This is a genomic window from Flavobacterium sp. Root935 (assembly GCF_001429295.1).
Classification (GTDB): Bacteria; Bacteroidota; Bacteroidia; order Flavobacteriales; family Flavobacteriaceae; genus Flavobacterium.
In genome coordinates, this window is the sequence record NZ_LMJL01000012.1 from 1,100,804 (window position 1) to 1,158,474 (window position 57,671).

The 57,671-nt window shown below is 32.0% G+C and carries 58 protein-coding genes (1 of these 58 cut by a window edge); 41 read left to right on the top strand and 17 right to left on the bottom strand.

Going from position 1 to position 57,671, the window contains the following annotated elements; genetic code table 11:
• From ASE40_RS19430 to ASE40_RS19465, 8 genes are all read left to right on the top strand, one after another.
• Nucleotides 1–179, top strand: partial view of a peptidylprolyl isomerase gene (locus ASE40_RS19430; RefSeq protein ID WP_057118898.1) — the 3' portion only. The gene continues 898 nt to the left of window position 1, outside the view; only the last 179 of its 1,077 coding nucleotides appear in the window; the start codon falls outside the window, past its left edge; the stop codon is at nucleotides 177–179.
• 33 nt (nucleotides 180–212) lie between these two features.
• Complete coding sequence (locus ASE40_RS19435; RefSeq protein ID WP_057118900.1) at nucleotides 213–1,361, top strand: peptidylprolyl isomerase; 1,149 nt, start codon at nucleotides 213–215, stop codon at nucleotides 1,359–1,361.
• Nucleotides 1,362–1,579: 218 nt separating this feature from the next.
• Complete coding sequence (locus ASE40_RS19440; protein ID WP_057118903.1) at nucleotides 1,580–2,488, top strand: EamA family transporter; 909 nt, start codon at nucleotides 1,580–1,582, stop codon at nucleotides 2,486–2,488.
• A 77-nt stretch (nucleotides 2,489–2,565) separates the two neighbouring features.
• Nucleotides 2,566–2,922 (top strand): DoxX family membrane protein, encoded by a 357-nt coding sequence (locus ASE40_RS19445; protein WP_057118904.1) that lies wholly within the window; start codon nucleotides 2,566–2,568, stop codon nucleotides 2,920–2,922.
• A 24-nt stretch (nucleotides 2,923–2,946) separates the two neighbouring features.
• Nucleotides 2,947–3,669, top strand: a complete 723-nt coding sequence (aqpZ, locus tag ASE40_RS19450; protein WP_057118905.1) for an aquaporin Z — start codon at nucleotides 2,947–2,949, stop codon at nucleotides 3,667–3,669.
• Between the two features lie 137 nt (nucleotides 3,670–3,806).
• Nucleotides 3,807–4,634: a sterol desaturase family protein gene (locus ASE40_RS19455; RefSeq protein WP_057118907.1), complete on the top strand. Its 828-nt coding sequence runs from the start codon at nucleotides 3,807–3,809 to the stop codon at nucleotides 4,632–4,634.
• A gap of 121 nt (nucleotides 4,635–4,755) precedes the next feature.
• The gene (locus ASE40_RS19460) at nucleotides 4,756–5,034 is read left to right on the top strand and encodes a DUF2805 domain-containing protein (protein WP_057118909.1); all 279 of its coding nucleotides are present in this window, start codon (nucleotides 4,756–4,758) and stop codon (nucleotides 5,032–5,034) included.
• Nucleotides 5,035–5,144: 110 nt separating this feature from the next.
• The gene (locus ASE40_RS19465; RefSeq protein ID WP_057118912.1) at nucleotides 5,145–7,001 is read left to right on the top strand and encodes a peptidase M61; all 1,857 of its coding nucleotides are present in this window, start codon (nucleotides 5,145–5,147) and stop codon (nucleotides 6,999–7,001) included.
• Nucleotides 7,002–7,167: 166 nt separating this feature from the next.
• Here the strand turns inward: ASE40_RS19465 and ASE40_RS19470 are convergent, their stop codons facing one another.
• Together ASE40_RS19470 and ASE40_RS19475 are read right to left on the bottom strand one after the other, a co-directional pair.
• On the bottom strand, nucleotides 7,168–7,611 hold the full coding sequence (locus ASE40_RS19470) for a hypothetical protein (protein WP_057118914.1): 444 nt from the start codon (nucleotides 7,609–7,611) through the stop codon (nucleotides 7,168–7,170).
• Between the two features lie 307 nt (nucleotides 7,612–7,918).
• Nucleotides 7,919–10,252, bottom strand: coding sequence for a GH92 family glycosyl hydrolase (locus ASE40_RS19475; RefSeq protein ID WP_057118916.1), 2,334 nt, complete (start codon nucleotides 10,250–10,252; stop codon nucleotides 7,919–7,921).
• 166 nt (nucleotides 10,253–10,418) lie between these two features.
• On the opposite strand from ASE40_RS19475, the gene ASE40_RS19480 reads away from it, so the two are divergent.
• The gene (locus ASE40_RS19480) at nucleotides 10,419–11,042 is read left to right on the top strand and encodes a M949_RS01915 family surface polysaccharide biosynthesis protein (protein ID WP_057118919.1); all 624 of its coding nucleotides are present in this window, start codon (nucleotides 10,419–10,421) and stop codon (nucleotides 11,040–11,042) included.
• A 160-nt stretch (nucleotides 11,043–11,202) separates the two neighbouring features.
• Here ASE40_RS19480 and ASE40_RS19485 read toward each other — a convergent pair whose 3' ends face one another.
• The 3 genes from ASE40_RS19485 to ASE40_RS19495 all read right to left on the bottom strand — a co-directional run bounded on the left by ASE40_RS19485 (nucleotide 11,203) and on the right by ASE40_RS19495 (nucleotide 15,458).
• Nucleotides 11,203–11,559 (bottom strand): hypothetical protein, encoded by a 357-nt coding sequence (locus tag ASE40_RS19485; RefSeq protein WP_057118922.1) that lies wholly within the window; start codon nucleotides 11,557–11,559, stop codon nucleotides 11,203–11,205.
• Nucleotides 11,560–11,659: 100 nt separating this feature from the next.
• Nucleotides 11,660–12,838, bottom strand: coding sequence for an AIR synthase related protein (locus ASE40_RS19490; protein ID WP_057118923.1), 1,179 nt, complete (start codon nucleotides 12,836–12,838; stop codon nucleotides 11,660–11,662).
• Between the two features lie 430 nt (nucleotides 12,839–13,268).
• Complete coding sequence (locus ASE40_RS19495; RefSeq protein ID WP_057118924.1) at nucleotides 13,269–15,458, bottom strand: glutamine synthetase III; 2,190 nt, start codon at nucleotides 15,456–15,458, stop codon at nucleotides 13,269–13,271.
• A gap of 430 nt (nucleotides 15,459–15,888) precedes the next feature.
• Between ASE40_RS19495 and ASE40_RS19500 the strand changes: the two genes are divergently transcribed.
• Nucleotides 15,889–16,905 (top strand): glutamine synthetase beta-grasp domain-containing protein, encoded by a 1,017-nt coding sequence (locus ASE40_RS19500; RefSeq protein WP_057118926.1) that lies wholly within the window; start codon nucleotides 15,889–15,891, stop codon nucleotides 16,903–16,905.
• A 344-nt stretch (nucleotides 16,906–17,249) separates the two neighbouring features.
• Entirely contained in the window at nucleotides 17,250–18,221 is a 972-nt protein-coding gene (locus ASE40_RS19505; RefSeq protein WP_057118928.1) for a TerC family protein, read from the top strand.
• 66 nt (nucleotides 18,222–18,287) lie between these two features.
• Here the strand turns inward: ASE40_RS19505 and ASE40_RS19510 are convergent, their stop codons facing one another.
• The 3 genes from ASE40_RS19510 to ASE40_RS19525 all read right to left on the bottom strand — a co-directional run bounded on the left by ASE40_RS19510 (nucleotide 18,288) and on the right by ASE40_RS19525 (nucleotide 20,983).
• Nucleotides 18,288–18,806, bottom strand: a complete 519-nt coding sequence (locus tag ASE40_RS19510; protein ID WP_057118931.1) for a hypothetical protein — start codon at nucleotides 18,804–18,806, stop codon at nucleotides 18,288–18,290.
• A 92-nt stretch (nucleotides 18,807–18,898) separates the two neighbouring features.
• Nucleotides 18,899–19,768 (bottom strand): alpha/beta hydrolase, encoded by an 870-nt coding sequence (locus ASE40_RS19515; protein WP_057118933.1) that lies wholly within the window; start codon nucleotides 19,766–19,768, stop codon nucleotides 18,899–18,901.
• Nucleotides 19,769–20,110: 342 nt separating this feature from the next.
• On the bottom strand, nucleotides 20,111–20,983 hold the full coding sequence (locus ASE40_RS19525; RefSeq protein ID WP_057118937.1) for an AraC family transcriptional regulator: 873 nt from the start codon (nucleotides 20,981–20,983) through the stop codon (nucleotides 20,111–20,113).
• Nucleotides 20,984–21,432: 449 nt separating this feature from the next.
• Between ASE40_RS19525 and ASE40_RS19530 the strand changes: the two genes are divergently transcribed.
• The 4 genes from ASE40_RS19530 to ASE40_RS19545 all read left to right on the top strand — a co-directional run bounded on the left by ASE40_RS19530 (nucleotide 21,433) and on the right by ASE40_RS19545 (nucleotide 24,325).
• A complete protein-coding gene (locus tag ASE40_RS19530; RefSeq protein WP_057118939.1) occupies nucleotides 21,433–21,798 on the top strand; it encodes a DUF3244 domain-containing protein in 366 nt (121 codons plus the stop codon).
• Nucleotides 21,799–22,289: 491 nt separating this feature from the next.
• The gene (locus ASE40_RS19535) at nucleotides 22,290–22,694 is read left to right on the top strand and encodes a T9SS type A sorting domain-containing protein (protein WP_057118941.1); all 405 of its coding nucleotides are present in this window, start codon (nucleotides 22,290–22,292) and stop codon (nucleotides 22,692–22,694) included.
• A gap of 468 nt (nucleotides 22,695–23,162) precedes the next feature.
• Entirely contained in the window at nucleotides 23,163–23,564 is a 402-nt protein-coding gene (locus ASE40_RS19540) for a secretion protein (RefSeq protein WP_057118947.1), read from the top strand.
• 374 nt (nucleotides 23,565–23,938) lie between these two features.
• Nucleotides 23,939–24,325 (top strand): hypothetical protein, encoded by a 387-nt coding sequence (locus tag ASE40_RS19545; protein WP_057118948.1) that lies wholly within the window; start codon nucleotides 23,939–23,941, stop codon nucleotides 24,323–24,325.
• 76 nt (nucleotides 24,326–24,401) lie between these two features.
• Here the strand turns inward: ASE40_RS19545 and ASE40_RS19550 are convergent, their stop codons facing one another.
• Complete coding sequence (locus ASE40_RS19550; protein ID WP_057118949.1) at nucleotides 24,402–24,809, bottom strand: helix-turn-helix domain-containing protein; 408 nt, start codon at nucleotides 24,807–24,809, stop codon at nucleotides 24,402–24,404.
• Between the two features lie 192 nt (nucleotides 24,810–25,001).
• Here ASE40_RS19550 and ASE40_RS19555 point away from each other — a divergent pair, with 192 nt between their 5' ends.
• Complete coding sequence (locus ASE40_RS19555) at nucleotides 25,002–25,316, top strand: hypothetical protein (RefSeq protein WP_057118951.1); 315 nt, start codon at nucleotides 25,002–25,004, stop codon at nucleotides 25,314–25,316.
• Nucleotides 25,317–25,569: 253 nt separating this feature from the next.
• Here ASE40_RS19555 and ASE40_RS19560 read toward each other — a convergent pair whose 3' ends face one another.
• The 4 genes from ASE40_RS19560 to ASE40_RS19575 form a co-directional block, all read right to left on the bottom strand.
• Nucleotides 25,570–25,839: a hypothetical protein gene (locus ASE40_RS19560; RefSeq protein ID WP_057118952.1), complete on the bottom strand. Its 270-nt coding sequence runs from the start codon at nucleotides 25,837–25,839 to the stop codon at nucleotides 25,570–25,572.
• A 44-nt stretch (nucleotides 25,840–25,883) separates the two neighbouring features.
• On the bottom strand, nucleotides 25,884–26,537 hold the full coding sequence (locus ASE40_RS19565; protein ID WP_057118953.1) for a hypothetical protein: 654 nt from the start codon (nucleotides 26,535–26,537) through the stop codon (nucleotides 25,884–25,886).
• Between the two features lie 20 nt (nucleotides 26,538–26,557).
• Entirely contained in the window at nucleotides 26,558–27,178 is a 621-nt protein-coding gene (locus ASE40_RS19570; RefSeq protein WP_057118957.1) for a hypothetical protein, read from the bottom strand.
• A 129-nt stretch (nucleotides 27,179–27,307) separates the two neighbouring features.
• The gene (locus ASE40_RS19575; protein WP_057118960.1) at nucleotides 27,308–30,748 is read right to left on the bottom strand and encodes a methylmalonyl-CoA mutase family protein; all 3,441 of its coding nucleotides are present in this window, start codon (nucleotides 30,746–30,748) and stop codon (nucleotides 27,308–27,310) included.
• Nucleotides 30,749–31,040: 292 nt separating this feature from the next.
• On the opposite strand from ASE40_RS19575, the gene ASE40_RS19580 reads away from it, so the two are divergent.
• The 7 genes from ASE40_RS19580 (at nucleotide 31,041) to purU (ending at nucleotide 37,514) form a co-directional block, all read left to right on the top strand.
• A complete protein-coding gene (locus tag ASE40_RS19580) occupies nucleotides 31,041–32,600 on the top strand; it encodes a murein L,D-transpeptidase (RefSeq protein ID WP_057118962.1) in 1,560 nt (519 codons plus the stop codon).
• A 193-nt stretch (nucleotides 32,601–32,793) separates the two neighbouring features.
• Nucleotides 32,794–33,135, top strand: a complete 342-nt coding sequence (locus ASE40_RS19585) for a hypothetical protein (RefSeq protein ID WP_057118966.1) — start codon at nucleotides 32,794–32,796, stop codon at nucleotides 33,133–33,135.
• A gap of 113 nt (nucleotides 33,136–33,248) precedes the next feature.
• Nucleotides 33,249–34,118, top strand: a complete 870-nt coding sequence (locus tag ASE40_RS19590) for a hypothetical protein (protein ID WP_128415001.1) — start codon at nucleotides 33,249–33,251, stop codon at nucleotides 34,116–34,118.
• Nucleotides 34,119–34,257: 139 nt separating this feature from the next.
• Entirely contained in the window at nucleotides 34,258–35,124 is an 867-nt protein-coding gene (locus tag ASE40_RS19595; RefSeq protein ID WP_057118968.1) for a hypothetical protein, read from the top strand.
• Nucleotides 35,125–35,193: 69 nt separating this feature from the next.
• Nucleotides 35,194–35,661, top strand: coding sequence for a DUF6985 domain-containing protein (locus ASE40_RS19600; protein ID WP_057118969.1), 468 nt, complete (start codon nucleotides 35,194–35,196; stop codon nucleotides 35,659–35,661).
• A 177-nt stretch (nucleotides 35,662–35,838) separates the two neighbouring features.
• Nucleotides 35,839–36,558: a DUF4197 domain-containing protein gene (locus ASE40_RS19605; protein ID WP_057118970.1), complete on the top strand. Its 720-nt coding sequence runs from the start codon at nucleotides 35,839–35,841 to the stop codon at nucleotides 36,556–36,558.
• Between the two features lie 101 nt (nucleotides 36,559–36,659).
• Entirely contained in the window at nucleotides 36,660–37,514 is an 855-nt protein-coding gene (gene purU / locus ASE40_RS19610) for a formyltetrahydrofolate deformylase (RefSeq protein ID WP_057118972.1), read from the top strand.
• Nucleotides 37,515–38,179: 665 nt separating this feature from the next.
• Here purU and ASE40_RS19615 read toward each other — a convergent pair.
• Entirely contained in the window at nucleotides 38,180–38,980 is an 801-nt protein-coding gene (locus ASE40_RS19615; protein ID WP_057118974.1) for an ABC transporter substrate-binding protein, read from the bottom strand.
• Between the two features lie 160 nt (nucleotides 38,981–39,140).
• Nucleotides 39,141–39,968 (bottom strand): orotidine-5'-phosphate decarboxylase, encoded by an 828-nt coding sequence (pyrF, locus tag ASE40_RS19620; protein ID WP_057118976.1) that lies wholly within the window; start codon nucleotides 39,966–39,968, stop codon nucleotides 39,141–39,143.
• Nucleotides 39,969–40,124: 156 nt separating this feature from the next.
• Between pyrF and ASE40_RS19625 the strand changes: the two genes are divergently transcribed.
• The 11 genes from ASE40_RS19625 to ASE40_RS19670 all read left to right on the top strand — a co-directional run bounded on the left by ASE40_RS19625 (nucleotide 40,125) and on the right by ASE40_RS19670 (nucleotide 46,872).
• On the top strand, nucleotides 40,125–40,598 hold the full coding sequence (locus ASE40_RS19625; protein ID WP_057118978.1) for a Dps family protein: 474 nt from the start codon (nucleotides 40,125–40,127) through the stop codon (nucleotides 40,596–40,598).
• 213 nt (nucleotides 40,599–40,811) lie between these two features.
• Nucleotides 40,812–40,997: a CsbD family protein gene (locus tag ASE40_RS19630; protein WP_057118980.1), complete on the top strand. Its 186-nt coding sequence runs from the start codon at nucleotides 40,812–40,814 to the stop codon at nucleotides 40,995–40,997.
• Between the two features lie 157 nt (nucleotides 40,998–41,154).
• Entirely contained in the window at nucleotides 41,155–41,706 is a 552-nt protein-coding gene (locus ASE40_RS19635; RefSeq protein ID WP_057118982.1) for a helix-turn-helix domain-containing protein, read from the top strand.
• A 21-nt stretch (nucleotides 41,707–41,727) separates the two neighbouring features.
• Nucleotides 41,728–42,177: a response regulator gene (locus tag ASE40_RS19640; protein WP_057118985.1), complete on the top strand. Its 450-nt coding sequence runs from the start codon at nucleotides 41,728–41,730 to the stop codon at nucleotides 42,175–42,177.
• Between the two features lie 12 nt (nucleotides 42,178–42,189).
• Nucleotides 42,190–43,974 (top strand): CHASE3 domain-containing protein, encoded by a 1,785-nt coding sequence (locus ASE40_RS19645; RefSeq protein ID WP_057118988.1) that lies wholly within the window; start codon nucleotides 42,190–42,192, stop codon nucleotides 43,972–43,974.
• A gap of 272 nt (nucleotides 43,975–44,246) precedes the next feature.
• Nucleotides 44,247–44,816: a DUF4142 domain-containing protein gene (locus ASE40_RS19650; RefSeq protein ID WP_057118990.1), complete on the top strand. Its 570-nt coding sequence runs from the start codon at nucleotides 44,247–44,249 to the stop codon at nucleotides 44,814–44,816.
• Nucleotides 44,817–44,854: 38 nt separating this feature from the next.
• The gene (locus ASE40_RS19655; protein ID WP_057118993.1) at nucleotides 44,855–45,502 is read left to right on the top strand and encodes a porin family protein; all 648 of its coding nucleotides are present in this window, start codon (nucleotides 44,855–44,857) and stop codon (nucleotides 45,500–45,502) included.
• A 37-nt stretch (nucleotides 45,503–45,539) separates the two neighbouring features.
• Entirely contained in the window at nucleotides 45,540–45,692 is a 153-nt protein-coding gene (locus ASE40_RS21920) for a lmo0937 family membrane protein (protein ID WP_109192514.1), read from the top strand.
• Between the two features lie 52 nt (nucleotides 45,693–45,744).
• Nucleotides 45,745–46,029 (top strand): YtxH domain-containing protein, encoded by a 285-nt coding sequence (locus ASE40_RS19660; RefSeq protein WP_057118996.1) that lies wholly within the window; start codon nucleotides 45,745–45,747, stop codon nucleotides 46,027–46,029.
• A 49-nt stretch (nucleotides 46,030–46,078) separates the two neighbouring features.
• The gene (locus ASE40_RS19665; protein WP_057118998.1) at nucleotides 46,079–46,438 is read left to right on the top strand and encodes a hypothetical protein; all 360 of its coding nucleotides are present in this window, start codon (nucleotides 46,079–46,081) and stop codon (nucleotides 46,436–46,438) included.
• A 35-nt stretch (nucleotides 46,439–46,473) separates the two neighbouring features.
• Entirely contained in the window at nucleotides 46,474–46,872 is a 399-nt protein-coding gene (locus ASE40_RS19670) for a hypothetical protein (RefSeq protein WP_057118999.1), read from the top strand.
• A gap of 563 nt (nucleotides 46,873–47,435) precedes the next feature.
• Here ASE40_RS19670 and prfA read toward each other — a convergent pair.
• Nucleotides 47,436–48,512 carry a peptide chain release factor 1 gene (gene prfA / locus ASE40_RS19675; protein ID WP_057119000.1) on the bottom strand — a complete coding sequence of 359 codons (1,077 nt, stop codon included), beginning with the start codon at nucleotides 48,510–48,512 and terminating at the stop codon, nucleotides 47,436–47,438.
• A gap of 304 nt (nucleotides 48,513–48,816) precedes the next feature.
• Between prfA and ASE40_RS19680 the strand changes: the two genes are divergently transcribed.
• The 4 genes from ASE40_RS19680 to ASE40_RS19695 all read left to right on the top strand — a co-directional run bounded on the left by ASE40_RS19680 (nucleotide 48,817) and on the right by ASE40_RS19695 (nucleotide 53,077).
• Complete coding sequence (locus ASE40_RS19680) at nucleotides 48,817–49,356, top strand: hypothetical protein (protein ID WP_128415002.1); 540 nt, start codon at nucleotides 48,817–48,819, stop codon at nucleotides 49,354–49,356.
• A gap of 17 nt (nucleotides 49,357–49,373) precedes the next feature.
• The gene (locus tag ASE40_RS19685; RefSeq protein ID WP_057119002.1) at nucleotides 49,374–50,114 is read left to right on the top strand and encodes a hypothetical protein; all 741 of its coding nucleotides are present in this window, start codon (nucleotides 49,374–49,376) and stop codon (nucleotides 50,112–50,114) included.
• Between the two features lie 236 nt (nucleotides 50,115–50,350).
• Nucleotides 50,351–52,546 carry a S8 family peptidase gene (locus ASE40_RS19690; protein ID WP_057119004.1) on the top strand — a complete coding sequence of 732 codons (2,196 nt, stop codon included), beginning with the start codon at nucleotides 50,351–50,353 and terminating at the stop codon, nucleotides 52,544–52,546.
• Nucleotides 52,547–52,663: 117 nt separating this feature from the next.
• Nucleotides 52,664–53,077: a hypothetical protein gene (locus ASE40_RS19695; RefSeq protein WP_057119006.1), complete on the top strand. Its 414-nt coding sequence runs from the start codon at nucleotides 52,664–52,666 to the stop codon at nucleotides 53,075–53,077.
• A gap of 442 nt (nucleotides 53,078–53,519) precedes the next feature.
• Here ASE40_RS19695 and ASE40_RS19705 read toward each other — a convergent pair whose 3' ends face one another.
• A complete protein-coding gene (locus ASE40_RS19705; protein WP_057119011.1) occupies nucleotides 53,520–53,849 on the bottom strand; it encodes a hypothetical protein in 330 nt (109 codons plus the stop codon).
• A 103-nt stretch (nucleotides 53,850–53,952) separates the two neighbouring features.
• Here ASE40_RS19705 and ASE40_RS19710 point away from each other — a divergent pair, with 103 nt between their 5' ends.
• The 3 genes from ASE40_RS19710 to ASE40_RS19720 all read left to right on the top strand — a co-directional run bounded on the left by ASE40_RS19710 (nucleotide 53,953) and on the right by ASE40_RS19720 (nucleotide 57,592).
• The gene (locus ASE40_RS19710) at nucleotides 53,953–54,477 is read left to right on the top strand and encodes a DUF3592 domain-containing protein (RefSeq protein ID WP_128415003.1); all 525 of its coding nucleotides are present in this window, start codon (nucleotides 53,953–53,955) and stop codon (nucleotides 54,475–54,477) included.
• Between the two features lie 50 nt (nucleotides 54,478–54,527).
• Nucleotides 54,528–55,022 carry an SRPBCC domain-containing protein gene (locus ASE40_RS19715; protein WP_057119015.1) on the top strand — a complete coding sequence of 165 codons (495 nt, stop codon included), beginning with the start codon at nucleotides 54,528–54,530 and terminating at the stop codon, nucleotides 55,020–55,022.
• A gap of 266 nt (nucleotides 55,023–55,288) precedes the next feature.
• Entirely contained in the window at nucleotides 55,289–57,592 is a 2,304-nt protein-coding gene (locus ASE40_RS19720; protein ID WP_057119017.1) for a type IA DNA topoisomerase, read from the top strand.
• Nucleotides 57,593–57,671: the final 79 nt, after the last annotated feature.

Genomic DNA, 57,671 nt, shown 5'->3' on the forward strand with positions numbered 1-57,671 from the left:
CCGGAAGTAAGAATGGTTTAATACCTGGTTTTATTGAAGGACTTGAGCAGCTTTCTTTTGGCGATAAAGCAATTCTTTTTATTCCATCTCACTTGGCATACGGAGAAACTGGTGCAGGAGGTGTAATTCCGCCAAATGCAAATATTATTTTCGAAGTTCAATTATTAGAGAAACAATAAAACAATTCATCATAGACTTAAATCTGAAAAGTAATGAAGTTTAAATTTTTATTTTTATTTTGCTTAGCAATAGTTAATATTCAAGCTCAAACTAAAAAACCCGCAGCAAGACCTGCTGCAAAAGCAAAAACAACAACTGCAGCAAAACCTGCTGCTAAGCCAAATACAAATCCTAACGAAGGGATTTTTGCTACAATTTCAACTTCAAAAGGAGATATTGTTGTTTCTTTAGAATACACAAAAGCACCCGTAACTGTTGCCAACTTTATCACTTTGGCAGAAGGAACAAATCCTTATGTAAAAGTGGAAAAATTAAAAGGGAAGCCATTTTATGATGGTTTAAAATTCCATAGAGTAATTAACGATTTTATGATTCAAGGTGGTGATCCGCAGGGAACTGGGGCTGGAGATCCAGGATATTCATTTAAAGATGAATTTGTTGCAGAATTGAAATTTGAAAAAGGCGGTGTTTTGGCAATGGCAAATTCTGGGCCTGCTACAAACGGAAGCCAATTTTTCATTACACATAAAGACACGCCATGGTTAAACGGTAAACATACTATTTTTGGTCATGTAGTTTCTGGAATGGACAATGTCAATAAAATTGTTCAAGATGATATCATGAACAAGATTACCATTACACGCAAAGGCGCAGCAGCAAAAAAGTTTGATGCTGTAAAAGTTTTTAGTGATGAAATGAAAAAAGGTGAAGCTAAAAAAGAAGAGGCTAAAAAAGTAGTTGCTGCCAAAGCTGCTTATTTTACTGCAACAAAAGCAAAAGCTACAGCAACTGCATCTGGTTTAAAATATGTTATTACCAAAAAAGGAACTGGTGTAAAAGGCGCTGAAGGTTCAAATATCTACTTTCATTATGCTGGATACTTCGAAGATGGTACTTTATTCGACAGCAGTATTGCTGAAGTTGCAAAAGCTTACGGTAAGTATGATGCAAACAGAGATGCACAAGGTGGATACAAAGCTTTTCCTTTTACAGTTGGTAAAAAAGACGGAATGATTCCTGGTTTTATTGAAGCTCTTGATATGATGACAGACGGAGAAAAAGCTATTTTCTTTCTTCCTTCTAACTTAGCGTATGGCGAAAAAGGAGCTGGCGGCGTAATTCCTCCAAATGCAACTTTAGTTTTTGAAATTGAAACTTATCAAAATCAGCCAACTAAATAATAACTAGAATTCAATTTCTATTAAATACAAAAAAACATCAAAAGTATCTTTTGATGTTTTTTGTTTTAAGAGCATGTAAAACTTTAAAGAATTATTATTTTGAACATTGAAAATCAACTGTTTTCATTATTAAGTTCACGATTTTGCCTTTATTTCTATTAAATCCTAAACAAAATAGCTTACCTTTGCCGGCTTTAATTTTTTAAAACAAGTAAATTATGAAGTCGCAAAATAATGTATTAAAAGGTGTTTTTCTGGTTGCTCTAGGTGCTACTACATACGGAATGCTGGCAACATTTGTAAAAATGGCTTATTCTGAAGGATATACAACCGCAGAAGTTACGACATCACAATTTATTTATGGAATTACAGGAATTCTACTAATCAATCTTTTTCAAAGGATAAAAAATAAAAATCAAGCTGTAAAAGCGACTCCAAAAAATATTTTCAGTTTAATGCTTGCCGGAACTTCATTAGGAATGACAAGTTTATTTTACTATTTGGCTGTAAAATTTATTCCAGTTTCTATCGGGATCGTTTTATTAATGCAGACTGTGTGGATGGGCGTTTTATTAGAAATGATTTTAGAAAAAAAACTGCCTTCTAAACAAAAAGTCATTGCAGTTTTAATTGTGCTTTTTGGAACTGTTTTAGCGACAAATATCATTAACAATGACATACAACTAGACTGGAGAGGTTTGGTTTGGGGAATCTTGGCCGCTGCGTCTTTTACCACAACTATGTTTACTGCAAATCGTGTTGCTACAGAAATTTCATCGGCTCAAAGAAGTCTTTATATGCTTTTGGGCGGTTCTATTATTGTTTTTTCATTTGCCTTTGCAACTCAGGTTACCGCATTTAATTTCGAAATTTTCTTAAAATGGGGAATTGTGCTGGCTTTATTTGGCACCATAATTCCGCCTATGTTAATGAATATTGGTTTTCCTCTTACTGGTATAGGACTTGGAAGTATTGTTTCTGCCTTAGAATTACCCGTTTCTGTGATGATGGCGTACGTTTTATTGAATGAAAAAGTTATCTTCTCTCAATGGGTTGGAATTGTTTTAATTATACTGGCCATAATTATTATGAACGTAAATTTCAAGTCAAAAAATAGCCGAATTTGAGCATTATTAAAAAAAGATCTTCTGTAATGTAATAATTGTTAATTTTTTTATAAATTCGTGGTAAACAATCAATTATTATGAGTTTACCCTGGCATTTATATTTAATGGCTTTATTGTATATACTTGCTGGAATTAATCATTTTAGAAAACCTGGGATGTACATAAGAATCATTCCTCCCGCATTTAAAAACCCAAAATTAATAAATAATTTAAGCGGAGCTGCCGAGATCATTTTAGGCATTCTCCTTATTTTACCTGCGACAACAACTTTCGCCGCCTGGGGAATTATAGCCTTACTTATAGCTGTTTTTCCTGCAAATATCTACATGTTACAAAATAAAAAAGCAGGTTTTGGTTTACCATTATGGATTTTATTTGTACGTTTGCCCTTACAAATTGTTTTAATTTATTGGGCATACCAATATACATTCTAACATTAACCATTAAATTATTTTATCATGAAAAAATTATTTGCTGAGTTTTTCGGAACTTATTGGCTTGTTTTTGGAGGCTGCGGAAGTGCCATATTTGCTGCCGGTTTTCCAGAATTAGGAATCGGTTTTGCCGGTGTTGCACTTGCTTTTGGTCTGACAGTAGTGGCAATGGCTTATGCAGTTGGACACATTTCTGGAGGACATTTTAATCCTGCAGTTTCTTTTGGATTATGGGCAGGAGGAAAATTTCCAATTAAAGATCTTATCCCATATATAATAGCTCAATGTATTGGAGCTATAGCTGCAGCTGGTACATTGTATACAATCGCTTCTGGAAAAGCTGGTTTCGTAATTGACAACACTAAAGCTGGAGCATTTGCATCAAATGGTTTTGGAGCGTTTTCTCCTGACGGCTATTCTTTACAAGCTGCTTTTATTGCCGAATTTGTTCTTACCTTGTTCTTTATTTTAATTATTCTTGGTGCAACAGACAAATTTGCTAATAGTAATTTTTGCGGTATTGCGATTGGTTTAACACTAACTGTAATCCATTTAGTTAGTATTCCAATTACAAATACTTCTGTAAATCCTGCAAGATCACTTTCTCAGGCAGTTTTTACGGGAGGCGAACCATTATCTCAAGTCTGGCTTTTTTGGGCAGCTCCAATTTTGGGTGCAATAGCAGCAGGATTTATCTATAAGAATTTATTACAGCAAGAGGGAGAACCTGAAAAAATAGTTTTATAATTAGTTAATAATAATTATAAATTAGCCTATAATTAATTTCAAAAGAGAAAATCAAATATATTTATAATTGATTTTCTCTTTTTTGCTTTGGATAAAATCGATAAGAAAACAGTATTTCAAATCAAATATTTATATTTATGAACGAAATTATTTCTTACTTCAGTACGATTCCATCTTCTCATAGAAGTTTGATTCTAGTTGGCGGTATAACCATTTTCTGGTTGATTGAAAACTCTTTCCCGCTGTTCCGAATGCAGTATAAAAAATGGCCGCATGCGGGAATAAATTTCTTTTTTACCTTCACCACTATCGTTGTCAATTTTATTTTAGCATTTATTCTAATTAGAACCGCGGCATGGACAATTGAACATAATTTTGGTCTTTTGCAATGGCTGCCTGAAATGCCAATGTGGCTTTATACCATAATTGGTTTATTACTTCTGGATTTAATTGGAGCGTATCTCGCCCATTTAGTAGAACATAAAGTAAAATTTCTTTGGCAGTTTCACTTGGTGCATCATACCGATACTTGGATCGATACCACGACTGCGAACAGACATCATCCCGGCGAAAGCGTTGTTCGTTTTATATTTACCACTTTAGGAGTTTTAATAATCGGAACACCAATGTGGATGGTATTTCTTTATCAATCTTTATCAGTTATCGCTTCACAATTTAACCATGCCAACATTTCGCTTCCCGAAAAATTAGATGTTTTCTTGAGTTATTTTATCGTTTCTCCAAATATGCATAAAGTACATCATCATTATGTACTGCCATATACGGACAGTAATTATGGAAATATTTTTTCTGTTTGGGACAGAATTTTCGGAACTTTTACTTATCTGCCCAAAGAACAACTTATTTATGGTGTAGATACACATATGCAGCCTGAGGAAAATAACAAATTGAAGAATCTGCTAAAAATTCCATTTCAAAAATCAAGATCTTTCAAAAACAGTTAAAATCACTAAAAAAAGTGTACTTTACTGAAACAACTTATTAATTTTTTTTTTAATATTGATACAGAAATTGAAAATCAATCTATTAATCATTAACACCCTATTTTGAATTAATTTTCACGAGATGAAAAAGAGTAACCGTAAAGAATTGACTTGGGAGCAAACTGAAAAACTTGTTTCGTTAGCTTTAGAAGAAAGAAATCCATTCGAAATTATAAAAAAAGAATTTGGATTAGCAGAAAAAGAAGTCTTGGAGATCATGAAGAAGAAAATGCCTCTTGAAAAATTTGAAATGTGGAAAAAGAAGGCAGTAGCAAACAAACCAAAACCAAAACCAGTAAAAATAGATGATTTTGATGAAGATTTGGACGGAAAATATTATATAAAAAATAAACTAGACTAAACTAGAGCTCCTGTTTTTCAGGAGTTTTTTTTTATTTCTAAATTAATGTAATTTTTTTAGTAACTTTTCTATGTTTTTTGTGACAAATACAAATAACTAAACATATACATATGAAAAAAATACTTTACACCTTAGCTCTAGCGGTAACATTTTGGAGCTGTAAAACAGGTAGCACTGGAGCCGCAAAAAGCAATACCGTAGAGGTTAACATCAATTTGACTGATGTTAAAGACGATAAAGTTTTGGTGACCGTTACTCCGCCAGCCATTAAAACAGATGAAATTGTTTATAGCATTCCTAAAACAGTTCCAGGTACTTATTCTACAGATAATTATGGAAAATATTCTGAAGACTTTAAAGCATTTGATGCTAAAGGAGCCGCTCTTACTGTAAAAAGAATAGATGATAATTCTTGGTCGATTTCTAATGCAAAAGCATTAAAAAAGGTAACGTATTTAGTAAACGATACTTTTGATACTGAAAAAGGAACTGGATTTGGTAATGATGATGTTTTCTCTCCCGCAGGGACTAACATTGATGCCGGGAAAAATTTTATGGTTAATACCCATGGTTTTGTGGGGTATTTTCAAAATAAATTAGATGTTCCTTACAAAGTTACAATTACACATCCTGAAACACTTTGGGGCGCTACTTCTATGACAGATGAAGATGCAAGCAATACATCTGATGTATTTAAAACTTCTCGTTATGCAATTTTAGTAGAGAATCCAATTATGTATTCTAAACCTGATTACACTACATTTAATGTAAACGGGATGGATATTTTGATTGCTGTATACTCTCCTACTGGAAAATTTACTGCAGAAAGTATCACACCAGAAATGAAAACGATGATGACGGCACAGAAAAACTTTTTAGGGAAAGTAAACTCTACTAAAAAGTACAGTGTTTTAGTTTATCTATCAAGCATGGCAAAAGACGATGCACATGGTTTTGGAGCATTAGAGCATCCTACAGCTACAACAGTAGTTCTTCCAGAATCAATGCCAAAAGAAAAATTGGTTGAGACTATGAAAGATGTTGTTTCGCACGAATTCTTCCATATTGTTACGCCATTGACAATTCACTCAAAAGAAATTCAGTATTTTGATTATAACGCACCTAAAATGTCTGAGCATTTATGGATGTATGAAGGTGTAACAGAATACTTTGCAAATCTTTTCCAAATCAACCAAGGTTTAATTGATGAAGCAGAATTTTACACTCGTATTGCTGATAAAATTCAACAATCTAAACAGCTAAACGATACTATGTCATTTACTTTGATGAGTAAAAATGTATTAGAGCAACCGTATAAAGACCAATACCTAAACGTATATCAAAAAGGAGCTTTAATCGGAATGTGTATTGATATTATCATTAGAGAGAAAAGCAACGGAGAAAGAGGTATTCTTGACTTAATGCATAAATTATCTACTGAATATGGTATTGAAAAACCATTTAATGATGATGAGCTTTTTGCAAAAATTACTTCATTAACATACCCAGAAGTGGGCGAATTCTTGAACAAATATGTAGCAGGAACTACTCCAATTCCTTACGATTTCTATTTGGCTAAAGTTGGTGTTACCAAAGCAACTGAGAAAAAACCTGGAAGTGTTTTCATAAAAGGACAAAATCCATATATCACTATTGATAAAGCTACTAAAGAAATCGCTGTTCGTTCTGATATCGAAACCAATGAATTCTTTAAAAACTTAAACTTAAAAGGCGGGGATAAAATTCTAACTGTTAATAACAAACCATATTCTTTAGATAATATCTACGATTTGATTACTGAAAGTGAAAACTGGAAAGAAAATGATCCTATTACTCTGAAAGTAAAACGCGGTACTAAAGAAGAAACAATTAAAGGAACTGTAAAATTACCATACGAAGAGTCTGAAACTTTTAAAGCAACTGATGCTTCAAAAGATAAACTTAAAAATGCATGGCTAAAAGGATAATTTCTTTTTCAAATATAAAAAAACCGACAAGTGATTGTCGGTTTTTTTGTTTTTGTCATTGCGAGGAACGAAGCAATCTCATCCTGAATATCTATTTTTTAATTAGAACTTATATTAATGCGGTTGCTTCGTTCCTGGCAATGACTATGCTTATGTTTTTAAAGTTTTATTTCTTCACTGGAAACTTCCAGTCAAATTCGTCTTTGTTATTGATAATCGCTCCGATTTCGAATTTTACAACCTCATCAAATTCTGTTTGGAGAATAAACCAATTGTCTTCGTTGAAATAATTCTCGAAAGTATCAAAAGTTTCCTGATTGTATTTCGTAATACCTTTAGTGGCTAAATCTTTCTTTACATCAGCAATTTTTCTTCCGATTAATTTGAATCCGAAAACTTCTAAATCAGTACTTGAAGCGACAATGTATCCTAATTTCAAATCTTCTTCTTCATAAAAAGTCAATCTGATTTTGTTTGCATTGTACACAAAAATCACATTGTCATCTTCGTCTTTATAGTTTTTATCAGGTTTTCCTAAAACAGCTGTTACATCATTCTGCTTCATTCCGAAAAGCAGTTTATCAATTCCTGATTTTAAATTTATTTTCATATTTAATTGTCTTTATTTGAAATGCAAATTTCGTGAAGTTTTTTAATTATTTGCCACGAATTCACGAATTATACTAATTAATTTGAATTATCAGGCTTTGTAAACTCATTTGTCAGCTGAGCGAAGCGAAGCCTCTTATTAACTGCAAAAGCCCTTCGACTTCGCTCAGGGTGACAGTGATATTAAAACCTAACAGGTTTTAAAAAACCTGTTAGGTTGGTATTTCCATGAGTAAACCTTAAACTTAATACCTTAGCACCTTAGTATCTTAGAATCTTAGAATCTTAGAATCTCAACACCTTAATAACTAATACTTCTTCTTATTCGGTTTTGAACTCATATAAAACGTAATCTTTCCTCCAGCTAAAACATCACTATGCTTCAAAAATGGTTTTTCTAATTGTTTTCCATTCAGAAGTACTTTGCTCACAAATACATTTTTATCCGATTGATTAACGGTTTCTACTTCAAAGTTTTTTCCATTTTCTAAATTAAAAATCGCTTTTTTAACCAGCGGGCTTCCTAAAGCATATTCATCAGAGCCAGGCGCAACTGGATAAAATCCTAAACTGCTGAAAATATACCAGGCACTCATTTGACCGAAATCGTCATTCCCTCCTAAGCCGTCTGCTCCATTTCTGTACATTTTTTTCAAGATCATTCTGATTTTGTCCTGCGATTTCCATGGAGAATCTGTCCAATTGTACAAATACACTACATGATGCGAAGGCTCATTTCCATGAACATAATTTCCAATAATTCCGTCTCTTGTAATATCTTCAGTGTTTTCAAAATATTTGTCTGGAAGATGCATATTAAACAATGAATCTAAACGAACTTTAAATTTCTCATTTCCACCCATCATTTGAATCATGTCGGCTGGATCTTGCGGTACATACAAACTGTAATTCCATGAATTTCCTTCAATAAAACCTTGCCCGTGCGTGTCTAGTGGATCAAACTCTTTTTTGAAAGTTCCGTCGTTTAATTTAGGACGCATAAAACCTGTTTTTTCGTCGTAAACATTTTTATAGTTTTTAGATCTTTCAATAAACTCATTATAGATTTCCGTTTTTCCTAATTTCTTCGCTGCTTGAGCAATTGCCCAGTCATCATAAGCATATTCTAAAGTTTTAGAAACCGAAGAACCGTTTTTATCTTCTGGAACGTAGCCCTTTTTTATGTAATATTCCAATCCATCATAATACGGTACTTTTGCCGTATTTACACATGCTTGGAGTGCTTTTTCAGCATCAAAATTAATATTCCCTTTTACAATGGCATCGGCAATTACAGATACAGAATGATAGCCAATCATACACCAGTTTTCATTAGCATAATGCGACCAGATTGGAAGCATTTTATGAACGCTTTGGTCTGAATGTGCCAGCATTGAACTTACCATATCGGCATTTCGTTTGGGCTGTACAATATTAAATAAAGGATGCAGAGCACGATAAGTGTCCCAAAGCGAATAACTGGTGTAATTTGTGAAGTTTTCTGCTTTATGAACATTCATATCCAAACCTTTATAATTGCGGTCTAAATCCATATATTCTGTTGGTCCGAGAAACGCATGGTACATCGCAGTATAAAAATTAACCAAATCCTCTTTTTGAATAGTTTCTATCTGAATTTTATTCAGTTCTGTATTCCAAACTTCCTGGCTTTGTTTTTTCACTTTTTCGAAATCCCAATTTGGAGTTTCTTTTTTCATATTTTCTAATGCGCCAGCGGAACTAACTGGAGACAAAGCCATTTTGATCTTAATTTTTTCTCCTTCATTGGTATCAAAATCAAAAAACAATTTTAAGTTTTGACCTGCCATTTCTGGGAAATTTTTGGTTTGGTCAAATCTTCCCCAAAAGCCTCTGTAAACACTTTTTTCCTGTGCAGCCTGTCCGTAGCTTTTAATAGGTTTACTAAATGACATGGCAAAATAAACCGTTCTGGTTCTTGCCCAGCCGTTTGTCTGGCGGTAACCTGTTATTAAAGTATCATTTTCTACTCGTACAAAGGTCCAGACATTCTTTTTGTCGTAATTGTAAATACCTGAAGTTAAATCCAAAATAATATGCGCATCATCTGACTTTGGAAAAGTATACTGATGCATTCCAACACGAGTTGTCGCTGTAAGTTCTGCTTTTATTTTATGATCTTCTAGAAAAACGCTGTAATAGGCTGGTTCTGCTTTTTCTGTAGAATGAGAAAATGCCGATCTGTAACCCGACAGAGGTTTTGAAGCCACTCCAGGATTTAATTGTAATTTGCCCGTTGTCGGCATGATTAAAAAATCTCCTAAATCAGAATGTCCTGTTCCGCTGAAATGCGTATGGCTGAAACCTACAATTGTTTTGTCTTCGTATTGATATCCTGCACAATATTTATAAACGTCTCCATTATATTTTCCGTTTAAACTGTAGGCAATTGTATCGGTTTCCGGGCTAAGCTGTACACTTCCAAAAGGTACTGTTGCTCCAGGATAGGTATGTCCCATCTTTGCGGTTCCTATCATCGGGTCAACATATTGAATAAGATTTCGTTTTTCACTTACCTTATTTTGACCGTTTAAAAAATTAGTAAAACCAAGTATTGAAATTGATATTCCTAAAAGAAAATTTCGGCAGTTTGTTGTAGTCATTTTATAATTTTCAAATTTTTGGTTCTGATTGATATAACTTTAATAAAAATATTTGTTGTAGTTTTAATTTAGAAAAATACAACAAAAACTGTTTTTAAAAAACATAAAGTTAGCAGAACTCGAAAGCTTTTAAATATCTTTGATGTATTAAAAGTATAGCGCCAACATGAAAAAGTATATTTTAGTTCTTCTTTCTTTTTATTCTACATTTATTTTTTCTCAAAAAACGGACAGCCGTCGATTAACCAAACAAGAAATTTCAGAAAGAGAACTTGATAACGTTAATGATTTCCCTATTTACAAAGCATTTGAATACCAAGATAAAGGAGGTGTATATGAATTGGTTTTGGGTGAAAATCATAAAACAATTTCTAAAAAGGACACTTTGAACACCAAAATACAAGCTGTCTGTGTAATGAATGACCACGGCGGATTCTTGGAAAAATGGAAAATTAATGATTTGCTAGAAGATTATATTCCGAAAGAAACTACTATTTGGTTTTGGACAAAATATTGCAGTACTAAAGATCTTGACGGCGACGGTTATATCGATCCAATAATTGTGTATGGAACTAGAACGGAATATGATGAAATAAGACGCGTAAAAATTATTACGATTTACAAAAACAAAAAATACGTAATTCGTGCAGTTGAATGTGACTTAGATGATTGTAGAAGTTTTAAAAAAGATCAAAACTGGAATTCTCTTCCTCAAAAAATAAAAACCTATGTTGACCAATTAGTTGTAAAACTTAGAAAAGAACAGAATTTGTTGTTGAAAGATGGGTAGATTTTTTAATTGTGAATGGTGAATGGTGAATTGTTGATGATTGGTGGTGAATTATTAACTGTGAATCGTAAATCGTTAATGGTGAGGGTTAATTGCACAACTAACAACTAACAACTAACAACTAACAACTAACAACTAACAACTAACAACTAACAACTANTTACTCATTCATTTCATCATAACGTTCTGGAACTTGCGGATCGTAAAGCGGACATTTGAATTCTTCCATAACATCTACTAATTTATTCATGGTTTTTCCTTCTGTTCCGTAGCAATCAATTTTTACGCTTTGTGGTGTGGTAATTACTTGAAATGCACCTTTTCCTTTTGGATTTTTCCAGCTGTTTTCATCGACTCTTTCCCAATCTGAAAAAACGGAGTTGATTCGATTTACAATTACTTCTATCTGAAGAACAGCCAGACCATCTACTTCTTGTTTTTCTACAAGAGCTTCATAAACTTCTTGATTATTCAAGTAGATTTCATCTAGATATTTCCAAAAAAGTAATTCGTACATAATGAAGTATTTTTTAAAACCATATAAGTGATATAAGTTCATATTAAAAGTACTAAAAAATACTAAAATGAACTTATATCACTTATATGGTTATTTTTTTTTAATAATTGAATGTTCCGTATTCGCTTGTAATAGTAAGTTTCTTCTCTTCTGAAGCTTCTACTCTACCAACGATTTGTGCATCTACATTGAATGATTTTGAAATTTCGATAATGTCTTGTGCAATATTTTCTGGAACATAAATTTCCATTCTATGACCGCAGTTGAAAACTTGATACATTTCTTTCCAATCTGTTTTTGATTGTTCTTGAATTAATTTGAACAATGGCGGTACTGGAAATAAATTGTCTTTTATAACATGTAAATCTTTTACAAAATGTAAAATCTTAGTTTGCGCTCCTCCACTGCAGTGTACCATTCCGTGAATATCATTTGGAGTATATTTATCTAAAATTTTCTTGATAATTGGCGCGTAAGTTCTTGTTGGAGAAAGTACTAATTGTCCAGCGTTGATTGGACTATTTTCTACTTCATCAGTCAAATTAACTTGTCCTGAATAGATTAATTCTTCTGGAACTGCTGCATCATAACTTTCTGGGTATTTTTTAGCCAAATATTTCCCGAAAACATCATGACGTGCTGATGTTAGTCCGTTACTTCCCATTCCGCCGTTATAGCCTTTTTCATAAGAAGCCTGACCGAAAGATGCTAAACCTACAATAACGTCTCCCGCCTTAATATTAGCATTATCTACAACATCGCTGCGTTTCATACGTGCTGTTACCGTAGAGTCTACAATAATAGTACGAACAACATCTCCAACGTCTGCAGTTTCACCGCCTGTTGAGTGAATCGTTACACCAAACGATTTTAATTCGTTGATTAATTCTTCTGTTCCGTTGATGATTGCCGAAATAACTTCAGCTGGAATTAGGTTTTTATTTCTTCCAATTGTTGAAGAAAGTAAAATATTATCTGTTGCGCCAACACATAATAGATCATCAATATTCATAATTAATGCATCCTGAGCAATGCCTTTCCAAACTGAAAGATCTCCGGTTTCTTTCCAATACATATAAGCCAAAGAGGATTTTGTTCCTGCTCCGTCTGCGTGCATAATAAGGCAGTGTTCTGAATCTTGTGTTAAGTAATCTGGAACAATTTTACAAAATGCCTGCGGAAATAAACCTTTATCAATATTTTTTATGGCGTTGTGTACGTCTTCTTTTGATGCCGAAACACCTCTCTGTGCGTACCTTTTGCTAGAATCTGAACTCATGAAAATTAGTTTGTGTTGATGTGGTGCAAAGATAATCCCTTTTTTTAATTCTTTGGTTTATTTGATATTTGATTAATAAAAAAAATCGGCAGATTAAATTTTCTGCCGATTTTCCTAAATAAAATTGGTTATGAAGCTTTTGGCTTTCTATTTTTAACTTTTAGTTTTCCTTATTAAATTTCATTGGAGACTTGAATTTATCTTCTCCGTTTCAGCAGTAAAATTAAAAAACTTATCCAAAAAACATCAAGTATAAACACCTATTTTCTAATAACTTACAGTTTTACCGATCAAATGTAAGACTATCTCGACGAAGGCCGTAACTGGATTAAAATATAAACAGGAAATTACTTTCTTATTTTGGTATATAAAGTATAGAATTAAAAAAGCCTGTCTTTTTGAGACAGGCTTTTTATTTGTTTTCTGAGTTTTACTTCGTAAAAAGTAATTCTCTGTATTTGGTTAATGTCCAGCTTTCGTCATCAACTAATAATTCTAATTTATCACAGTGATTACGAATATCTTCAAAATATGGTTTTACTTTATTGCAATATGCTTCTGCCATTTTTTGGGCATCAGTCAATTGGTTTGCTTTCTTTCTTTCGTTTGTCATTGCCAATACTTTAGAATTTATACCTTCTATATGACCCGAAATTTCTTTGATTAAAACAATTTGTTCGCTTGCAATAGTTTCAAATTCTTTTCCGAAGATTTCTTTTAATCCTTTTACATTTTCAATTAATGTATTTTGGTAACGAATTGCAGTTGGAATTACGTGGTTTCTAGAAATATCTCCTAAAACTCTTCCTTCGATCTGGATTTTTTTAGTGTATTCTTCTAATTCAATTTCGTAACGAGCTTCAGCCTCAACGTGATTGAAAATTCCTAATTCATCAAATAATTCTAATGCTTGTTTAGAAACTTTAGCTTTTATCGCTTCTGGAGTTGTTTTAAAGTTACTCAAACCTCTTTTTGCCGCTTCTTTTTCCCATGCCTCGCTGTAACCGTCTCCTTCAAAAAGAATCTTTTTAGATTGTTTAATGTATTCTCTCAAAACATTAAAAATAGCATCATCTTTTTTCATGTCTTTCGACTCGATAAGATTTTCTACTTCATTTTTAAAGTCTTTCAATTGTTTGGCCACAATCGCATTCAAAGTTGTCATTGCATTCGAACAGTTTGAATTGGATCCAACAGCTCTAAATTCAAATTTATTTCCTGTGAAAGCAAAAGGCGAAGTTCTGTTACGATCTGTATTGTCTAATAATACGTCTGGAATTTTACCAACAACATTAAGTTTTAAATCTGTTTTTTCTTCTGGCGATAATTTACCTGTTGTAACACTTTCTAATTCAGATAAAACTTTTGTCAGCTGTGCTCCAATAAAAACAGACATAATTGCTGGCGGTGCCTCATTAGCCCCTAACCTGTGATCGTTACTTGCTGTCGCAATAGAGGCTCTCAATAAAGTTTCATAATCATTTACCGCTTTTATTGTATTAATGAAGAATGTCAAAAACTGTAAATTACTCATTGGCGTTTTACTTGGACTTAACAAATTAACCCCTGTATCTGTTGCCAATGACCAGTTATTGTGTTTTCCAGAACCGTTTACACCTTTAAATGGTTTTTCGTGAAATAATACTTTAAAATCATGACGCTCGGCAACTCTCTGCATCACATCCATTAATAAAGAGTTGTGATCGACTGCTAAATTCGTTTCTTCAAAAATTGGTGCCAATTCAAACTGATTTGGCGCAACTTCATTATGACGTGTTTTTACCGGAATTCCTAATAACATACATTCCTGCTCTAAATCTCTCATATAAGTAAGAGCGCGAGTTGGAATAGATCCGAAATAATGGTCGTCTAACTGCTGTCCTTTTGCAGACGTATGTCCTAATAAAGTCCTTCCAGTCATCATCAAATCTGGACGAGAATTTGCTAAAGCTTTATCAATTAAGAAATACTCCTGCTCCCAGCCCAAAGTTGCTGTTACTTTTTTTACGTTTTTGTCAAAATATTTACAAACTTCTGTTGCCGCTTCATCAATTGCAGACAATGCTCTTAATAAAGGAATTTTATTATCTAAAGCCTCACCTGTATAGGCAATAAAAACTGTCGGAATACACAATGTTGTACCATAAATAAATGCTGGAGAAGTTGGATCCCAGGCAGTATATCCGCGGGCTTCAAATGTATTTCTAATTCCGCCATTTGGGAAACTTGACGCATCTGGTTCTTGTTGTACCAATTGCGCGCCTCCAAATTTTTCTACAGGATCACTTCCGTCATAAGAAGTTTCAAAAAATGCATCATGCTTTTCTGCCGTTGTTCCTGTTAAAGGCTGAAACCAGTGTGTATAATGTGTAACTCCTTTTGCCAGCGCCCATTCTTTCATACCCATAGCAATATAATCTGCCAGCTTTCTGTCAATCTTCGTTCCATGTTGAATGGCATCTCTCACTCCTTTTAAAGCATCCGAAGTTAAATATTGCTTCATTGCTTTTTCATTAAACACATTTGAACCAAAAAGATTTGATTTTTTATCTATCTCTTCAAAATGTACCGGCTTTCTTGTAGAAGCTTCTTTTAAAGCTTGAAAACGTAATGTTGACATGTATGTAAATTTTAAAATTCGTAATAATTTTCACTGAAAAAATGAGGAACAAATATAAACAATAAAAAAGCCTATTTTAAATATAAATTGGAGAATTTTAGCCAGCAATTTTTCAATATAAGATGCTTTTTTCAAAGAATAATGAAGTCAATTTATAGAAATATAACAAAACTGTGCGGTAATATTGATTAAATAAACATTTTTTCATAATTTCTTAACTCAGAAATTCAAAAATGTGCCGTAATTATTACGAATTTATTTTTTTAAGGTAATTAAAATTGCTTTTTTAAAAATATACCCCTCTCAAAATTGCGCTTATCCAAAAAATTATACTTCGTTAAACAAAATAGCCCCCTAATTTTTAGGACTAAAAAAATAAATCTATATTTGACCCAACGAAAAAAAAACAAAAAAATTAATTTATATTATTATGGCTAAAATTAAGTTAGAGTACATTTGGTTAGATGGATATGAACCAACTCAAAATCTTAGAAGTAAAACTAAAGTTGAAGAGCATGACAACTTCAAAGGAACATTAGAGGAACTTGGAAACTGGTCATTTGATGGATCATCTACAAGACAAGCTGAAGGAGGTTCTTCTGACTGTTTGTTAGTTCCAGTTGCAATTTATCCTGACCCAACTCGTATCAATGGATGGTTGGTAATGTGTGAAGTTATGTATGCTGATGGAACTCCACACCCTTCTAACGGTAGAGCTACAATTGATGATGATAATGATGATTTTTGGTTTGGATTCGAACAAGAGTATTTCATCATGGATACTAAAACTTTATTGCCATTAGGTTTCCCTGTTGGAGGTTATCCTGCTCCACAAGGTATGTACTACTGCTCTGTAGGTGGAAAAAATACTCACGGAAGAAAATTAGTAGAAGAGCATGCTGATTTATGTATCGCTGCTGGAATCAACTTTGAAGGTATTAACCAAGAGGTTGCCTGCGGACAATGGGAATTCCAATTATTCGCTAAAGGTGCTAAAAAAGCTGGAGACGAAATCTGGGTTGCTCGTTACCTATTAGATCGTTTGACTGAAAAATATGGTTACTATATTGAATACCACCCAAAACCTCTAGGAGACACAGACTGGAATGGTTCTGGAATGCACGCTAACTTCTCTAACAGTGTTTTAAGAACATGTGGAGATCAAGCAACTTACGAAAGAATCTGCGAAGCTTTCCGTCCTGTTACTGCTGAGCACATCGCTGTTTACGGAGCTTACAACGACCAACGTTTAACTGGTAAGCACGAAACTGCTTCTATCCACGATTTCTCTTATGGAGTTTCAGACAGAGGATGTTCTATCAGAATTCCTTTGATGACTGTTCAAAAAGGATGGAAAGGATGGTTGGAAGATAGAAGACCAGCTTCAAACGGAGATCCATACAAAATTGCTGCGAGAATTATCAAAACTGTTAACTCAGCGTTATAATTCTAAACTTACAATATATTCTAAAAAAGCCGGCATAATTGCCGGCTTTTTTTTCGTTGCCTTTATCATTCTGAGAAACGAGAATCACGCTAGAGAATCTACAAAGATTGGTGATTCATTGCGCAGAGTTACTCATATGATTCTCATTCCTCAAAATGACAAAACTAAAACCGAAAATTAATATATTTAGTATCCAGACAGACAAAATCACCTTTCAAAAACATCATAACTTTATAATAATTAACATTTTACAAATAACAAACATTACTTAATTTTAAGATTAAAATTAATTTTTAAGTTAAATTTCAAAACTTATCTTTGTAGATCAATTAAAAAAAATTATCATGATAGTCTGGACTCTCTTTTTACTTGCTGTAGTTTTTATTCTTGCCTTAGACTTAGGTGTCTTCAACAAAACACCACATATTATTAGTACTAAAGAAGCCAGCAAATGGACCTTAATATGGGTTACTTTATCCTTCCTTTTTTCTGGAGTAATTTATTGGCTGTATACCACAGATTATATTGCCAATCCCGATGGTTTAAAACCTGCAGTAGCTTCTATGAAGTTTATTACTGGTTACCTAATAGAACTTTCATTAAGCGTAGACAACATCTTTGTGATCGCTATAATCTTTGCTTCTTTTAAAATTCCGCAAAAATATCAGCACCGCGTTTTATTTTGGGGAATCCTAGGAGCGATTGTTTTCCGTGGATTAATGATTTTCTTCGGGGTCATGTTAATCAATAAATTTACCTGGACAACTTATGTATTTGGAATCTTCTTGATATTTACTGCTGTAAAAATGCTGTTTTCTGGTGAAGAAGAAGATTTTCACCCAAAAGATTCTTTTGTTTACAAAACATTGGGAAAAATTATTCCGATTACTTCACATATGGAGCATGAGAAATTTTTCGTTTTAACCGAAACAGGCAAAAAAGCCGCTACTCCACTTTTTGTTGCTTTGATTGTAATTGAAGTTATGGATGTTCTTTTTGCTGTGGACAGCGTTCCTGCTATTTTAGCTATTACATCTGATCCGTTTTTAGTATTCAGTTCAAATATATTTGCGATTTTAGGATTACGTTCTATGTATTTCTTTTTGGCAAATATGCTGGCAAAATTCAGTTATCTAGAATACAGCTTGGTTGCGATTTTAGCATTTGTGGGATTAAAAATGTTATTACATGATTTCTTCCACGTTCCAGAATGGGCTTCTTTAGGATTTATTGCTTTATCGCTTTTAGTTGGTATTTTGGTTTCTCTAAAGTTCGGAGAAGAAAAAGTTTTAAATGATTCGTCAAGTGAAGAATAGTAATTCTTGAAACATATATTCATAAAAAAAGGAAATCTTACGATTTCCTTTTTTTATTATTGATAATTATAATTTTATTTTTTGAACATCACTTTCCTTAAGTTTCAGAACTGACATTACATCATTAAAATTATTTTTATTTACTGTTTTAGCTAAAGCAGAAGGAATTATAACAATTCGAAAAGATTGGTTATTTACATAACTTGGAGTCTCTGCAAGATCATAATTCGCTCCTGCATAAATTTGAAAATCTTTTCTACTAAAGTCATAATCATATGTTATTTCATCTCCATTATTAAAATACAGCGTAGTTGGAATTAATTGCCAAATTGGAGTTTGAGCATCTATTGTTCCTTTTAATCTATATATTAAAACTGTCTCATCATCAAATAAATCACCCCCAACTTTACTCTGAAAAGTTCCAGATATAAAATAACCGTCAGTAGCATTAAACGAAAAATTTGTGTTTAAAATCTCAAATGCTTCTCCAGTTAAACCATCTTGTCCTGGAGGCCCTTCTGGTCCTTCACAGCTTGAAAACGCTATTAAACCAACAACAGCGAATAAGGTAAGTATCTTTTTCATAATTTTTATTTTTTTTAAGGATTATACTATAAAGGTATTCCAAAAATTAAACCAAAAAAAGTAATTCGGCTTATTTTCGGTCAAAAAAACCTTTATTTTTTTGCAGTTACTTGATTTTTAAGCAATATTTTATTGAAAAATAACACATGGTATGGTAATGAGTTTTCCCAATAATCCCAAGTATGTGCTCCTGGGCGCTCTGTATAATCATGATCAACTTTATTGTAAACCAATCTTCTATGAAGTTCTCTGTTTGGTTCAATTAAAAAATCATCTACACCACAATCTATAATTAGTGGTAATTTGTTAGCTTTCAATTTATCGGCCATTCTTAAAACAGAGTTTTGTTCATACAATTCTGTACTTCCGCTTTTATCTCCAAAAACAGGCTGCATTAATTTGACAACTTGAGCAGATGAATCTCTGTTTAACATTACACTCATATCTACCGCTCCGCTCATACTTCCGGCTGCACAAAATAAATCAGGATGCCTTCCAGATAAATACAAAGCGCCGTGTCCGCCCATAGAAAGACCTGTTATTACTCTTCCGTTTCTATTGCTAATTGTTCGGTAGGTTTTATCTACTTTTTGAATAACTTCTTGCGTAATGAATGTCTCAAACTGACTTTCTTTATTTACTGGACTGTCCAAATAAAAGCTAAACGTTTCTCCTTCAGGCATTACAATAATCATATTGTATTGATCTGCCAGATTGTGGACTAATTTTTTATTTGGTGTATTTTTAAGCCAGTCACTAAAATGTCCGTAAGCTCCGTGTAACAAATACATAACCGGAAAAGCGGCTTTGCTTTTCGAATACGAATTGGGTAAAACGACCGCAGCTTTATAGGTTTTCCCCATAGCTGTGCTGGCAACTTGTAACGTATCTACTTTTGCTGCATATGTCATGGTGGTCATGCAAAGCAAAAATGCAGATAATAGCATTTTAAATTTCTTCATTTTGATATATTTTTTCTGATTAGGGTTTGTAAATATACCTTTTTTCAGAATAAAACATATGAAAAATCCGACTAGGTGTTTTTTTGTTTGCCGCGAATTTCACAAATTAGCACGGATTATTTTGCCACAGATTAAAGGATTTTCACAGATTAATCTGCTTGATCTGCTGAATCTGAGGGAAAAATTTACTCTCACAGATTTAGCAGATTATATAGATAAAAAAAATCATTTTAATCTGTGAAATCTATGGCAAAAAAATAAAAAATAAAAAAAAATCCGATTGAAATCATCAATCGGATTTATTTATTTTATTTATTCGTGCTATTAATGGTAAATCAGAAACTAGCTAATTATAATCTTATGTTCGTGTCGGTATTGCGACGCGCTTTTTCCTGTATATTGTTTAAACGATTTACTGAAATGGCTGAAATTATTAAAACCGCTTTCGTAGCAAACTTCGTTAATACTCATTGGCTGTTCTGCCAAAAGTTTAGAAGCATGAACCAAACGATATTCATTCACAAACTCAGTAAATGTTTTATTAGATATCTTTTTAAAATAACGACAGAAAGAAGGTGTAGTCATACTCACCAAACTAGAAACTTCGTCTATTGAAATAGATTCCTGAAAATGATCTTTCACAAAATTAAAAACCACATTAATACGGTCGTTATCCTGCGTCTGCAATTCTAATGAAAATCCGTCAGCATTTAAAATGGTATAATCCTCAGCCGATTCTAATTCGTCCAACACACTCAAAAGCGTGATCAAACGTTGAAACGGAGGTTCATTCTCCATCATTTCAATTTTCTTTCCTATTCTTTTTTTTGTTTCACCGCCAAAAGCGATTCCGCCTTTCGCCTGATTCAAAATATTCTGCACTTTTTTCATTTCAGGAGCAACGAAAAAGTCACTTCCTAAAAATTCAGGTTTTATATGAATTACAGTTTCATTTGTATTACCTGTATTCTCATTTGTAAAACCGCAATGGGGCAAATTGGCTCCTATTAAAAGTAAACTACCATTCGTGTAATAAGAAACATGGCTTCCTATTTGTCTTTTTCCAGCCCCGCCATTAATATAAACCAACTCAATCTCTGGATGATAATGCCATAAATGAGCTTTGCTATTGGTCTTTTCGGCGTGTTTAGTGTAGGTAAAAGAACTTCCGTATGAGTTAGTTATCACTTCAAGAGCTGGGGCAATTGTCTTCATGATAATTTCTTTAAAAAATAATAGCAAATTTAACAAAAACACCTAAAATAATTTAAATTTTAACCTATAACGGTTTCGTAAATGCGAATTTTACATCAAAATCACATTTTTTATACTGAGAAATTAATACCAAAACTGCCTTTTTTTTCAGGTCTCATTTTTTTTCTCGGTATTTTTTTCAATAATCTTATTTAAAACGGCATTTAATGTAAATATATCAATTTTTGTAAGAAATATAGAAATTTTAAGAAGTATTTAATTTTTACAAAACTTTGAAAAATAACAACCAAATTAACAGAAACATAACATTAAACTCAAATTTTAACCTATAACGGTTTCGTAAATGAGAATATAGCACATAAATTGGAAAATATAGTTGTTAAAATAACATACATGCTGCTATAACTTTGCCTCAGAGAAATGAACTAAAAATTTAAATACCACAGAATATGAAAAAGATTATGAAATTAAGTTTAGTATGTGCAGTGCTTTTAACTGGAATGAGTACTTATGCAATTGATGGAAATGAAGCTCTAAATCTTCATGTATTAAAAGGAAATGGCAAGGTAATTGCTTTTGGTATTAACCAACTTCAGAAAGCAGTTATTAGTATATATGATACAAACGGTAACTTAATCTATACTGAAAATGCTTCTGGTAAAGATGGTATTTTGAGAACTTTCAGCTTAGAAGAATTTCCACAAGGAAAATACATTTTAGAAGTTGCTGATAATTTCAAAAAAGTAAAATACGATATTACTGTAAATGCAAATAGTTCTGTTTTGTCTTCAAAAGGAACTACTTCAAATAACTAAGAAAATATTAAGGTTAAGTGCATACTTCACAGCACTTAAAAGTTTTATACTCTAATACAGTATAAAAAGTGAGGTTAGATAGTTAGTAAGTTAAAAACTTTCAAAAGTTTTAAAAACAGCTCTTTGTGGTTACTGAGCTGTTTTTTTTTNACAAAGTTCGCAAAGTTTTATTTTACAAAGCTTTGCGAATTTTGCGTTTTTATGACTAGCTATAAAAAATCTTTGGCCGCTTAACTGTTAACCTTTATTGTTCAATTCCTACAATTATTAAAGAAATCTTTAATTCAATGTAAACTAAAAATCATCAAAAACGTTGAAAAATAATAACTGAATTAACGAAAACGATAAAAATAATTCAAATTTTAACCTATAACGGTTTCGTAAATGAGAATACAGCATAGAAATAGGAAAATATAGTTGTGATTTTTTACTTACAACTGAAGTAATTTAGCATCAGAGAATTAGAACTATTAATTTTAAAACTAAATACTATGAAAAAGATTGTTAGATTGAGTTTAGTAGCGGCATTGCTTTTCACAGGAATTAGCACATATGCAATTGATGGAACAGCGGAGTTTAGTCTTCACGTATTAAAAGCTAATGGAAAATTAATCACTTTCGGTCTTAATCAGACTCAGAAAGCTAATTTATCTATTTATGATAAAGATGGATCTCTTATATATTCTGAAAGCGCTTCAGGTAAAGATGGAATCTTGAGAACTTTCAGCTTAGAAGAATTCCCAGAAGGAACTTATTTCTTAGAAGTGGAAGACAATATGAAAAAATCAAAATACGAAATTAAAGTAACTGATAATGTTTCTGTGTTATCTCAAAATGCAGTTTCTTCAGTTTATAAACCAGGTTTCGAAAAAAATACAAGTGTGGCGACACGCTAAAAAAGTTTATACTCTCATAAAGTATAAAAGTGAGGTTAGATAGTTAGTAAAGTTTAAAAACTTTTAAAGTTTTAAAAACAGCTCTTTGTGGTTATAGAGCTGTTTTTTTTTGCTCTTTACTTTTAGCTTTTACCGCAGAGCTTCACAAAGTAAAGCACGAAGATTCGCAAAAGCTTAGTAAAAAAAACTTTGTGAATCTCTGTGAAAACTTTGCGAATCTCTGCGATAAAAACCAATTCTTTTTGTAAATAAATCCTTAATTCAACGTAAATAAAAAATCAAGCAAAACTTTGAATAAAAACAACCGAATTAACAAAAACGTTAAAAATAATTCAAGTTTTAACCTATAACGGTTTCGTAAATGAGAATATAGCATAGAAATTGGAAAATACAGTTGCGCTTTTTCATCTATTTCGTAAGTAATTTAGCATCAGAGAATTAGAACTATTAATTTAAAAACTAAGTACCATGAAAAAGATTGCAAAATTGAGTTTAGTAGCAGCGTTGCTATTCACAGGAATAAGCACTTACGCAATTGACGGAAATGGAGAATTTAATCTTCACGTATTAAAAGCTAATGGAAAACTGATCACTTTCGCACTTAACAAAGTACAGAAAGCCAATTTAGCTATTTATGACAAAGATGGGACACTTATTTATTCTGAAACAGCTTCAGGTAAAGAAGGAATCTTAAGAACTTTCAGCCTAGAAGAATTTCCAGAAGGGACTTATTTCTTAGAAGTTGAAGACAGCGTAAAAAAAGCAAAATATGAAATTACAATAACTGAAAATGCAGCTTTATCAAGAACTGCGATTTCTTCTGTTTACAAAGCAGGTTTTACTAAAAACACAAGCATTGCAACACGTTAATATTTTATACTTTTTACAGGTATAAAATAAGGTTAGAAAAAATTAGAATATTTTATTGTTGAAGAAGAAAAACAGCTCGCGGTTGGTTACGGAGCTGTTTTTTTTGCGTTAAAATATAAATGTAATTTTCACACTAATTTCTTTCTGAAAAAATATTCTTATTAATTCAAATGTTTGATTTTCAAGCATTAAAAAAAAAACATAAAAAAAGTAATCCGCGAGCCCAGTAATTACGTACATAGTTCAAACAAAACACAGATCTGATTACAATTCAGCAACTTAAGCATCGAAAAATGCTAAAATTTTGCTAAAAATTAAATTTGTATTTGTAGTTTTACGCGTTCCACATTTAGTAATTAACAATTAAAAAAAACATGACAAAATTTACCAAAGCCGGTTTAGTTGCTGCCTTTTTTTTAGCGACTGTGTTTACCTATGCCATTGATGGGAAAGGTGATTTTATTTTAAACATCAAAACAGGAAACGGAAAAGTAGTTAGCTTTACTTTGGACACTGTTGAGAATTCATCTTTCTCGATCTACGACGAGAATCACAATTTACTTTATGCAGGAGACGCTGCAGCAAATAAATTGGAAGTTTCAAAAACAATTAGTTTAGAAAGTTTTCCAGCAGGAACTTATGTTCTAGAAGTGAAAGCAAACGACAAAGTTGCGAAACACGAAATTAAAGTTGCTGCAAAAAAGGTAAAAGCAGTGAAACTAGACGAATCTGCTAATCATAGCCCAGGATTCCGCCGTTAATCACTCTTTTTGCCCAAAAAGTTAAAAAGCATCAGCCAAGGCTGATGCTTTTTTTATGAATAAATATTTAAGAAGATTATTTATTTTTTAATAGTTTCTCTAAATATTCGATTTTATCTTGTTCCGCTTTCAGCAAACGCTCGTAAAGCTTTTTATTCTCTTCGACAGTTTCCATTAATTTATCTAATGGATTGAAAGTGCAATTGTTTAGACCAAAATAATTATTAGGACTTTCATTGAAAGTATTGAAATAATTAATTGCTGCTTCGTCTGAAAAATTCTTAATCGCTTCAACCGATACACCAAGCGCTTTTGCCACCTCAACAAGTCTTTCTTCTTCTATCGTTTCGCTGTTTTCCATAGCCGAAATTGCTTGCTGGTTTGTTCCTAACGCCTGCGCCAAAGCTTCTTGTTTCATATCACGAAGTTCACGAATACGGCTTATTTTTCGCCCTATATGATTTGGTTTTGTTAGTGTGCTCATAATTCAAAGATAATAATAAAGTGTCAAAATTGGTAAAATGTAAAAAACAGATTTTACCCCGTGCGATACAGCAAAAAATGATTTCGTACAGCAAAATCTATTTCTTCCTTCGCCGAATCAAACAAAAGTACAATTTTTCTTATACAAAATTTATAAAAGTCAAATTGTAAACCAATTAAAAATATACGCCTTATGGAAACCAATGCAATTGAAACTTTACAAAAGCTACAAAAATTAACCGCTCAGTATTTTACAACGCTAAAACCAACGAATGAATCCAATTCTTATACCGCACAATTTAAAGTTGTCAATTATTTAGAACTCGGCTGTCTCATTACCGATTTACTGAAATTATGTATTCTGGCACTTGATAATGACATGCACAATTTTTCTAAAGCAGATAAAAGTGCGACTATTAATGTGAGTCTGATTTTGGAAACGGTTTTGCATTTGTTTCCTATGGATGAAATGGAGTTTTTGGGGTATGTTGGGGAGATTGTTGATTGATTTTTATTTGCAAAACGAGGTGAAAGTTCTAATGCTAAAAAATCTCGCAATCCCCATAGTTATCGGGAGCTAAGTCGCAAAGTTTTTACGCAATCTTGTCATTTCGACGGAGGAGAAATCTTCGCAAGTAACTCCACAAAGATTGGCGACATTCTGTACGTAGCTACTTGAGAGGATTTCTCCTACGTCAAAATGACAAATTGAAGAGGAAAAATTTTGGGTTTATGAGCTGGATATTCATGCTGCTTTAATTTCAACACTCTTTTTTTAATTTAGATCTCTTTATCTGATCAGCAATATCACTAATTCTTTTCGATTGTACTGAAAGTAAAATAACAAATATCAAAATACCACCCAGATAGAGTGAAATGCCATTAACACCATATTCTTTGTAAAATAATTCTCCTGGCGAAGAATAATTTGTAAAATAGAAAACAACTTCTCCCCAAATAAATACAAATAGAAAGTATGCTAAAAATTGTATTTTTTTTGATATTTTAATAAGCCTATTTATTTCGTCCATAGCAAATATTATAATTCTTTTGAAAAGATTTTTTTTCGATCAAATTATTCTCCTAAAAGTTCTCGAAACTTAAATTCAATTTGTTTTTTTAATGGATAAATTATCTCAGGGATTTTTTTATAAACCATATAGGCTTCTTGCAATATTTTTGCTTCGCTTTTTGGATAGCGCAGTTTTAAATCGTAGGTATCAAATATTTTAGATGAATTAGAAACATAGTTTAGTATTAATTCTTCCATTTCTGCAGAAAAATAAATAGCATTATGATTAAAATATCTTATAAATTTATTGTGTGCTTCTTTATATCTTAAACTAAATTCTTTTTCACTCTCTTCAAAAGTTTTTCCCTCCGGAGTATATTTAATAGGGGAAGTATAATCTTGTAGTAACGCTAAATTTTCATTTAGAAGTTGATGAGTTTTTGCTAAAACTTTAAGCCGAATTTCGTGTAATTTAGTAAATTTGAAACTCTCTTTTGATTTAATGTAGTTTAGCTCAGATTGGAATTGCGAAATTTCTTTTGAATGCTCTTTTTTAATTGCTTCAACTTCTTTTGCGTTTTCTTTTTTTACTTGTTCGAGCTTATTGTCAAATGCACTTTTAATACTTGCTTTAACTCTTTCAGTTAGATACAATGTAAATAATGCAGGTATTCCAATAAATCCAATTATTTGATAAAGATAATCTTGATAATTCATTTAGTAATTAATTTAATGTTTCATTCTCCTAAAAGTTCACGAAATTTATTTTTTATTTCAAATTGAATTGGCTCTATTAATTCTCGAACTTTTTCATATGCAGTTCCATCCGAAATGTAGACTTTAGTATTATAAAAAGTTCCTTCTCTACCTAGATACTCTTTTTGAAAATGCTGATTAGAAATCTCTAATGAAGAAGCCAAATATTTTTCTAACAATTCTTCTATTTCATCATTGAAATAAATTTTATTAAAACTATAATACTCATGAAATTTATTATGAGCGTCATGATAATCACTAGATTGTTTATGATTAATTTCTTCAGCCGTTTCATTATTAAGGCCACTTTTCAATGGAGCTACATAAAGTCTTAACTTAATCAAAACATCAGTTAAATATTTATAAGTTTCTGCCATCACTTCAAATCGCTTTTCATGAAGTTTAGTAAACTTAAAACTTTCTTTTGATTTCAAATAATTAAGTTCAGATTGGAATTGAGAAAGTTCTTTTGAATGTTCTTTTTTCAATTCTTCTAGTCGCTTGTTGAAAGAATTTTGCACACTAGCTTTCACCCTCTCATTCAGCCAAAGCGCAATCAATGTTGGAACCAAACCAGTAATAAATACTATTAAAATATCCATCTGTTTTTTGATTTAAATATAGTATTTTTCTTTAAATCATTAATAACTTAAATTTTCTCTTTATAAAACAAAAAAACCTCTCAAAAAAATCTTGAGAGGATTTTCCATATCATTAAAAATTAAAAAAAATTACATATTCCTTCTATACTGCCCACCAACCTCAAACAACGCCGAAGTAATCTGACCTAAAGAACAAACCTTTGTAGCTTCCATTAAATGATCGAATAAGTTTTCGTTTTTAATAGCGGCTTGCTGTAACGTATTTAAATGCTCGTTTACTTTTGCTTCGTGGAATTGATGTAAGTTATCCAGCATCGTAATCTGATATTGTTTTTCTTCTTCGGTTGCACGAATAACTTCTGCCGGAATTACTGTTGGCGAACCTTTTGAACTCAAGAAAGTATTTACACCCACAATTGGGAAATCTCCGTTGTGTTTTAAGGTTTCGTAATACAAACTTTCTTCCTGAATTTTAGAACGTTGGTACATCGTTTCCATAGCGCCTAAAACTCCTCCTCTTTCTGTAATTCTGTCGAATTCTTGTAAAACGGCAGCTTCTACTAAATCGGTTAATTCTTCGATGACGAACGAACCTTGAATCGGGTTTTCATTTTTCGCTAAACCTAATTCTTTATTGATAATCAGCTGAATTGCCATCGCACGACGTACAGATTCTTCTGTTGGCGTTGTAATCGCCTCATCATAAGCATTGGTATGCAATGAATTACAGTTGTCATAAATGGCGTATAAAGCCTGTAAAGTCGTTCTAATATCGTTGAAATCAATTTCCTGCGCGTGTAACGAACGTCCAGAAGTCTGAATATGATATTTCAGCATTTGGGCTCTTTCGTTGGCTCCGTATTTGTTTTTCATGGCTTTTGCCCAAATTTTACGCGCCACACGACCAATAACCGAATATTCTGGATCTACTCCATTGGAGAAGAAAAACGATAAATTTGGTCCAAAATCGTTGATATTCATGCCTCGGCTCAAATAATATTCCACGTAAGTGAAACCATTTGAAAGCGTGAAAGCCAATTGCGTAATTGGATTTGCTCCCGCCTCGGCAATATGATATCCTGAAATCGAAACCGAATAGAAATTACGAACGTTTTTGGTAATAAAATATTCCTGAACGTCTCCCATTAATCGCAAAGCAAATTCGGTTGAGAAAATACAGGTGTTTTGCGCCTGATCTTCTTTTAAAATATCGGCCTGAACTGTTCCGCGAACCTGCGATAAGGTTTTGGCTTTTATTTCATTATAAACATCCAAAGGTAAAACCTGATCTCCCGTAACGCCTAAAAGCATTAACCCTAAACCGTTGTTTCCTGCTGGCAGATCGCCTTGGTATTTTGGTCTTTCGATTCCCTTGTCCTTATATATTTTATTGATTTTGGCTTCAACTTCTTTTTCTAATTCGTTGGTCTTGATGTACAATTCGCATTGCTGATCGATTGCGGCATTCATAAAGAAACCTAACAGCATTGGCGCTGGTCCGTTGATGGTCATACTTACCGAAGTCAAAGCATGAACCAAATCGAAACCTGAATATAGTTTTTTGGCATCATCCAAACAGCAGATTGAAACTCCAGCATTTCCAATTTTCCCATAAATATCTGGACGTAAATCTGGATCATTTCCGTATAACGTAACGCTGTCAAAAGCAGTCGAAAGACGTTTTGCAGGCATTCCTGCACTTACATAATGAAAACGTTTATTGGTTCTTTCTGGTCCGCCCTCGCCCGCAAACATTCTCGACGGATCTTCGCCTTCACGTTTAAACGGATATAATCCCGAAGCAAACGGAAATTCACCAGGAACATTTTCCTGTAAATTCCAACGCAAAATATCGCCCCAACCTTCATATTTAGGCAAAGCAATTTTCGGAATTTGTAAATGTGATAAACTTTCAGAATGCGTCGCAATCTTAATTTCTTTATCACGGACTTTAAAACTATAAACTGGATTTTTGTATTTGGCTACTTTTTCATCCCAATTCAGGATAATTTCCCAATTGTACGGATCTAAATCCATTTTTACTTTATCAAACTGATTCAGTAAAAGATTCAAAAAGATTCTGTTTTCGTCATGTGGTTGGGCTGCGCTTGGCAAAACTGTAGAATCGTCGATTCCAGCTTTTGTAATTTGCGGCACTTTTACAGAAACCGATTCTATGGTTTTGAAAATTCCGTATAATTTCTGAGCTACTTTTTGCTGCGAAAGTGCGATTTCGTCATAACTTCTGTTATTCTCTGCAATTTCAGACAAATAACGTGTTCTTCCTGGCGGAATCACGAAGATTTTCTCGCTCATTTCTTTGGTGATTTCAAAAGTCGATTTCAAATCAGAATCGGTTTTCTCTACCACTTTATCCATAATCGCTTTGTAAAGCGTGTTCATTCCGGGATCGTTAAACTGAGAAGCGATTGTTCCGAAAACCGGCATTTCATCAGGATTTTTATCCCAAAGATTATGGTTTCTTTGATATTGTTTTTTTACATCGCGCAAAGCATCAAGTGCGCCGCGTTTATCAAATTTGTTTAAAGCTACTAAATCGGCAAAATCAAGCATGTCGATTTTTTCCAATTGTGTTGCGGCTCCAAACTCTGGTGTCATTACATATAAGGACACATCAGAATGATCCATAATTTCAGTATCAGACTGACCAATTCCTGAAGTTTCCAGAATAATCAAATCGTATTTTGCGGCTTTTAAAACCTGAATCGCCTCGGCTACATATTTAGACAAAGCCAAATTCGACTGACGTGTCGCCAGCGAACGCATATAAACACGTGGATTATTGATGGCATTCATACGAATTCTGTCTCCTAAAAGTGCTCCTCCTGTTTTTCTCTTCGAAGGATCGACAGAAATTAATCCGATTGTTTTTTCTGGAAAATCAATTAAAAAACGGCGAACCAGTTCATCAACCAAAGATGATTTTCCTGCTCCACCAGTTCCTGTGATTCCTAAAACTGGAATTTTAGAACTCGCATTGCTTTCGTGAATTTTATCAAAAACAGGTTTTGCAATTTCTGGGAAATTTTCTGCAGCAGAAATCAAACGTGCGATGGCTGTAGGAACTTTATTTTCGATGTGATCTACTTCTCCGTTCAATTGATCTCCGATAGGAAAATCAGAACGTTCAACCAAGTCATTAATCATTCCCTGCAAACCTAAAGAACGCCCGTCGTCTGGAGAATAAATTCTGGTAATACCATATTCATGCAATTCGGCAATTTCGCTTGGCAGAATTACACCGCCGCCGCCGCCAAATATCTTAATATGTCCCGCTCCTTTTTCATGAAGCAGATCATACATATATTTAAAGTATTCATTATGCCCGCCTTGGTAAGAAGTCATCGCAATAGCATTGGCATCTTCTTGAATAGCGGTATTTACCACTTCTTCAACGCTTCTGTCGTGGCCTAGGTGAATTACTTCAACTCCTGTTGACTGAATAATACGACGCATAATGTTTATGGCGGCATCATGTCCGTCGAAAAGTGAAGCAGCAGTGACAATTCTTACTTTATTTTTAGGAATATATGGTATTTGTTGTTCCATTTTATGAATATGATAATTTTATGAGGGCAATTTACAAAATATTTTAATATTCGATCCCTACTATAAGCTTATCTTAACAAAAATAAATCGATTTCGCAATCCAAAAGGGTAACATTTTACGTAACTAATTGATATAGTTAAAGAAAGCTTAAAGACATGGCAATTTCGCAACATTTAAACAAAATCAGGAAACATGTTACAAGACGTTCTAGAGTAATTTAGCATTGTAGAAAAGCCCCAAATTTTTACCAAACAACTTAACATAAAAAGTAATAACGTAAAAATTTAAAAAATGAAAACATATTATTCATTCGCCGTAATTTTAGGTTTGAGTTTCTTTATATCTTCTTTTAATAGAATTGAAAAAAACACTCTTTCAGATAAAAAAACATCAAACGCTTTGGTTGTTTACAACAATGATGATGTAAACGATAAAGTTTCCAATGACTTCTTTAAAAGATATTCTGATTTGAAAAAATACAAATCTGATGTAATGTCATTGTACAAAAACAGAACTCTAGGAACTATTTGGTTTGACGAAGATGATATTAACGAATTTGGAACTGTTTTGTATGAAAAAGCAAAAAAAACAAATGATTTAGTTATTCCTTACCAAAAAGAAATTGATCAACTTTTTGACCGATCATCTGAAACAAAGCTATCTAAAACAGATGCCGATATGCTTTTAAGTTCCTTATATGTAGTGTATGCTAAAAAAAGTAATGCAGATAAGAAAAAATTGTCTTACGACGCAATGTTGAAAGATTTCTTAAACTACAGTACTATCGAAGAAGCTACTGCTTCAACAACAACAGAAGACGTTAAAGTAGAATATGACCAATATTATAAATTACAAGACGTTCTAAAAAAATACAAAAGATTAGAACGATCAAATAAATGGAAACCAATTGTTCCAGAAGAAACACCTTATAAAGAGTTACGTCCAGATGCTGTTTCGAGCACTATCGCCCAAGTTAGAACCCGTTTGTATTTATTAGGAGATTTAAAAAGTGATTCTAAAAGCAACGTGTACGATCGTGAATTAATGGATGCTGTGATGAAATACAAAGTTCGTAACGGATTTAAACCTAACTATATTCTTGCAGAAGAGCATATTAATGAAATGAATATTCCACTGTCTGATAGAGTGGAGACTTTGAAATTAAACATGGAAAGATGCCGAGCAATTTCGGCTCAAATTGCAGCCAGCGATGAGTATGTTTTAGTAAATGTTCCTTCTTTTGAATTGGTTTATGTGAAAAACGGAAAAGTAGAATTGACTTCGAGTGTGTTTGTTGGAGCACCTTTGACAAAAACAACCATTTTTAATGGAGAAATTGACAGAATCGTTTTCAGCCCATATTGGACAGTTCCTCAAAGTATTGTACAAAACGAATTGAAATCTAAAATTGCTGCAGATCCTAATTATCTTGCAGAAAAAAATATGGAAATGGTAAATGGCCAGGTGAGACAAAAACCAGGACCAGATAACTCTTTAGGGTTAGTGAAATTTATGTTTCCAAACCAAGACGATATTTACATGCACGATACGCCATCTAAAACTTTATTCGATTTTGAAAAAAGAACTTTCAGCCATGGTTGTATAAATGTAAAAATGGCAAAAGAATTAGCAGTTGCAATGCTTAAAGATTATCCAGAATGGACACCTGCAAAAATTGATAAAGCTATGGCTGGAAAAACAGAAAATAGTTTTAAATTGACTAAAAAAGTGCCTATTTATATTACTTATTTTACTTCATTAGTAAATGAAAATGGTGAAATTGGTTTCTTTCAAGATGTTTACGAAAAAGATAAAGAGTTAACTGGCGAAAATGCTGTTGTAGCTCAATAATATATATTCTATTAAATTTTAGAGAGAAGTTATCATTTTTTGATAGTTTCTCTCTTTTTTAGTCTTTTTTGGAAACCAAAAAAAAACTTAAGTTATTACTATTAAAGCTTTTAGAGGCAATTTCTCTCTATAAACTTCACGAATTTTGCCTTGTAATTATACCACTAATTTATAATACTTAAAACTAATTATTATGAAAACAAATAATATCGAAGGTCTAACAATGTTTGAGATAAATGTATTAGTGCAGCAAGGCGGAAGATTTGTGATTTTTCCTAATACTATTTCAAAACTGATGAAAAAATTTAAAGGCTCAAATATTTATTTTGTTCGCCCAGAAGAAAAAACTTTTAAATATGCCTTAAAACATTTCTTTAAAAATTTAGCCTTAGGCTGGAGAGCTTTCCCGTGGGGGCCAGTTTATGTCATTAAATCTTTTTATTTTTTAATTAAAGGAGGAAAAGATTATACCCAAATCATTCTGGCAGAATTGAATAAAAATAATCCAGTTTACAATCCTGAGTTTACTATTTAACAAATACGCTCACTTTAATATTGTCTTAAAATGATACTTTAAAAGCATATAAGGGCTAAAAGTGGTTTTATTTAAAAAGAGATTTGCCGAAATTTTTTTTTAATTAAATCACAGTGAAAAAATACTTTTTTCTATTTACTGCAATATCAATGCTAATTTCTGGCTGCAATAATTCAAAAACACCTGAAAGTTTTATTGGAGCCCATACTATTCCTAGACCTAAAGCGCCTAAAGCTGTTGGCCCTCCGCGTATTTTATTTATGGGCAACAGCCAATTAGAATATTTTGTCAGCACTTCAACATTATTTCAAGAACTATGCAATGCCAATCAGCAGCATATTAATGTACAGCAGTTAGTGACAATGGGTGTTCCTCTTGACAAAGTTTACTACACCAATAAAACGGAAGCCAACCAAAATTTTTCTAATATAGACAAAGATGGAAATTACTACGATTATGTTGTGCTTCAAGAAGCAACACCAATTGCATTAAACGATCCTGAGAAGTATAAAAATAATTTAAAATTTATTGTTGAAAAAATACATACAAACAGTCCAGATGCTGCTATATATGTATACCAAGCAATGTCTCCAGTACCTTACACAGACTCCAACTATAACAATTACTATAACGAACTACGTAAAAATGCGATGGGAGCGGCAGCATTTTTAAAAAATGCAGGTTTATTGAGAATTGGTGACGCAGTTAAAGATGCTTACAATGGTAAAAGTGGTTACCAATACCTAAAAGACAATAAGGATCGTCTTCGCTTCGGAAGAGAAACACTGCATTTTTTAAATGATGGCGGATTTTTGCAGGCCGTTTTATTATACAGTTCTATTTTCGATGAAAAACCAATTATTCCTAAAAAACTTATTCTTAGTACAGGAACAAGTGATACTGATCATATGCGAAAACAAGAAGTCTATAAAGCCATCAGTAATCCAAAAGCTTTAGAAGAAATTGCTTTTAGTAATCGATGAAAAGCTTTTCATATGATGATATTTTCTCTAAAAAAGTTTGTCCTAAACTAGTATTTTAAAAACTTATTAGGGTGATAATTGTGATTGATTAAAAAGAGATTTGCTGCCATTTTAAATCTCATAATTAATTAAACTCACAATGAAAAAACACATTTTATTTTTGGGTGTTGCTGCGATTCTTTTTTCTGCTTGCAACAACAAATCAAATTCGGGGGAGAATTCAAGTTCAGAAATTACACATCCTAAAGCTCCAAAAGCCGAAGGTGCTCCACGAATATTATTTATAGGAAATAGCCACACAGAATATTTTGTAAGCGCTCCAATTTTATTTGATGAAATTTGTAAAGCCAATAATCAACCCATGAATATTGATCAATTAGTTACAATGGGAGTTTCTATTGACAAAATTTATGACGATCATAAAACTGAAGCTGAAGAGAATTTTGCTAAGAGAGATAAAGATGGTAATTATTACGATTATGTAATCATTCAGGAGTCAACACCTGTTGCGCTTGCAGAACCAGATAAATATGCAGCTAATGTTAAAATGATTGTAGATAAAATTCGCAAAAACAGTCCTGACGTTGCCATTTATATTTACGAAGGAATGTCTCCATTACCTTTTACAGAATCTGAATACAAAGAGTATTATGATGAAATGCGCAAAAATGCTATTTCAATTACAGAAGCTACAAAAAACGCAGGATTATTAAGAGTTGGTGACGCTGTTAATGATGCATACAATGGAAAAAATGATTATAAATATTTAGTTGCAAATAAAGATAATTTACGTTTTGGAGAAAACACACTTCATCTTTTAAACGATGGCGGATTTCTTCAGGCAGTTTTACTTTATTCTACCATTTTTGATAAAAAACCTGCAATCCCGAAAGAGCTTACTTTAAGTACTGGAACAGGAGATAATGACGATATGAAAAAACAAGAAGTGAGTAAAGCCATCAGTAATCCAAAAGCTTTAGAAGAAATTGCTTTTAGTAATCGTTAAAACTTAATACTAATAAAATCATCTTATAATTCATAAGGTGATTTTTTTTTAATTTATTCAATTTATAAAATGACTATCAAAGACCCAATTTTTGGAGAACTTGAATACAATTATATTTGGTGCAAATATACTCAGATTCAATTCTTAGATAAAGAAGTTGAAATTTCAATAACTATTAATGGAGAAGAATCTGGAGAATTTGACAAACAGCAATATGAGTCGTATAATTTTTTAATGGCCGAATGGAAAAATATACAATATAAAATTCTACCATCAATATTAAATTATTATCAAGAAAAAAGAAAAGAACTTGGTTATCATCTTGAGTTTAATGCTTTTTACCCAGCCATTGAAACCCTTGAAGAACTAATTGAAAACATAACTTTTGTTGGTATTAATATTCCTCATGCAGGAATTTTTGAATGTCGATCAATTGGACTTGCATTTGATTGTACATGGGATGAAGAAAATGGAATTGGTATACTTCTTTTAGATGAAAGAATTGAAAAATTAGGTTATCAGGATATTATTTGTTAAGTCAAATATCTCTATACGTCTTCGAATCCAAACCAAAAAAATCGATCTATAAAATAATAAAAAAACCTTAAAACTAGACTTTGTTATTTATCAAACAAATTGTTTACCCTCTCAGAATATTTTTATGGCTTTATTTTTGAATAAGTAGTATTTTTGAAACTTAATAATCCCCAACAAATGAAAAAGATTTTATTATTAGCCGTTACATTTTCTCTTACGTCTTGTGCGCAGGTACAACAGACCTTAAATCAATTACCTCAAATATCATCCCAGATTCCTGGAGTTGGTGGTGTAGACATTGCTTCGGGTTTAAAAGAAGCTTTAAACAAAGGAATTATCCTACAAGTAAGTAAATTAACTGCAGTAGATGGCTTTTATAAAAATGAAGCTGTAAAAATTTTAATGCCGCAAGAATTACAAAAAGTAGATGCTACTCTAAGAAAAGTAGGTTTAAGCTCTCTTGCAGATGAAGGAATAAAAATGCTGAACCGTGCTGCAGAAGATGCAGTGAAAGAAGCTACGCCAATATTTGTTTCGGCAGTAAAAAATATGTCTTTTACAGACGCTAAAAATATTTTACTAGGAAACGACAGCGCTGCTACAAGCTATTTGCAAGGAAGTACAACTTCTGCTTTATATGGAAAATTTAATCCTGTGATTAAAAGTTCTTTCGAAAAAGTAGGCGCTGATGTTGTTTGGACAAAAATCATAAACAAATACAACACGATTCCATTAGTTAAAAAAGTAAATCCAGATTTGACTGACTATACAACAACTCAAGCTTTATCTGGAGTTTTTAAAATGATTGCTGTAGAAGAAAAAGAAATCCGTAATAATATAAGTGCAAGAACAACTCCTTTATTAAAAAGTGTATTTGCAATGCAGGACGGAAAATAATTTTTTCTGAAGTTACAAAGATTCAAAGGCATAAAGATACAAAGCAGCCTTTGCAACTTTGGACCTTTGCAACTTGTCACTAACCAAAATTAAATACCAAAATGCAAAAAATAACAATACTCATTCATTGTGGAGATCAAAAGAATATTATCGCCTCTGTGACTACTTTTATTGCTAAAGTAGAAGGAAATATCACCTATATTGATCAGCATGTTGATGTAGAGCAAAATGTATTTTTTATGCGATTGGAATGTGAATTTACCAATCCGCAAATTACTATTGAAAGTTTAAAAGAAGATTTTGATAAAACTCTCGCTGTCAAATTTAATATGTCTTGGGATTTGTACAGCCAGGAGCAAAAACCTAAAATGGCTTTGTTTGTTTCTAAATATGATCATTGTTTATTTGATATTTTAGGTCGTTACAGTGCTGGAGAACTAAATGTCGAAATTCCGCTTATCATTAGTAATCATAATGATTTAAGGTCAATTGCCGAACGTTTTGATATTCCGTTTCATTATGTGCCTTTTACCAAAGAGAATAAAGAAGAAGGTGAAGCAAGACAAATTGAGCTATTAAAGAGATATGAAATCAATTTTATTGTTTTGGCCCGTTACATGCAAATTGTCACTCCAAAATTGATTTCGCTTTACGAAAATAAAATTATCAATATTCATCATTCGTTTTTACCTGCTTTTCCAGGAGCGAAACCGTATCATTCAGCATTTAAACGCGGTGTAAAAATTATTGGTGCAACAAGTCACTATGTTACAGAAGAACTAGACGAAGGTCCGATTATTGAACAAGATATTGCGAGAGTTTCTCACATTCATTCGGTAGAAGATTTTATCATGAAAGGACGCGATCTAGAAAGAATTGTTTTAGCAAGGGCAATTAAATTGCATGCAGAAAGAAAAACAATGGTTTACAGCAATAAAACAGTAGTTTTTTCTTAAGCATGAAATTCTGAGATTTAATAAAACAAAATAAAAACCCGACAGTTTATAACGCTGTCGGGTTTTATGTTTTTAATAACTCTTCATCTTTTAAAAACAACCTCAAAAAACCTCATTGTATGTATTTTGGCAGGTTGAAAAACAGCTTTTTACAAGCAGTTGTTAATTTTTACTTTAAATGTATTTTTCTGATTTCTAATATTTTATCATTATATTAAATCAAAACCAACTGAATTAATAAACAAATTTGATAGTTATTATATTTAAATAATTAAAAATTATTTTATGCTGCAGAAAGCTCAAAACAATGATTTTATAAATCTTAACTTATGCTCAACAAAGTAATAACAAAACCTTAACAGCATAAGATTGATATATGTCGGACATTTGTAATGTAATAAACTGGTTATTTATTATTTTGGTTTTGGTTAGTTAAATGATGCCGGCGTCTTCGAGATGCCGGCATTCTTTTTTTATAGATTTTCGTTACAGGTTATTTATAATTTGAGCATAATTTTTACCACAAAGAGCTCAAAGGTTTTTTCGCAAAGTTCGCAAAGCTATAATACAAACCTTTGTAAACTTTATGTTTTCTATAAACCTTGCATAAAAAGAATCTTTGCGTTCTTTGCGTTAAAATCACGATCCAACAAAAAACTGCAAAGCTAATTCTTCAACCTTTCGTGTAGTAATTTGAAATAAGCAAAAGCCTTAAATAATCGGCTTCCGTGCCAAGAGAACATTTCGCCGTCGACAAAAATAGTCTTGGCATGATGTGTAAATCTCCCAATTTCAAAAGCATCCTCTTCTTTAAAAGGATACGGTTCTGAAGAAAGGAAAACAATATCTGGATCTCCTTCTAAACGCATCTTCTTTAATTCAATTTCTGGATAACGTCCTTTATCTTCGTATATATTTGTAAAATGATTCAGTTTTAATAATTCATTTATATAAGTATCGTTTCCAGCAACCATATATGGATTTTTCCAAATGAAATAAGCTGCTTTTTTAGACGGGATGTCTTTTATGTAATTCTTAAAATCACTTAAAGCAAAAGTCAGTTTATCATTCCATTTTTGTGCTTCGGTTCTGCAATTGAACAATTGCCCGAAATCTGAAATCATCTGAAAGTTATCTTCAATAGAAACAATATTCGTAACCCAAACCGGACAAATTTCCTGTAACTGATTTACAATTTCTTCTGTGTTTTCTTCTTTATTGCAAATGATAATATCAGGCTGCAAAAGCTTTATTTTCTCGAAGTGAATTTTCTTTGTTCCTCCAACAATCTTTTTAGTCGACTTAAAATGAAACGGATGTACACAAAACTTCGTAATTCCGATAATTTTATCTTCTAAACCTAGATCGTATAATAATTCGGTTTGAGAAGGAACTAAAGAAATTATACGCTTGGGAGCTGATTCAAAAGAATGTAAAGTGCCCAGCTGGTCTTTAAGTTGTTTCATGTTTCAAGTTTTATTTGTTTGAAGTTAATTGGATCGTGGTTTTAACGCAAAGGTTTTACATTACTAGGTTTTGTATAAAAACACAAAGTTCGCAAAGCTTTGTAAATAAAGCGTTGCGACTTTGCGATAAAATTATGTTCAAAGTAATAAACTTGAAACCTTAAACCTGAAACTTTGTATTAATAATCCCTTCCATTTCCTGCTGTACTTTCAAAGCTTCTTCCCTAGCCTTTTCTGCAAAGTCAATTCCATTTGAAGCGTAGATAATCGCTCTTGCAGAATTTACCAAAAGACCAATTTTATCATTCATTCCGTATTTGCAAACTTCTGACAAACTTCCGCCTTGAGCGCCAATTCCAGGAACTAGTAAAAAGCTGTCTGGAACAATTTTTCTAATTTCTGTAAAATATTCTGCTTTTGTTGCGCCTACAACATACATTAAGTTTTCGCTGTTTTTCCACGTTTTAGAAGTTTCCAAAACTTGTTTGTACAATTCTTTTCCGTTTGTGGTTAAAGTCTGAAAATCGAAAGCACCTTCATTTGATGTTAAAGCTAACATTATAGTGTGCTTGTTTTCGAAAGCCAAAAAAGGTTCAACAGAATCTTTTCCCATATATGGCGCAACGGTTACACTATCAAAATTTAAATCTTCAAAAAAAGCTTTTGCATACATACTCGAAGTATTCCCGATATCTCCGCGTTTAGCATCGGCGATCGTAAATATTTCAGGATAATTTTCGTTGATGTAATTAATTGTTTTCTGCAAAGACATCCATCCTTTTATTCCGTATGCTTCAAAAAATGCTGTATTTGGCTTATAACCAACAGTTAAATCGTGTGTAGCATCGATTATTGCTTTATTAAATTCAAAAATAGGATCTTCTGTTTCTAATAAATGCTGCGGTAATTTTGCTAGGTCTGGATCTAAACCAACGCATAAAAATGATTTTTTCTGAAGAATTTGTTCGTGTAGTTGTTGTGTAGTCATATTGTATTTTGCTAGTGCGGCAAAATTACAAATAATATAATTGGTTTACCAAATTAGCTACGACATTGAATTCCTGTAACATCTCGCAAAAATTGTGTAAGAAAAAACAAGTTCTGGAAAAGTATCTTTGGAAGAAACCTTTTAATACATACAAGTATGAGCCCAAATATTGGAATATCACCTAAAAATTTAAAAAAAAGCGCCACTATATTAGCCACGATTTTATCAAACGAAATGACACTGTATGTAAAAACTAGAAAATTTCACTGGAACATTTCTGGAAACAGCTTCATGGAATTACATAAGTTGTTTGAAGATCAGTACCGAATCCTAGAAGCTAACATTGATGAAGTTGCAGAACGCATCAGCCAGCTTGGAGAAAAAACAATTGGTACTATGAAAGAGTTTATTGAAAATTCTACTTTAAAGGAATCACCAAAAGAATATGCCTCTCAAAAACATATGTTATCTGAACTTTTAGAAAACCACGAGCAGCTGGTAACAGAATTTAGAGATTATATTCCCGTTTTTGAAAATGAAACAAATGATGCTGGTTCTGCAGATTTTGTAACGGGACTTTTGCAAGAGCACGAAAAAATGGCTTGGATCTTGAGGAGGTATCAGGTTTAATTGTTAATTGTTAATTGTTAATTGTTAATTGTTAATTGTTAATTCTAATTTTTTAATTTTTTAATTTTTAATTTTAGTTGTAATTAAAATTTAAGTTATTCAAATTATTAATTGGGATGAAAATTATACAACAGTCTTAAAAATTAATGTAACGCAAACCTCTTTTAGAAGTTGCAACTTTACATTATTAATAATTTCAAACAAAAAGACACCATGAATACTACCGAGATAAAAGGAAACTGGAATGAGTTAAAAGGAAAATTAAAGCAAAAATATGCTGAATTAACAGATGACGATTTGATGTTTGCTGAAGGAAAAGAAGACGAAATGTACGGAAGACTTCAGCAAAAATTAGGAAAAACGAAAGAAGAATTCCACCAAATGCTGTCTGATTTGTAAATCCTTGCAACTCAATCAGGAAATACCGTCTAGTAAAAAATATTAGACGGTATTTTTTTGAAAATTTTATTTTAAAATGCATTCAACTTGTAATTCTAAGCTATTTTTACGCAAAAACACCAAATAAATTAAGTATCTTTAACCAAATTTCCATAAAATGAAACTATTTATAAAGTTTGACATTAACACGATTTGCTCTCTTTATTTAAAACAAAACCTGGAACAAAATAATATTAATTTTACAACTCTGGGATTTGGAGAAATTGAGATTGAAGATAATCTTGATGCCGAAGCACTAGAGAATTTAAAAAATAAATTAACTCCGTGCGGTTTTGAAGTAGTTGAAAATCAAAAAAGTGTATTAGTCCAAAAAATAAAAGACGCGATTATCGAGCTTGTTTTTATGGATGACAGTAATAATTATAAAAGTTCTGTGTTTTTAGCAGAGAAGCTAAATCATAGTTACGGCTATTTATCAAATGTTTTCTCAGAAGTGACATACTCTTCTATTGAAAACTTTATTATTTTACAAAAAATCGAAAGAGCAAAACAGTTGATAATTATCAACGAAATGAGTTTGACAGAAATAGCTTTTTTACTAAATTACTCCAGTGTTGCGCACTTGAGTACGCAGTTTAAAAACACAACTGGAATTACTCCATCTGCTTTTCAGAGAATTATTAAGAAACGAAGAGAAAATTTAAAATAAAAACCCAAATACCACGATCAAATGCAGAAAAACGCATTACACATTTTACTAGCTGATGATGATGAAGATGACCGTCTTTTTTTTAAAGATGCTTTTGAGGAAATCAAAATACAAACGAATGTAAGTTTCGTTCATGACGGAATGCAGCTGATGGATCATTTAATGAACACAGACAATAAACTTCCAGATATTTTGTTTCTAGATTTGAACATGCCGAAAAAAACAGGTAAAGAATGTTTAATTGAAATCAAAAAAACAGATCGTCTAAAAGATATAATCATTGCTATTTACTCAACATCTTCTTCTGAAGAAGATATCGAAGATACATTTATTCAAGGCGCAAATATTTACATTAAAAAACCGAGCGATTTCAATACGCTTAAAAAAATAATTAATGAAGTCGTGACCGTAAACTGGCATTATCATACTTCAGGTTTAAACCGTGATAATTTCTTGCTGCGACTAAAATAAGAGCATACTATAATGAAGTGGATACCAAATTTTAATTCTTCAAACTCTTTGAGAGTTATTTTTGTAATCGCAGTTTTCATCCTGTTATTTCTTTCTTCAATTGCTTACAAACATAATCAAGACTTGAACGAATCAAGTAAATTGGTTATGCACACTTACGAAATTAACATCCAGCTAGAGCGTTTAATGTCGGCTATTAAAGATGCAGAAACGGGCCAGCGAGGGTATATCATCACTCGCAATGCCCGTTTTTTAACGCCTTACATTTATTCGCGCGATAAAGTGAATACTTCTTTTATCACTTTAAAAAAACTAACTGCCGATAATCCGCAGCAACAGCGCAATCTTCAAAAACTTTTTAAACTCATTACCCAGCGATTTGTTTCTTTTGAAAACTGTTTAAAATACAGCGATCCTAAAACATATGATAAAAGAAAATTAGATAATCATATGTTTGGCGGAAGAATCTTGATGGAAAACATTCGTTTTAAAGTAGATGAAATGAATGATATCGAAAAGACTTTTCTAAAAAAAAGACTTAAAATTTACGATTCAGAAATTTCATTAAGTCCTCTTTTTTCGATTTCCTTATTTTTAGCTGCATTGAGTTTCATTTTACTTGCTTACCGACAAATCAGCCGAGATTTTCAACGCCTAAAGATTTTCAACAAAAGACTTCTTATCTCAAATGGACTGATTGCAGAATCTGAAAGCATTGGTAATTTCAGCACTTGGCAATGGGATTTAGATGCCGATAAAATTGATTATTCAGACAATCAATATCGTTTGTTAGGATTCGAACCAAAATCTTTTGTACCAAATAAAGCAACACTTTTAAAATTTGTTCATCCAGACGACAAAGAAACATTTGCTAAATATATGGATGGAGTTGTTGACAAAAAACAGCTTCCGTTTGTGTATTACAAAATTGTTCGATCAGATTATGAGGTTCGCTACTTCAAGACAACTGGTAAAATTGTAACTGACCAGCAAGGAAGTAAAATCTTACTTGGAATTAATTTCGATATTACTGATGAACATTTATTAAACATCGAACTTCAGGAACGAAATAAAGAATTAGAAAAAAGTAATAAAGAATTGGCTTCTTTTAATCATGTGGCAAGTCACGACTTACAGGAACCGCTTCGAAAAATCCAAACTTTTATTTCTAGAGTTTCTGATGCTGATAAGGATATAATGTCTGAAAGTGCTAAAAATTATATTTATAAAATCGAAAGCTCAGCAAAAAGAATGCGAGTTTTAATTGACGATCTTCTTTTATTTTCGAGAACGAATACAACCAAAAAGGAGTTTATTAAAATGAATTTGAATGAACTGCTGGATAATGCCGAATCTGAACTGGCTGAAATTATTGAAGAAAAGAAAGCAGTTATTCAAAGTAATAAACTTCCTAAGCTGGCTGTAATTCCTTATCAAATTGAACAATTGTTTATTAATTTAATTGGAAACTCATTAAAGTACAGCCGACCAAATGTTGAACCTGTAATTTCTATTTCAAGCGAAAAAGTAAGCTCATCTGATTATCCTGAAATACTGGAACAATCTGTAAAGAAATTTCATAAAATATCTTTTACAGACAACGGAATGGGATTTGATCCGCAGTTTAAAGAAACGATTTTTATTCTTTTTCAGCGTCTGCATTCTAAAACAGATTATCCTGGAACCGGAATCGGATTAGCCATCTGTAAAAAAATTGTAGAGAACCATAAAGGACACATTATTGCCGACAGCACTATAGGCGAAGGATCTGTTTTTACTGTTTTTCTTCCAGACTAAAAATGTAAAATTTTCAGTTTTCCTATACAATTATATAGGGCAATTAATAGCTGCAAAAACCTAATCTCAAAAACTGGCTGCGCAATTATACAATTGTAAGAAAAAAAATCAACGGTTTTAATTAAAATAAAAAAAGAAATTATAGAAAATTCTGTGATTTCTTTTTTTTTNTAATTCTACTATGGGAATTATATAAAGTTTCTTTTTTATGCTGTAAAGTAAAATGTTTCATTCGTTAGCATCTTTGTAATGTAATACTTTAAGAAGTGATAATGAAAGCAAAATCCCCCTTAAAAGCTTCAATTTTTAAAGTGTTTTTCTTACTGGTACTATTATTATGCATCACGTCTTGCAGAAAAATAAATCCCATAGAAAACACTTTTAAGAACCAAGCTTTAGCAATAACAGAAAGAGAAGAAACAGAAGCTTATTTCTTTATTTCAACGGCGAATGCTAGTAAGTCAATTATTTCTAAAAGTCAAATTGCACAACAAAAAAGTTCAGACACCATAGTTCAGGAATTGAGTAAGAGAATAGAAATTCATGAAAATCAAATCCTGGGCGAAATAACAAAAATGGCAACATTAAAGCTCATTGTTATTACTGAAATTAATGCCACACACAAAAGAGACCTGTACAACCTCATAGATGCAAATGGCAGTGAATTTAACGATGTTTATTTAAGCGCAATGAAAGATGCTTTAAGCGGCCAGATTAAGTTATTTGAAACTATATCTAGAGAAACAAAAGATAAAGAAATTCTAGAATTAGTATCAAGGTATTTACCTGAACAATATAAACTCTTAAGGGAAACCGAAAGAATAACAATACAAAACGTATAAGAGCCTATTTATCTATCAATTAACTAAATTTTTTAACTATGAAAATGCAAACAAATTTTTTATGCGCCTTAACACTTTTTTTATCAGCTTCATTTGGAATGCTGCACGCTCAAGACAATAATGTAAATACCGAGTTCGGTGTAAAAGGAGGATTCAACATGTCTAACCTATATGGCAGTGGAGACGATGTAGATGACAATAATATTTTATACGGTTTTAATGCCGGGGTTTATGCTACACTTCCTATTTCAGATTTTGTAGCGATTCAGCCAGAGCTTTTGTTTACTACAAAAGGTGCTGAATTTGAATACAACAATGCTTTTGCAAGCGGGAATACAAAATTCAAATTAAATTATATTGAACTTCCGCTTTTAGTTAGAGTAAATATTACAAAAAACTTTAATGTACATGCGGGTGGTTATGCTTCTTACTTAGTAAGTTCTAAAGTAACAGGAGACGGATCTTTTGATTTTGACCAAGAAATTGACAGAGATGATTTAAACAAATTTGATGCAGGTATTGCTGCAGGTGTTGGAGTTGATTTTGATCCTATCAGCATTGGAGTTCGTTACAATTATGGTTTAACAACTGTAGGTAAAGAAAGAACTGTTGCAGGAACAACTTACACAATTCCAGATGCAAAAAACAGCAATTTGACATTATACCTTTCGTATAAGTTAAATTAAAAAGAGAACTAATTATAAACCACTAAAATAAAAAGCCATGTCAAATTTATTATATACAATCGCAGTGATTCTGGTAATTCTTTGGGCTTTAGGGTTCTTTGTTTACAGTTTCGGAAGTATTATTCACATTCTGTTAGTTATTGCCATTATCGCAGTACTGCTAAGACTTATTAAAGGTCGAGAAATTTAAATTAAATATTAAATCAACAAATTTTAAATATTAATCCATTAAATCAATTATTATGAAAACTAGTAGCACAATTTTAGGAATTTTAGGAGCCGCAGCGGCGGGAGCGTTTATAGGAGTATTGTTTGCACCAGATAAAGGTTCAAATACAAGAAAAAAAATCAAAGATAAATCGAAAGATTACGGAGATAACCTTAAAACAAAATTTGATGGTATTGTAAGTACTATTACTTCAAACGGTAAAGATATTATCGAAGAAGGAAAATCTAAACTTAACCAAGTGAAAGATGATTTCAATTCTATCAAAGATGAAGCTAAAACTGTAAAAACAAACTATTAATATAATAGCTATTAATAAGTGAATTTTTCAAACCATAAAACCCTACATCATGGAACCAAATGCAACAACAAACGAGAACTTAAATCTATATGAAAAAGCTGAAAACTATGCTAAAACAAGTTTAGAATTATTAAAACTAAAAACAGTATGTTCAGTTGCCGACGGTGTATCATCGTTAGCATCTAAGATAGCAATCGGGATTGTTGTTGCATTTTTTACTTTGTTCCTTAATATAGGGATTAGTTTATGGGTTGGACAACTGCTTGGAGAATATTATTATGGATTTTTTATCATGGCACTTTTTTACTTAATTGTTGCTGTTATTATTGTAAAATCACATCATAAATTGATAAAAACACCTATTGGAAATACTATTATTTCAAGTATTTTAAAAGAAACAAAGAATTAAGATTTAATTAATTAATAATTATAAAAGACTAATCTATGGAGGCTATATACACTATTGATCAATTAAATCAAAAAATTCAAGAATTAGAAGTCCGTCAAGATTCAGAATGGTGCGCCATCAAAGATCATATCGAGGATGTCAAAGAGAATTTGAAACCAATAAATTTAATTAGAAATACTGTTGAAGAAATTAACGAAACAGTTGGTTTTAAAAGTCACATGGCACAGTCTGCAATTAGTATTGGAATTGGATATCTGGCAAAAAGATTCATCGTCGGAAAAGGCGATTCAATGTTCAAAGGAGTATTGGGATCACTTGTACAGCTTATCGTAACCAATCTGGTTTCTAAACCACATCACGATCACGAATCAGACGAATTTTCAAGTGAAACTTCAGAAGAAGAATCATCACAATATGAACCATCCAGAGAGTAATTGTCAAACTTAAATTTTATATTATGGAAAAGTTAAGCGAAATAGTATTAAAAAATGGTGTATACGTTTACTCTAATCTATATAAATGTTTTGAATATACGAGAGTATTTCTAGGTATCTAACTTTCATCATACGCTTATTGGGGAAAGCGGTTGATGAAGATAAGACCTTCACTATATTTTTAGAGGTTCTGAGGTGCTAAGATTCTAAGTTATTAAGGTTTTTTATTTCGATAATCGAAATTTTGTAAAGTCTTTATAAATAATAGAAACTTAAATCTCAAACTTAACAAAAGAGACTGTTTACATTAGTAAGCAGTCTCTTTTACTTTATAGAATGAGCCAACGAAAAAACGGTGACAATATTCAAAACAAAAAAATTGAAGTTTAATAAATTTTAAATTTATTAAACTTCAAAATAAAAAAAGCCGAACAAAGTTCGGCTTAAATTTTATATATAAGTTCAAGAAAAAACCTCTGAACCTTAGTACCTCTGCAACTTTGAACCTGAAGAAAAAAAAACCTCAGAACCTTAGCACCTCAGAACCTCAGAACCTTCAAAAATTAAAATACCTCCGAAGCCTCTTTCAATTTCTCCATATTGTTAACCAATTGAAGTTCGGCAACAATTTTCTGAATATCACCATTCATGATGTTTCCTAAATCGTAAAGAGTCAAACCAACTCTATGATCGGTTACACGACCTTGAGCGTAGTTGTACGTACGGATTTTAGCAGAACGGTCACCAGAACTTACTTGAGAAGTACGTTTTGTAGCATCTTCAGCTTCTTTCTTCGCCAATTCCATTTCGTATAAACGAGAACGTAAAACCGTTAACGCTTTATCTTTATTTTTATGCTGCGATTTCTGATCCTGACATTGCGCCACCAATCCGGTTGGAATGTGCGTTAAACGTACAGCCGATTTCGTAGTATTTACCGATTGTCCTCCAGGTCCAGACGAACAGAAGAAATCTACACGAACATCGTTCATATCGATCTGTACATCAAACTCTTCTGCCTCTGGTAAAACCATAACAGTAGCTGCCGATGTATGTACACGACCCTGCGTTTCAGTCTGCGGTACACGTTGTACACGGTGAACACCCGCTTCAAACTTCAAAGTACCGTAAACATCCTCTCCCGAAACCTCAAAAATAACCTCTTTGAAACCTCCAGAAGTACCTTCGTTCATATCCACAACAGATGTTCTCCATCCTTGTGCTTCACAATATTTAGTATACATTCTAAACAAATCCCCAGCAAAAATACTCGCTTCGTCCCCACCTGTTCCGGCGCGGATCTCCACCATAACATTTTTAGCATCTTCAGGATCTTTAGGAATCAACATAAATTTGATTTCCTCCTCTAGCTGCGGTAAACGTTCTTTTGCTTCATCCAACTGCATTTTGGCCATTTCAAACATATCTGCATCGCTTCCGTCAGCAATAATTTCGTTTGCTTCGTCAATATTGGCTAAAACAAGAATGTATTCTTCTCTCTTTTCAACCAAAGCTTTTATGCTTTTATATTCTTGGTTGAGTTGCACATAACGCTTTTGATCAGCAATAACATCCGGCTGAATAATCAAATCCGAAATCTCATCAAAACGCTGCTTTACATATTGAAGTCTATCTAACATTTTCTAATTCCTTTTATTGGACTGCAAAATTACGAAATATTTATTGATTATTCTAGTGTTGATTTTGTGTGTTTTTTGAGGAGGATATTTAGTGGGATTACATTGTTTTTTTAGAAGCTGTTTCCTGCTCCCGAAGCCTCGGGGCGTTACAATCTTTTGTTCCTAAAGCTTCACAAAAGGATTTCCACTTCTATCAGGGCTAGGGGTTTTCGTTTTTACAACTTCGTTTACGGATTTCCGTAATGATATGATATTTTAAGTACTTATTTTTGACAATAACTAACTAATAACCATAAACTTCAAAATGAAAAAACTATTTACTTTATTCTTATTGCTCTCCGCAATAATGCAAAATTATTCTCAAAATAAGAATTCTGAAGCCCGCCAGTTTATCGAGAACGCAGAAATCATGCAAGTAAATAAGGATTGGAATATAAAAGCCGAATTCACGACCGGATTAAAAGAGGTGTTAGTTTTCTTTCCTGTTGAAGCAATTGATTTAAAATCAAACAAAAAAATAAAAGCATTGCAAGTGGAAATGGCATTAACCGAAAATTATTTTAAATCTTCTTGGATTGATTTGAATGAAGTTGATGAATTTATATTATTTATCGAACAATATGTTATTCCTAATCTGAAAGACAAAACAGAAAAAAACCAATCAACCACATATATATTTAATTCTAAAGAAATAACATTTAGTTTTTATATTCAAAAAAACTCAAGAAGAATATCAATATATCTTAAAGATAATGGTTTGACAGATTATAGGCATTATTTCTGGACAGAAACACAAGTAGGGAAAATCCCTGAATTGCTTACAATGTTGAAAGCAATTAAATAATTTTTTAAAAAGAGCTTATGAAATATTTTCTATTCATAATTCTAATTACAATTTATTCACATGCACAAGATTGCCCAACAAGGATTGGTGACTTCCAAGTAAATTCGACAAGTACTGCCGATTTAAAAAAGATATTGCCCTTATATACATCGTATATGTCGATAATAGAAGATATAGATCAATATCTTGTAGTCAATTATCAGGATTTGGATGAAAAATATTCCGGAAGTTCGTCTGCTTATCTGATAAAGCCGGACTATAAAAATGTTAAAAGTTGGTACAATCTTGAAGTTGCATCGGTTAATGACTCTACAAAAGTAATATTTATCCCTAGTTATGAAACTGACAGTATTGTTATTAAAAATGTTTTACTAAAATTCTACAATGATAAATTGTATTTTATAAAAGCAAGTTTAAATAAAGACTATACAGATATTATTCTTCAAAAATATAAAGGAAAAGGACATAAATCTGAAGAAAAGAAAACTCCGAATACTTGTAAAAATCTAAAACTAAAAAAATACCTTAATACATTTTCTCAATATTTTTTTACCTCTGAAGAAAATAAAATTCGAGCAATGTTAACTTTTGATTTTAAAATTAATAAATATTGCGAAACTAATGATAGGATAGAAATATTTGATTTTGACATTTACATAGGAGAAAATAAAAAAATCCTTTTCAATATGGAAAACATACAAATGTTAGAAGATGATAGAAAGAAAATTGAAAAAGAGCAGAAGCTTAAGAGGTTTTAATGGTTTTTGTGTTTTGAAAAACAGGTGTTTCTACGTAGTGTTGAATTTAAAATTTAATGCGATGTTTGTTTGTAACTATTTAATGACAAACATAAGATAATAGAAACTCATTTTATTACGAGGTAGATCTATTTACTTTTATGGTTTTCCGTAAAAAAGCTGATTTATAATCATCTACATTTGAAAACAATACATTAATTTATAATATGTTTTTATTTTTTAATCTAAATTAAAATATGGCAAAAGACAATTACCATTTTCAAATACCAGTAGAGAATATCAGAATTGAAAAATATGAAAAACGTGGATTTTCACCTTCTGTTAAACGTAACGACTATGGTAAACATGGAGAATATCTGAGAGAACTATCAAATCAATTTCAAAAAGAAGAGTCTGAAAAAAAAGATGTTCAATACTCTGGTCATTTGTTTCTACAAATTGAAACTCCTATACGAGTGAGTATTAAAAGTCAAAAACAAAAAATAGAAAATTTAGGTTTTGAATTATTATCTTTCTCTAAACGAAATGAATCAATAGCAAATGCATCAATTAGCAAGGAAAAATTTAAAGAATTTAAACAACGGTTAGATACATATATTAATACTGTTGAACATGTTGGAAGAAGTTACTTTGCTCCTATTGAAAAAATTTCTAGTATTATAGCAGAAAATAAAATTGATGAAACAATTAATTATGAAAAAAATGAAAATCTTGAAGTTATAATTAATTTATATTCTATAATTTCTCCTAAAGAACTACTTTCCATAAGTAATGCTATTGAAATTGATTTAAGAAATTATGCAACAGAAATTTCAAAAAGAACTTTTAAAAACGGAATAACTACAATATACTGTAAAACAACTTCTTTACATTTAAAAAAAATTGCCACTGATTTTTCTACAATAAAAGAAATTAGATTAAGTCAAACCTTTATGGTTCCACAATCCATAGTTGTTGATCCATTGCCATCTGATGTAATTATAAATCCTATACAATCTTCTTCAACTATTTGCATAGTAGATTCTGGAATTTATCCAAATAAAATTCTAAAAAACTTCATTAAAGATCAAATACCATATCATCACCCATCTGCTGTTGATTTTGAATATAATCATGGAACATTCGTTGCTAGTCGATGCATTTTTGGTGATGAAATGGATCATTGTTTAGCAACAAAAGAGTTACATCCATATTGCCATGTATTAGACTTAGCAGTCTTTGGAATTAATAAATTAAATCAAACAATTGGCCCTACAGATTTCACACTTCGATCAGCTATTGAAGATGTGGTTTTGAAATTTCATGACACTATAAAAGTTTACAATCTTTCACTTGGATTCCCTACGTCAATTAAAGATAATCAATTTTCAGATTTAGCAAAGTTATTAGATTATTTGTCTAAAGAATACAAAGTGCTTTTTATAATTGCCGCTGGAAATATAAATAATTTACTAGGTGCATATCCAAATGACCATTTTATGCATTCTAACTCAAGAATTGGTGCACCAGCTGAATCATTATTGAGTTTAACTGTTGGCTCTGTTGTTAAACATGTTGCGACAAATTCATTATCGCAAAATGGATGTATATCTCCTTTCTCAAGAAAAGGTCCTGGAGCTGATAGAGGAATAAAGCCAGAACTGGTTGCACATGGAGGAAATCTTATTTCTCCATATGCACAAATTCCTAGAATATCTACTTATGGCTTATCTAAAGCTGGCACAAACTTATCAGTAGACGTAGGAACAAGCTTTGCCGCACCTTTAATTGCACAATACGCTCAAAGATTGTTTGACTTTTACCCAAGTAGTGATCCAAATTTAGTCAAAGCTTTACTATGTCATTTCACAGATAGCAGAAGCAAACCAATGACATTAGTCGATGAAAATATAAACTATGTTGGATTTGGAGAACCCAATGTAGAACTTGCATTAAGATCAGCTAAAAATAATGCTGCTTATATTTATGAAGGAAAATTAGACCAAAATAATTACCAAAGTATTTCATTTCATATTCCACAGAAATTTACAGACAATAATGTTAAACTTCGAGTTAAAGTTACAATCACCTATGATCCAACTGTAAATCCTGATAATGAAAAAGAATATTCTGAATCACGAATCTCAGCTTCTTTGTTTAAGAAAACAGCAAAAGGTATAAAAGAAATTAGCTTAAAAGAAGGTAAATATAATTTACCGTGGAATCCTGTTCTGCAATTTGAAAAATCTTTTACAAGAGGCTTCTTAGCGGGTGCATGGGAGCTTCGATTAAGACTATATACAAGAGGAAAAATATTGGAAAATTATCTTCAAGATTATGCTGTGGTAATTGAACTTATAGATGATTTAAAAAATATGGATGTTTACGAAGAAATTGAAAAAGAATTTTCAACTATTTATAGTAAAATTGAAGTATCTTCTGGAGTTGCATAATTTACTGCTACTAATGAAGACTAGTAACATAGATTTAAAAAAAGTTACCAACAGGATTCTTAGTCATAGTATTGAAAAAATTAAAAAATTAGACAAATAAAATAAAATTTATAAAAAATGAGAGAACAAATTTTAAATAGCTTGACTAAAGCTAAATCTGATTTCAAAAACATTATTGAAAATTACAGTGATGTGTTACCAAAAAAAATTACTGACGGAAGCCAAAACTCAGTAGATACTGAAATTCCCAAATTTGTTAATAATTTTCTTTATATATTAAATGTTTCAGAACAAAAAAATGTTTATACAGACATTAAAAATATCGATGAAGCAATTGAATTATTTAAAAATCCAGATTTAGATACCATTATACAAAAAGCAATTGAAAATAAAACCATAATTGGAACTAATAGTAAAGGAAATTTAGCCGCAAAAGAGATATTAGAAGCTTCAAAATTTGGCATTGATAGCGGGGCTGAATTGTTAGCAATGCAATTAATTGCTGGTAAACTATCTAAACAAGAATTCTAATAAAACATACTGACAATCATCACTCTTCTGCTGGCGTTAGCAGGCGGATAATTGAAATTAAGGATTTTATCAAATAATTACAAAATATAAACAATTATGACCGCTTTAATAAACAATTTTAGATTCATCAAAGACACTAAAGTAACTCCTCCAAATCTAATTCAATTTACAGAAATTGACAATTTTAAAATTTACATTCAAGATCCACAGCATTTTATGCGCAATTCTAATTTGTATATTATTTTTGATAATGAACTAAATAACTATCGATGTTTGGAATATCAAACAAAAAAAACGAATTTAAATAAAGATTTACTTGGTTACATTTTTTATTATAAGAAGATTAATTATCATTTACAACAATGAGGTAATATCCCCCGCTCAGCAAAGAGTTCATAATTTAAAAAACTGCGCAAATATCTTCGACTTTGCGTAGTTTTTATCAATATTCTAGATTAAATTTACACAAATCATCCAACAACTCCATTTCTTCTTCTGGTAATAATTGCAGGGCAATTTCAAGCAAAGTCATTACATTGACATTATTGTCTTTTGTAAAACTTGACAAACCGTTTGCATCTGGATTAAGCAAAATAATACTTGCTTTTAGCAAATCTGAAACCATTAGATTTAATTCGTTATAAGACGATACTTTTAGCGGTATGGTAAACGAGTTGGCTTCTTTAGGCTCTGGATTTAATTTGGTGAAATATCTTCCTTTATTAATTAATTCTAATAATTCTTCGGCTCTTTCTTTATTTTGTGTTTCCATGATTCTCTATTTTTATTTCAAAACAAAACTAGAAATAATAGATTATTTTTACATGATTGTATACAATCGGTCGTATACAACTGATATTAGAAAAAACTTAACCATGGGAAATTTCGACTGGAAATCTTTCACAAAAAAAATAGTCATAAAAATGGATTTTAGCAAAAAGTATGGGATAATATATGTTGTCTTTTTTGTCTTCTTTATGTTTTACAAACCTGTAATTTGTTTCTTAATTCTCGGTATAACTGCATTAGCCTATACAGCTAATAACATATTACAATTAAATAATATTAGGAGAAATGGAATAGAAATTAATGGGAAAATTGTCTCTTATGAATCAGATACAGAAGGATATAAAACACCAATTATTGAGTTTCAAACTATTGAAGAAAAGATAATTACAGGAAAACCTTCTTTTCACACCTCATTGGATTTAGATAAAGTTAGGTCGTTTCGAGGAAATATCAATAAAACCGTAAAAATAATTTACAATTCAGAGAGTCCAGAAAAATTTATTTTAAAAGATAACTCCAATGGATTTGGTTTAATCATGTTAGTCATTGTGGGTTTGGTCTTTACCTATATTTCTGTTGGAAATTTGCTGGGTCTTAATACTATATTTTAAAATACTTTTATAAATTAAAATTTAGTTATAAACAATAAAAAACTTAGACCATGCAAAACTTCGACTGGACCTTTTTCACCAAAAAAATAGCCGTTAAAGCTAAAATCAGCGATATTTATAACGCCTGGACAAAGTCTGGGGAACTTGAAAAATGGTTTCTCGAAAAAGTATCTTTTTTTGATAGTAATCAAGAGCTGATAAGTAAAGACCAAAACGTTTCTGAAGGCAATACCTATGAATGGCTTTGGTATTTGTATGATGACACAATGAAAGGAAAAATCACTGCTGCAAACGGAAAAGATCAACTGCAGTTTACATTTGAAGGAACTTGTCTTGTAGATGTAAAATTGAGCGAAAGCAATGGTTACACGATAGTAGAACTTCGTCATCATAATATTCCAACAGATGATTCTTCGAAACAATATATAAGATTGGGCTGTTCCAATGGCTGGCATTTTTATCTCATCAATCTTAAATCGGTTTACGAAGGTGGTTTGGATTTACGCAATAAAGATGAGAAGTTGAATCCGATGATAAATAATTAAGCTGAATAATATTTCAAAATTGATTTTTGTGAATCGGAAAAAATTATAAAAAAACATCCCAAAATAAATCTCTTTTTAGGATGTTGCTGACTTAAAAGGAAAACGAATATTACCGCTCCTCTTCTACTTTTAAAATTTCTAATTTTAAATTGCCTTTTTTTGCAGTCTTTCAAAACAAACGTAAAACATAAAAACTTAGCGCCCTCACGCCTTTGTGGCAAACCAAAAAAAAATCCTAACTTCGCTTTCCAATAAGAAAAGAAAGAATGAAGGTCTGTATTGCTGAGAAACCAAGTGTAGCACGAGAAATCGCATCCGTTTTGGGCGCCAATACCAAACACGACGGCTATTATGAAGGAAACGGTTATGCCGTAACCTACACTTTTGGACATTTATGCACCTTAAAAGAACCCAACGATTATAAACCGCACTGGAAAAGCTGGGATTTGAACAATCTACCAATGCTTCCTGAAAAATTTGAAACCAAAGTGGTTCAGAATTCAGGAATCCAAAAACAGTTTAAAATCATTAAAAGTCTTTTCGACAAAGCCGAATTGGTTATCAACTGCGGGGATGCCGGGCAGGAAGGAGAATTGATTCAGCGCTGGGTAATGAATGAAGCAAATTATAAAGGCGAAATAAAACGTCTTTGGATTTCGTCACTTACAACCGAAGCTATAAAAGAAGGTTTTGACAACTTAAAACCTTCTGAAAACTACGATAATTTATTTTATGCCGGATTTTCCAGAGCAATTGGCGACTGGCTTCTCGGAATGAATGCAACGCGTTTGTATACCGTAAAACACGGCGGTTACAAACAAGTTTTGTCTATCGGGCGCGTGCAAACGCCAACATTGGCAATGGTTGTGGAAAGATTTAAAGAAATCGAAAACTTCAAACCACAGCCGTATTGGGAATTACAGACTTTATACAGAGAAACGCTTTTTAGCTATGAAGAAGGTCGTTTTCTAAACAAAGAAGACGGAGAAGTTCTGGCTGAAAAAGTCAAAGAAAGTGATTTTGAAATTGTTTCTGTTGACAAAAAAAACGGAAATGAATACGCGCCAAAGTTATTCGACTTAACTGGTTTACAAGTTTACTGCAATCAGAAATTTGGATTTTCGGCAGAGGAAACGCTTAAAATTGCGCAGACTTTGTACGAACAGAAAGCCATAACGTATCCGAGAGTTGATACGACTTTTCTTCCGGGCGATATTTACCCGAAAGTGCCTGGTATTCTGCAAAAACTAACGCATTATGCTCCTTTAACAGAACCGCTTTTAGGAAAGAAAATTAAAAAATCGCCTAAGGTTTTTAACGATAAAAAAGTAACCGACCACCACGCGATTATTCCAACTGGAATTGAAATTAATCTGCCGTACAATCAGCAGCAGGTTTATGATATTATCACCAAACGTTTTATTGCTGTTTTTTATGACGATTGTTTAGTTGCAAATACCACAGTTATCGGAAAAGCTGCGGATGTGACTTTTAAAGCCACTGGAAAAGAAATCTTGAAAAAAGGTTTCCGTGTGGTTTTTGAAGATCCGAATGCGAAAGAAAAAGAACCCGATTTACTGCCGAGTTTTGTTGTGGGCGAAAAAGGTCCGCACGAACCTTCTTTCCTTCAAAAAGAAACCAAACCGCCCAATCATTTTACCGAGGCAACTTTACTGCGTGCCATGGAAACCGCAGGAAAACAAGTCGATGACGAAGATTTACGCGAATTGATGAAAGAAAACGGAATCGGTCGTCCGTCAACGCGTGCGAATATTATCGAAACGCTTTTTAAACGGCAGTATATTGTCCGCAATAAAAAACAGGTTTTACCAACTGTAACTGGAATCCAGTTGATTGATACGATTCAGAATGAATTGATTAAATCGGCTGAACTTACGGGTTCTTGGGAAAAACAGTTGAAAGATATTGAGAAAGGAACTTTTACAGCCTCAGCGTTTATAAAAAACATGAAACGCATGGTTGAAGCTTTGGTTTATGAAGTAAGAAGTGAAACAAAACACGCCAATATTTCGCATGCTGCAACGGTGCAAAAACCAGTTGTAAAAGCAGAAAAAAAGAAAGCAGCAGGGATTTTAGCCGAAACTTGTCCGAAATGCCAGAAAGGAAATTTCATAAAAGGAAAATCGGCTTTTGGATGCAGCGAATATAAATCGGGCTGTGATTTTGTATTGCCGTATGTTTTTGCCGATAAAAAAATTACCGAAAGTCAGTATTTACGATTGATTCAAAAAGGTTCAACTGTAAATATAAAAGGCTTTAAAACTGAGGCTGGAACGGTTGAAGGTTTAATTCGTTTTGAAGAAAATTACAAACTGAAATTAGAACCTAAAAAAACAGCTCCAAAGGCTGCATCTTCTCCAACATCGGATTCTCTAACATGTCCGAAATGCAAAAAAGGAACAATTCTAAAAGGAAAAACCGCTTACGGATGCGCAGCATACAAATCAGGCTGCGATTTTAAAGTAACTTTTGATGAAGTTCGAGCTAAACTAAAAGATCAAAAACCTACTAAAGAGTTGGTTTATTCGATTTTAGAGGAAAGCGTTTAATTTATTTTTTAGCCACAGATTAAGAGGATTCAAATGATTTTTTTTGAACTGTGCTTTTTGCCGCGAATTACACTAATTT

Excerpts from the sequence above, each read along its gene's own strand:
- ASE40_RS19435 (WP_057118900.1), top strand. The coding sequence starts at position 213 with ATGAAGTTTAAATTTTTATTTTTATTTTGCTTAGCAATAGTTAATATT.
- ASE40_RS19440 (WP_057118903.1), top strand. The coding sequence starts at position 1,580 with ATGAAGTCGCAAAATAATGTATTAAAAGGTGTTTTTCTGGTTGCTCTA.
- ASE40_RS19445 (WP_057118904.1), top strand. The coding sequence starts at position 2,566 with ATGAGTTTACCCTGGCATTTATATTTAATGGCTTTATTGTATATACTT.
- aqpZ (WP_057118905.1), top strand. The coding sequence starts at position 2,947 with ATGAAAAAATTATTTGCTGAGTTTTTCGGAACTTATTGGCTTGTTTTT.
- ASE40_RS19455 (WP_057118907.1), top strand. The coding sequence starts at position 3,807 with ATGAACGAAATTATTTCTTACTTCAGTACGATTCCATCTTCTCATAGA.
- ASE40_RS19460 (WP_057118909.1), top strand. The coding sequence starts at position 4,756 with ATGAAAAAGAGTAACCGTAAAGAATTGACTTGGGAGCAAACTGAAAAA.
- ASE40_RS19465 (WP_057118912.1), top strand. The coding sequence starts at position 5,145 with ATGAAAAAAATACTTTACACCTTAGCTCTAGCGGTAACATTTTGGAGC.
- ASE40_RS19470 (WP_057118914.1), bottom strand. The coding sequence starts at position 7,611 with ATGAAAATAAATTTAAAATCAGGAATTGATAAACTGCTTTTCGGAATG.
- ASE40_RS19475 (WP_057118916.1), bottom strand. The coding sequence starts at position 10,252 with ATGACTACAACAAACTGCCGAAATTTTCTTTTAGGAATATCAATTTCA.
- ASE40_RS19480 (WP_057118919.1), top strand. The coding sequence starts at position 10,419 with ATGAAAAAGTATATTTTAGTTCTTCTTTCTTTTTATTCTACATTTATT.
- ASE40_RS19485 (WP_057118922.1), bottom strand. The coding sequence starts at position 11,559 with ATGTACGAATTACTTTTTTGGAAATATCTAGATGAAATCTACTTGAAT.
- ASE40_RS19490 (WP_057118923.1), bottom strand. The coding sequence starts at position 12,838 with ATGAGTTCAGATTCTAGCAAAAGGTACGCACAGAGAGGTGTTTCGGCA.
- ASE40_RS19495 (WP_057118924.1), bottom strand. The coding sequence starts at position 15,458 with ATGTCAACATTACGTTTTCAAGCTTTAAAAGAAGCTTCTACAAGAAAG.
- ASE40_RS19500 (WP_057118926.1), top strand. The coding sequence starts at position 15,889 with ATGGCTAAAATTAAGTTAGAGTACATTTGGTTAGATGGATATGAACCA.
- ASE40_RS19505 (WP_057118928.1), top strand. The coding sequence starts at position 17,250 with ATGATAGTCTGGACTCTCTTTTTACTTGCTGTAGTTTTTATTCTTGCC.
- ASE40_RS19510 (WP_057118931.1), bottom strand. The coding sequence starts at position 18,806 with ATGAAAAAGATACTTACCTTATTCGCTGTTGTTGGTTTAATAGCGTTT.
- ASE40_RS19515 (WP_057118933.1), bottom strand. The coding sequence starts at position 19,768 with ATGAAGAAATTTAAAATGCTATTATCTGCATTTTTGCTTTGCATGACC.
- ASE40_RS19525 (WP_057118937.1), bottom strand. The coding sequence starts at position 20,983 with ATGAAGACAATTGCCCCAGCTCTTGAAGTGATAACTAACTCATACGGA.
- ASE40_RS19530 (WP_057118939.1), top strand. The coding sequence starts at position 21,433 with ATGAAAAAGATTATGAAATTAAGTTTAGTATGTGCAGTGCTTTTAACT.
- ASE40_RS19535 (WP_057118941.1), top strand. The coding sequence starts at position 22,290 with ATGAAAAAGATTGTTAGATTGAGTTTAGTAGCGGCATTGCTTTTCACA.
- ASE40_RS19540 (WP_057118947.1), top strand. The coding sequence starts at position 23,163 with ATGAAAAAGATTGCAAAATTGAGTTTAGTAGCAGCGTTGCTATTCACA.
- ASE40_RS19545 (WP_057118948.1), top strand. The coding sequence starts at position 23,939 with ATGACAAAATTTACCAAAGCCGGTTTAGTTGCTGCCTTTTTTTTAGCG.
- ASE40_RS19550 (WP_057118949.1), bottom strand. The coding sequence starts at position 24,809 with ATGAGCACACTAACAAAACCAAATCATATAGGGCGAAAAATAAGCCGT.
- ASE40_RS19555 (WP_057118951.1), top strand. The coding sequence starts at position 25,002 with ATGGAAACCAATGCAATTGAAACTTTACAAAAGCTACAAAAATTAACC.
- ASE40_RS19560 (WP_057118952.1), bottom strand. The coding sequence starts at position 25,839 with ATGGACGAAATAAATAGGCTTATTAAAATATCAAAAAAAATACAATTT.
- ASE40_RS19565 (WP_057118953.1), bottom strand. The coding sequence starts at position 26,537 with ATGAATTATCAAGATTATCTTTATCAAATAATTGGATTTATTGGAATA.
- ASE40_RS19570 (WP_057118957.1), bottom strand. The coding sequence starts at position 27,178 with ATGGATATTTTAATAGTATTTATTACTGGTTTGGTTCCAACATTGATT.
- ASE40_RS19575 (WP_057118960.1), bottom strand. The coding sequence starts at position 30,748 with ATGGAACAACAAATACCATATATTCCTAAAAATAAAGTAAGAATTGTC.
- ASE40_RS19580 (WP_057118962.1), top strand. The coding sequence starts at position 31,041 with ATGAAAACATATTATTCATTCGCCGTAATTTTAGGTTTGAGTTTCTTT.
- ASE40_RS19585 (WP_057118966.1), top strand. The coding sequence starts at position 32,794 with ATGAAAACAAATAATATCGAAGGTCTAACAATGTTTGAGATAAATGTA.
- ASE40_RS19595 (WP_057118968.1), top strand. The coding sequence starts at position 34,258 with ATGAAAAAACACATTTTATTTTTGGGTGTTGCTGCGATTCTTTTTTCT.
- ASE40_RS19600 (WP_057118969.1), top strand. The coding sequence starts at position 35,194 with ATGACTATCAAAGACCCAATTTTTGGAGAACTTGAATACAATTATATT.
- ASE40_RS19605 (WP_057118970.1), top strand. The coding sequence starts at position 35,839 with ATGAAAAAGATTTTATTATTAGCCGTTACATTTTCTCTTACGTCTTGT.
- purU (WP_057118972.1), top strand. The coding sequence starts at position 36,660 with ATGCAAAAAATAACAATACTCATTCATTGTGGAGATCAAAAGAATATT.
- ASE40_RS19615 (WP_057118974.1), bottom strand. The coding sequence starts at position 38,980 with ATGAAACAACTTAAAGACCAGCTGGGCACTTTACATTCTTTTGAATCA.
- pyrF (WP_057118976.1), bottom strand. The coding sequence starts at position 39,968 with ATGACTACACAACAACTACACGAACAAATTCTTCAGAAAAAATCATTT.
- ASE40_RS19625 (WP_057118978.1), top strand. The coding sequence starts at position 40,125 with ATGAGCCCAAATATTGGAATATCACCTAAAAATTTAAAAAAAAGCGCC.
- ASE40_RS19630 (WP_057118980.1), top strand. The coding sequence starts at position 40,812 with ATGAATACTACCGAGATAAAAGGAAACTGGAATGAGTTAAAAGGAAAA.
- ASE40_RS19635 (WP_057118982.1), top strand. The coding sequence starts at position 41,155 with ATGAAACTATTTATAAAGTTTGACATTAACACGATTTGCTCTCTTTAT.
- ASE40_RS19640 (WP_057118985.1), top strand. The coding sequence starts at position 41,728 with ATGCAGAAAAACGCATTACACATTTTACTAGCTGATGATGATGAAGAT.
- ASE40_RS19645 (WP_057118988.1), top strand. The coding sequence starts at position 42,190 with ATGAAGTGGATACCAAATTTTAATTCTTCAAACTCTTTGAGAGTTATT.
- ASE40_RS19650 (WP_057118990.1), top strand. The coding sequence starts at position 44,247 with ATGAAAGCAAAATCCCCCTTAAAAGCTTCAATTTTTAAAGTGTTTTTC.
- ASE40_RS19655 (WP_057118993.1), top strand. The coding sequence starts at position 44,855 with ATGAAAATGCAAACAAATTTTTTATGCGCCTTAACACTTTTTTTATCA.
- ASE40_RS21920 (WP_109192514.1), top strand. The coding sequence starts at position 45,540 with ATGTCAAATTTATTATATACAATCGCAGTGATTCTGGTAATTCTTTGG.
- ASE40_RS19660 (WP_057118996.1), top strand. The coding sequence starts at position 45,745 with ATGAAAACTAGTAGCACAATTTTAGGAATTTTAGGAGCCGCAGCGGCG.
- ASE40_RS19665 (WP_057118998.1), top strand. The coding sequence starts at position 46,079 with ATGGAACCAAATGCAACAACAAACGAGAACTTAAATCTATATGAAAAA.
- ASE40_RS19670 (WP_057118999.1), top strand. The coding sequence starts at position 46,474 with ATGGAGGCTATATACACTATTGATCAATTAAATCAAAAAATTCAAGAA.
- prfA (WP_057119000.1), bottom strand. The coding sequence starts at position 48,512 with ATGTTAGATAGACTTCAATATGTAAAGCAGCGTTTTGATGAGATTTCG.
- ASE40_RS19680 (WP_128415002.1), top strand. The coding sequence starts at position 48,817 with ATGAAAAAACTATTTACTTTATTCTTATTGCTCTCCGCAATAATGCAA.
- ASE40_RS19685 (WP_057119002.1), top strand. The coding sequence starts at position 49,374 with ATGAAATATTTTCTATTCATAATTCTAATTACAATTTATTCACATGCA.
- ASE40_RS19690 (WP_057119004.1), top strand. The coding sequence starts at position 50,351 with ATGGCAAAAGACAATTACCATTTTCAAATACCAGTAGAGAATATCAGA.
- ASE40_RS19695 (WP_057119006.1), top strand. The coding sequence starts at position 52,664 with ATGAGAGAACAAATTTTAAATAGCTTGACTAAAGCTAAATCTGATTTC.
- ASE40_RS19705 (WP_057119011.1), bottom strand. The coding sequence starts at position 53,849 with ATGGAAACACAAAATAAAGAAAGAGCCGAAGAATTATTAGAATTAATT.
- ASE40_RS19710 (WP_128415003.1), top strand. The coding sequence starts at position 53,953 with ATGGGAAATTTCGACTGGAAATCTTTCACAAAAAAAATAGTCATAAAA.
- ASE40_RS19715 (WP_057119015.1), top strand. The coding sequence starts at position 54,528 with ATGCAAAACTTCGACTGGACCTTTTTCACCAAAAAAATAGCCGTTAAA.
- ASE40_RS19720 (WP_057119017.1), top strand. The coding sequence starts at position 55,289 with ATGAAGGTCTGTATTGCTGAGAAACCAAGTGTAGCACGAGAAATCGCA.